The 56198-nt window shown below is 63.8% G+C and carries 53 protein-coding genes, 2 tRNA genes, 1 pseudogene and 1 riboswitch (1 of these 57 running past the window's edge); of the genes and pseudogenes, 20 read left to right on the top strand and 36 right to left on the bottom strand.

The window, feature by feature from the left end:
* Together ppc and AB0N65_RS00275 are read left to right on the top strand one after the other, a co-directional pair.
* A protein-coding gene (ppc, locus tag AB0N65_RS00280) for a phosphoenolpyruvate carboxylase (RefSeq protein ID WP_364156071.1) crosses the window boundary here: on the top strand, positions 1–2210 show its 3' portion. 589 nt of this gene lie to the left of the window's left edge; 2210 of the gene's 2799 nt are visible here — the last part of the coding sequence; the start codon falls outside the window, past its left edge; the stop codon is at positions 2208–2210.
* A gap of 17 nt (positions 2211–2227) precedes the next feature.
* A complete protein-coding gene (locus tag AB0N65_RS00275; RefSeq protein WP_364156068.1) occupies positions 2228–2533 on the top strand; it encodes a hypothetical protein in 306 nt (101 codons plus the stop codon).
* A gap of 4 nt (positions 2534–2537) precedes the next feature.
* On the opposite strand, the gene AB0N65_RS00270 is transcribed toward AB0N65_RS00275, so the two are convergent.
* Positions 2538–3182: a DedA family protein gene (locus AB0N65_RS00270; RefSeq protein WP_364156065.1), complete on the bottom strand. Its 645-nt coding sequence runs from the start codon at positions 3180–3182 to the stop codon at positions 2538–2540.
* 53 nt (positions 3183–3235) lie between these two features.
* Here AB0N65_RS00270 and AB0N65_RS00265 point away from each other — a divergent pair, with 53 nt between their 5' ends.
* Positions 3236–3820, top strand: a complete 585-nt coding sequence (locus tag AB0N65_RS00265; protein WP_364156062.1) for an O-acetyl-ADP-ribose deacetylase — start codon at positions 3236–3238, stop codon at positions 3818–3820.
* Positions 3821–4531: 711 nt separating this feature from the next.
* Here the strand turns inward: AB0N65_RS00265 and AB0N65_RS00260 are convergent.
* Entirely contained in the window at positions 4532–5497 is a 966-nt protein-coding gene (locus AB0N65_RS00260; protein ID WP_364156972.1) for an RluA family pseudouridine synthase, read from the bottom strand.
* Between the two features lie 151 nt (positions 5498–5648).
* Here AB0N65_RS00260 and AB0N65_RS00255 point away from each other — a divergent pair, with 151 nt between their 5' ends.
* Both AB0N65_RS00255 and AB0N65_RS00250 read left to right on the top strand, forming a co-directional pair.
* Positions 5649–6299 carry a helix-turn-helix domain-containing protein gene (locus AB0N65_RS00255; RefSeq protein ID WP_364156059.1) on the top strand — a complete coding sequence of 217 codons (651 nt, stop codon included), beginning with the start codon at positions 5649–5651 and terminating at the stop codon, positions 6297–6299.
* Entirely contained in the window at positions 6292–6984 is a 693-nt protein-coding gene (locus AB0N65_RS00250) for an SRPBCC domain-containing protein (protein ID WP_364156056.1), read from the top strand. Before AB0N65_RS00255 ends, AB0N65_RS00250 begins: the two co-directional genes overlap by 8 nt.
* On the opposite strand, the gene AB0N65_RS00245 is transcribed toward AB0N65_RS00250, so the two are convergent.
* A complete protein-coding gene (locus AB0N65_RS00245) occupies positions 6975–7565 on the bottom strand; it encodes a TetR-like C-terminal domain-containing protein (RefSeq protein WP_364156053.1) in 591 nt (196 codons plus the stop codon). The two genes, AB0N65_RS00250 and AB0N65_RS00245, sit on opposite strands and share 10 nt — an antisense overlap.
* Before the next feature lie 77 nt (positions 7566–7642).
* Here AB0N65_RS00245 and AB0N65_RS00240 point away from each other — a divergent pair, with 77 nt between their 5' ends.
* Positions 7643–8140 carry a DUF4188 domain-containing protein gene (locus AB0N65_RS00240; protein WP_364156050.1) on the top strand — a complete coding sequence of 166 codons (498 nt, stop codon included), beginning with the start codon at positions 7643–7645 and terminating at the stop codon, positions 8138–8140.
* 72 nt (positions 8141–8212) lie between these two features.
* On the opposite strand, the gene AB0N65_RS00235 is transcribed toward AB0N65_RS00240, so the two are convergent.
* Complete coding sequence (locus AB0N65_RS00235; protein WP_364156047.1) at positions 8213–9670, bottom strand: PLP-dependent aminotransferase family protein; 1458 nt, start codon at positions 9668–9670, stop codon at positions 8213–8215.
* Positions 9671–9731: 61 nt separating this feature from the next.
* Here AB0N65_RS00235 and AB0N65_RS00230 point away from each other — a divergent pair, with 61 nt between their 5' ends.
* The gene (locus tag AB0N65_RS00230; protein WP_364156044.1) at positions 9732–10361 is read left to right on the top strand and encodes a hypothetical protein; all 630 of its coding nucleotides are present in this window, start codon (positions 9732–9734) and stop codon (positions 10359–10361) included.
* Here the strand turns inward: AB0N65_RS00230 and AB0N65_RS00225 are convergent.
* From AB0N65_RS00225 to AB0N65_RS00195, 7 genes are all read right to left on the bottom strand, one after another.
* Positions 10345–11190: a DNA-formamidopyrimidine glycosylase family protein gene (locus tag AB0N65_RS00225; RefSeq protein ID WP_364156041.1), complete on the bottom strand. Its 846-nt coding sequence runs from the start codon at positions 11188–11190 to the stop codon at positions 10345–10347. The genes AB0N65_RS00230 and AB0N65_RS00225 overlap by 17 nt on opposite strands.
* Positions 11183–16237 carry a DEAD/DEAH box helicase gene (locus AB0N65_RS00220; protein WP_364156038.1) on the bottom strand — a complete coding sequence of 1685 codons (5055 nt, stop codon included), beginning with the start codon at positions 16235–16237 and terminating at the stop codon, positions 11183–11185. Before AB0N65_RS00220 ends, AB0N65_RS00225 begins: the two co-directional genes overlap by 8 nt.
* A 68-nt stretch (positions 16238–16305) precedes the next feature.
* A complete protein-coding gene (locus tag AB0N65_RS00215) occupies positions 16306–16938 on the bottom strand; it encodes a DUF4232 domain-containing protein (protein ID WP_364156035.1) in 633 nt (210 codons plus the stop codon).
* A gap of 101 nt (positions 16939–17039) precedes the next feature.
* Positions 17040–17759: a YcnI family protein gene (locus AB0N65_RS00210; protein ID WP_364156032.1), complete on the bottom strand. Its 720-nt coding sequence runs from the start codon at positions 17757–17759 to the stop codon at positions 17040–17042.
* A 98-nt stretch (positions 17760–17857) separates the two neighbouring features.
* A complete protein-coding gene (locus AB0N65_RS00205; protein WP_364156029.1) occupies positions 17858–18475 on the bottom strand; it encodes a hypothetical protein in 618 nt (205 codons plus the stop codon).
* 91 nt (positions 18476–18566) lie between these two features.
* Positions 18567–19136 carry an SRPBCC family protein gene (locus tag AB0N65_RS00200; protein WP_364156026.1) on the bottom strand — a complete coding sequence of 190 codons (570 nt, stop codon included), beginning with the start codon at positions 19134–19136 and terminating at the stop codon, positions 18567–18569.
* 69 nt (positions 19137–19205) lie between these two features.
* Entirely contained in the window at positions 19206–19697 is a 492-nt protein-coding gene (locus AB0N65_RS00195; protein WP_364156023.1) for a hypothetical protein, read from the bottom strand.
* 158 nt (positions 19698–19855) lie between these two features.
* Here AB0N65_RS00195 and AB0N65_RS00190 point away from each other — a divergent pair, with 158 nt between their 5' ends.
* Positions 19856–20281, top strand: coding sequence for a peptidoglycan-binding domain-containing protein (locus AB0N65_RS00190; protein WP_364156020.1), 426 nt, complete (start codon positions 19856–19858; stop codon positions 20279–20281).
* Between the two features lie 70 nt (positions 20282–20351).
* On the opposite strand, the gene AB0N65_RS00185 is transcribed toward AB0N65_RS00190, so the two are convergent.
* Positions 20352–20441: transfer RNA gene (locus tag AB0N65_RS00185), tRNA-Ser, on the bottom strand.
* A gap of 135 nt (positions 20442–20576) precedes the next feature.
* Here AB0N65_RS00185 and AB0N65_RS00180 point away from each other — a divergent pair.
* From AB0N65_RS00180 to AB0N65_RS00170, 3 genes are read left to right on the top strand one after another with little or no spacing between them, the layout of a single operon-like run.
* A complete protein-coding gene (locus AB0N65_RS00180) occupies positions 20577–21626 on the top strand; it encodes a zinc-binding alcohol dehydrogenase (protein WP_364156017.1) in 1050 nt (349 codons plus the stop codon).
* Positions 21627–21629: 3 nt separating this feature from the next.
* On the top strand, positions 21630–22028 hold the full coding sequence (locus AB0N65_RS00175; protein ID WP_364156014.1) for a 6-carboxytetrahydropterin synthase: 399 nt from the start codon (positions 21630–21632) through the stop codon (positions 22026–22028).
* A 1-nt stretch (position 22029) separates the two neighbouring features.
* On the top strand, positions 22030–23025 hold the full coding sequence (locus AB0N65_RS00170) for a glycosyltransferase family 4 protein (RefSeq protein WP_364156011.1): 996 nt from the start codon (positions 22030–22032) through the stop codon (positions 23023–23025).
* Position 23026: 1 nt separating this feature from the next.
* On the opposite strand, the gene AB0N65_RS00165 is transcribed toward AB0N65_RS00170, so the two are convergent.
* Complete coding sequence (locus tag AB0N65_RS00165; protein WP_364156008.1) at positions 23027–23407, bottom strand: VOC family protein; 381 nt, start codon at positions 23405–23407, stop codon at positions 23027–23029.
* Between the two features lie 18 nt (positions 23408–23425).
* Complete coding sequence (gene tadA / locus AB0N65_RS00160) at positions 23426–23962, bottom strand: tRNA adenosine(34) deaminase TadA (protein WP_364156005.1); 537 nt, start codon at positions 23960–23962, stop codon at positions 23426–23428.
* Positions 23963–23985: 23 nt separating this feature from the next.
* Here tadA and upp point away from each other — a divergent pair, with 23 nt between their 5' ends.
* From upp to AB0N65_RS00140, 4 genes are all read left to right on the top strand, one after another.
* Positions 23986–24621: a uracil phosphoribosyltransferase gene (upp, locus tag AB0N65_RS00155; protein ID WP_364156002.1), complete on the top strand. Its 636-nt coding sequence runs from the start codon at positions 23986–23988 to the stop codon at positions 24619–24621.
* A 64-nt stretch (positions 24622–24685) separates the two neighbouring features.
* Positions 24686–25063, top strand: coding sequence for a VOC family protein (locus tag AB0N65_RS00150; protein WP_364155999.1), 378 nt, complete (start codon positions 24686–24688; stop codon positions 25061–25063).
* 76 nt (positions 25064–25139) lie between these two features.
* Positions 25140–25847 (top strand): HAD-IA family hydrolase, encoded by a 708-nt coding sequence (locus AB0N65_RS00145; RefSeq protein WP_364155996.1) that lies wholly within the window; start codon positions 25140–25142, stop codon positions 25845–25847.
* A gap of 59 nt (positions 25848–25906) precedes the next feature.
* Entirely contained in the window at positions 25907–27292 is a 1386-nt protein-coding gene (locus AB0N65_RS00140) for an aminotransferase class V-fold PLP-dependent enzyme (RefSeq protein ID WP_364155993.1), read from the top strand.
* A 120-nt stretch (positions 27293–27412) separates the two neighbouring features.
* Here the strand turns inward: AB0N65_RS00140 and AB0N65_RS00135 are convergent, their stop codons facing one another.
* The 3 genes from AB0N65_RS00135 to AB0N65_RS00125 form a co-directional block, all read right to left on the bottom strand.
* Positions 27413–28240, bottom strand: a complete 828-nt coding sequence (locus AB0N65_RS00135; protein ID WP_364155990.1) for a hypothetical protein — start codon at positions 28238–28240, stop codon at positions 27413–27415.
* A 3-nt stretch (positions 28241–28243) separates the two neighbouring features.
* Positions 28244–28429: riboswitch (cyclic di-AMP (ydaO/yuaA leader) on the bottom strand.
* 109 nt (positions 28430–28538) lie between these two features.
* Positions 28539–30038: a HAMP domain-containing sensor histidine kinase gene (locus AB0N65_RS00130; RefSeq protein WP_364155987.1), complete on the bottom strand. Its 1500-nt coding sequence runs from the start codon at positions 30036–30038 to the stop codon at positions 28539–28541.
* A gap of 3 nt (positions 30039–30041) precedes the next feature.
* Positions 30042–30782 (bottom strand): response regulator transcription factor, encoded by a 741-nt coding sequence (locus AB0N65_RS00125; RefSeq protein WP_364155985.1) that lies wholly within the window; start codon positions 30780–30782, stop codon positions 30042–30044.
* 709 nt (positions 30783–31491) lie between these two features.
* On the opposite strand from AB0N65_RS00125, the gene AB0N65_RS00120 reads away from it, so the two are divergent.
* A complete protein-coding gene (locus AB0N65_RS00120; RefSeq protein ID WP_364155982.1) occupies positions 31492–32358 on the top strand; it encodes a winged helix-turn-helix domain-containing protein in 867 nt (288 codons plus the stop codon).
* Positions 32359–32538: 180 nt separating this feature from the next.
* On the top strand, positions 32539–33063 hold the full coding sequence (locus AB0N65_RS00115; protein WP_364155980.1) for a histidine phosphatase family protein: 525 nt from the start codon (positions 32539–32541) through the stop codon (positions 33061–33063).
* Positions 33064–33080: 17 nt separating this feature from the next.
* Here AB0N65_RS00115 and AB0N65_RS00110 read toward each other — a convergent pair whose 3' ends face one another.
* On the bottom strand, positions 33081–33392 hold the full coding sequence (locus tag AB0N65_RS00110) for a hypothetical protein (RefSeq protein WP_364155978.1): 312 nt from the start codon (positions 33390–33392) through the stop codon (positions 33081–33083).
* A gap of 111 nt (positions 33393–33503) precedes the next feature.
* A complete protein-coding gene (locus AB0N65_RS00105; protein ID WP_364155976.1) occupies positions 33504–34424 on the bottom strand; it encodes a LysR family transcriptional regulator in 921 nt (306 codons plus the stop codon).
* Positions 34425–34496: 72 nt separating this feature from the next.
* On the opposite strand from AB0N65_RS00105, the gene AB0N65_RS00100 reads away from it, so the two are divergent.
* Entirely contained in the window at positions 34497–35411 is a 915-nt protein-coding gene (locus AB0N65_RS00100) for an EamA family transporter (protein WP_364155973.1), read from the top strand.
* Between the two features lie 30 nt (positions 35412–35441).
* On the opposite strand, the gene AB0N65_RS00095 is transcribed toward AB0N65_RS00100, so the two are convergent.
* The 12 genes from AB0N65_RS00095 to AB0N65_RS00040 all read right to left on the bottom strand — a co-directional run bounded on the left by AB0N65_RS00095 (position 35442) and on the right by AB0N65_RS00040 (position 49505).
* Entirely contained in the window at positions 35442–36092 is a 651-nt protein-coding gene (locus tag AB0N65_RS00095; protein ID WP_364155970.1) for a hypothetical protein, read from the bottom strand.
* Positions 36093–36225: 133 nt separating this feature from the next.
* Complete coding sequence (locus AB0N65_RS00090) at positions 36226–36858, bottom strand: TetR/AcrR family transcriptional regulator (RefSeq protein WP_364155967.1); 633 nt, start codon at positions 36856–36858, stop codon at positions 36226–36228.
* On the bottom strand, positions 36855–38891 hold the full coding sequence (locus AB0N65_RS00085) for a YhgE/Pip domain-containing protein (protein ID WP_364155964.1): 2037 nt from the start codon (positions 38889–38891) through the stop codon (positions 36855–36857). The genes AB0N65_RS00090 and AB0N65_RS00085 overlap by 4 nt, the downstream gene beginning before the upstream one ends.
* Positions 38888–39637 (bottom strand): ABC transporter ATP-binding protein, encoded by a 750-nt coding sequence (locus tag AB0N65_RS00080; RefSeq protein ID WP_364155962.1) that lies wholly within the window; start codon positions 39635–39637, stop codon positions 38888–38890. The genes AB0N65_RS00085 and AB0N65_RS00080 overlap by 4 nt, the downstream gene beginning before the upstream one ends.
* Positions 39638–39706: 69 nt before the next feature.
* Positions 39707–41164, bottom strand: coding sequence for an NAD(P)/FAD-dependent oxidoreductase (locus AB0N65_RS00075; RefSeq protein ID WP_364155959.1), 1458 nt, complete (start codon positions 41162–41164; stop codon positions 39707–39709).
* A gap of 93 nt (positions 41165–41257) precedes the next feature.
* Positions 41258–41944, bottom strand: coding sequence for an N-acetylmannosamine-6-phosphate 2-epimerase (locus AB0N65_RS00070; protein ID WP_364155956.1), 687 nt, complete (start codon positions 41942–41944; stop codon positions 41258–41260).
* 10 nt (positions 41945–41954) lie between these two features.
* Positions 41955–42926, bottom strand: a complete 972-nt coding sequence (locus AB0N65_RS00065) for an ROK family protein (RefSeq protein WP_364156969.1) — start codon at positions 42924–42926, stop codon at positions 41955–41957.
* A gap of 18 nt (positions 42927–42944) precedes the next feature.
* Complete coding sequence (locus AB0N65_RS00060; RefSeq protein ID WP_364155954.1) at positions 42945–43862, bottom strand: dihydrodipicolinate synthase family protein; 918 nt, start codon at positions 43860–43862, stop codon at positions 42945–42947.
* 37 nt (positions 43863–43899) lie between these two features.
* A complete protein-coding gene (locus tag AB0N65_RS00055; protein ID WP_364155951.1) occupies positions 43900–44706 on the bottom strand; it encodes an ATP-binding cassette domain-containing protein in 807 nt (268 codons plus the stop codon).
* Entirely contained in the window at positions 44703–46817 is a 2115-nt protein-coding gene (locus AB0N65_RS00050) for a dipeptide/oligopeptide/nickel ABC transporter permease/ATP-binding protein (protein ID WP_364155948.1), read from the bottom strand. Before AB0N65_RS00050 ends, AB0N65_RS00055 begins: the two co-directional genes overlap by 4 nt.
* Before the next feature lie 3 nt (positions 46818–46820).
* Positions 46821–47777, bottom strand: a complete 957-nt coding sequence (locus AB0N65_RS00045; protein ID WP_364155946.1) for an ABC transporter permease — start codon at positions 47775–47777, stop codon at positions 46821–46823.
* 105 nt (positions 47778–47882) lie between these two features.
* Entirely contained in the window at positions 47883–49505 is a 1623-nt protein-coding gene (locus AB0N65_RS00040; RefSeq protein ID WP_364155944.1) for an ABC transporter substrate-binding protein, read from the bottom strand.
* 333 nt (positions 49506–49838) lie between these two features.
* Between AB0N65_RS00040 and AB0N65_RS00035 the strand changes: the two genes are divergently transcribed.
* Positions 49839–50567 (top strand): FadR/GntR family transcriptional regulator, encoded by a 729-nt coding sequence (locus AB0N65_RS00035; RefSeq protein WP_364155941.1) that lies wholly within the window; start codon positions 49839–49841, stop codon positions 50565–50567.
* Between the two features lie 260 nt (positions 50568–50827).
* On the opposite strand, the gene AB0N65_RS00030 is transcribed toward AB0N65_RS00035, so the two are convergent.
* Positions 50828–50901: transfer RNA gene (locus AB0N65_RS00030), tRNA-Arg, on the bottom strand.
* A gap of 284 nt (positions 50902–51185) precedes the next feature.
* On the opposite strand from AB0N65_RS00030, the gene AB0N65_RS00025 reads away from it, so the two are divergent.
* Positions 51186–53012 carry a phosphoenolpyruvate carboxykinase (GTP) gene (locus AB0N65_RS00025; RefSeq protein WP_364155938.1) on the top strand — a complete coding sequence of 609 codons (1827 nt, stop codon included), beginning with the start codon at positions 51186–51188 and terminating at the stop codon, positions 53010–53012.
* Between the two features lie 104 nt (positions 53013–53116).
* On the opposite strand, the gene AB0N65_RS00020 is transcribed toward AB0N65_RS00025, so the two are convergent.
* The 4 genes and pseudogenes from AB0N65_RS00020 to manB form a co-directional block, all read right to left on the bottom strand.
* Positions 53117–54274: a globin domain-containing protein gene (locus tag AB0N65_RS00020; protein ID WP_364155935.1), complete on the bottom strand. Its 1158-nt coding sequence runs from the start codon at positions 54272–54274 to the stop codon at positions 53117–53119.
* A gap of 155 nt (positions 54275–54429) precedes the next feature.
* The gene (locus tag AB0N65_RS00015) at positions 54430–54909 is read right to left on the bottom strand and encodes an Rrf2 family transcriptional regulator (RefSeq protein ID WP_364155933.1); all 480 of its coding nucleotides are present in this window, start codon (positions 54907–54909) and stop codon (positions 54430–54432) included.
* 23 nt (positions 54910–54932) lie between these two features.
* Positions 54933–55436, bottom strand: a complete 504-nt coding sequence (locus AB0N65_RS00010) for a hypothetical protein (protein ID WP_364155930.1) — start codon at positions 55434–55436, stop codon at positions 54933–54935.
* 12 nt (positions 55437–55448) lie between these two features.
* Positions 55449–56198: pseudogene (gene manB / locus AB0N65_RS00005) on the bottom strand (phosphomannomutase/phosphoglucomutase); the annotation flags it as partial.

The following is a 56198-nucleotide window of genomic DNA, read 5'->3' as shown; positions in this document are numbered from 1 at the left end:
TCGACCAGATGTGGCAGACGGATGAGCTCCGCCAGGTTCGTCCCACTCCCGTGGACGAGGCCCGGAACGCCATTTACTACCTGAACAGCATCCTCACCGACGCCATGCCGGAGATGTTAACGGACCTTTCGGAACTTCTTGCCGAGCACGGCGTTGCCCTCCCATCCGGCGCGGCGCCGCTGAAGTTCGGGTCGTGGATCGGTGGTGACCGGGACGGCAACCCGAACGTCACTGCAGCTGTGACGCGGGAAATCCTCCAGCTGCAGAACCAAAATGCCGTCCGCATCAGCATCGCCTTGATCGACGAACTGATCTCCGTCCTGTCCAACTCCACTGCGCTGTTCGGTGCGGACCAGGAGCTTTTGGACTCGATCCGGGTGGACCTCAAGAACCTCCCCGGCCTGGACAAACGGATCCTGGAGCTCAATGCACAGGAGCCCTACCGGCTCAAGCTGACCTGTATCAAGGCCAAGCTCATCAACACAGGTCGCCGCATCTCGGCCTCCACCTACCACGAGCCGGGTCGGGACTACTCCACAACGTCTGAGCTGCTTGCGGAGTTCGGCCTTCTGGAAGAGTCACTGCGGAACCACTCCGCGTCACTGGTGGCCGACGGAGCCTTGGCCCGCGTTCGTCGAGCCATCGCGGCCTTTGGCTTGCATTTGGCAACCCTGGACATCCGCGAACACGCCGACTACCACCACGACGCTGTCGGCCAGCTGGTGGACCGGCTTGGAACGGAGAAGCCCTACGCGTCACTTACCCGCGAGGAGCGTTTCGAATTCCTGGGCGCGGAGCTGGCCTCCCGCCGGCCGCTGTCAGGGCATCCGATCAAGCTCGACGGCGCGGCGGACGGCACGTACGACGTCTTCCGGAGCATCCGCCAGGCACTGCATACCTACGGGCCGGATGTTGTGGAAACCTACATCATTTCCATGACCCGCGGCGCGGACGACGTGCTGGCCGCTGCAGTCCTGGCTCGCGAAGCCGGCCTCATAGATCTTTTCGGCGCCAAGCCGCACGCCAAAATCGGTTTCGCCCCGCTGCTGGAAACCGTGGAGGAACTCCGGGCATCGGCGGAGATCGTGGACCAGTTGCTGTCCGACCCCTCCTACCGGGAGCTCGTGCGCCTCCGCGGGGACATCCAGGAAATCATGCTGGGATACTCGGATTCCAACAAGGAATCCGGCGTCATGACCAGCCAGTGGGAAATCCATAAGACCCAGCGGAAACTGCGCGACGTTGCTGCCAAGCATGGTGTCCGCGTGCGCCTGTTCCATGGCCGCGGCGGTTCCGTGGGCCGTGGCGGCGGACCTACCTACGATGCCATCATGGCCCAGCCCAACGGCGTCCTTGAGGGCGAAATCAAGTTCACCGAGCAGGGCGAGGTCATCTCGGACAAGTACTCCCTTCCCGAGCTGGCCCGTGAGAACCTTGAGCTCTCTTTGGCTGCCGTCATGCAGGGCTCCGCGCTTCACCGGACCCCGCGCACCTCGGAGGATGAGCGCGAGCGGTATGCCAACGTCATGGAGACCATCTCCGACGCCGCGTTCGCACGCTACCGTGCCTTGATCGACGACCCCGATCTTCCCGCCTACTTCCTTGCCTCCACACCGGTTGAGCAGCTGGGTTCCTTGAACATCGGATCACGCCCTTCCAAGCGACCGGACTCCGGTGCCGGCTTGGGCGGCTTGCGCGCCATCCCCTGGGTGTTCGGCTGGACGCAATCCCGGCAGATCGTTCCGGGCTGGTTCGGTGTGGGCTCCGGGCTGAAGGCGGCGCGCCAGGCAGGGGACACTGACCAGCTCATGGAGATGATGGACCGCTGGCACTTCTTCCGCTCGGTCATCTCCAACGTCGAAATGACGCTGGCCAAGACAGACATGGAAATCGCCGGACACTACGTCTCCTCGTTGGTGCCCGAAGAACTCCACCGCCTGTTCCACATGATCCGCGACGAGTACGAGCTCACGGTCGCAGAAATCGAACGGCTCACGGGGGAAATTGAACTTCTGGACGCCCAGCCCACGCTCAAGCGATCCTTGGAGATCCGGGACCAGTACCTCGATCCGATCAGCTACCTGCAGGTGGAACTTCTGCGCCGCGTGCGCGAGGAATCCCTCTCCGGCGCTGAGATCGACGAGCGGCTGCAACGTGCCATGCTCATCACCGTGAACGGTGTGGCCGCCGGTCTGCGCAACACCGGCTAGGCCGTTAGGGTGGTGGGATGCCGTCGTTCCAGACCAAGTTGAAGATCACCGGACTCAAGCCCGGCAACCCGCCTGAATCCGTCATGGCCGCGGCAGTGGAGGCATTGGAAACCCGCCACCATGTGGAGTCGAACCAACTCGACATCGTCGGCGGAGTCCCGCAAATCAGTCTGCGGTTCATGGTGGATGCCCGCGACTACGCCGGCGAGAACGACGACGCCCGGACGTCGGCTGCCATGATGCGTGACGCCGTCGAACGCGTTGCGTTGACTGGCAGCCTCTACGTCCTGCGGCGCAGCCGCGGTCGTTGGTCCCCGATCTAAAGTCTTACTCGGGTTGCGGCACCCCGCCGGGCTCGTCGCCGTCGTACGGTTCATCCACCGGCGAGCGGTCCCCCCGGCGGCGCGTCACAATAAACCCGACGACGATGCCGATGATCAGGCCTACGCCCACTCCTATGAGTGAACTGGCCCAAAAGGGCAGTTTGGTGGCGGAACCGGTGAAGTAGCCCAGACCGACCTGCCACGCCGCCCACAACACGGCACCGAGCCCGGCGCAGAGGCTGAACCCGCGAACGGAAACGTTGGCAATCCCGGCGGCGGACGACGTCGCGAGCCTGCCGCCCGGGACGAAACGCGCCCCGATGATGGCGCCGTAGGTGGAAGAGCGGCCGGCTTTCGCGATGGCCTCGTGAATCCCGCGGTGCACCTTCCGGCCCCACGCCCAACGGTCAAGGACGTGGCTGACGCGCCGCTTGAACAGCAGGTACACGGCCATGTCGCCCAGCCAGGACGCGAAGGCCGCGAGGAGGAGGATCAACCAGAAATTCGCGTGGCCGTCGGCGGCCAGCGCTCCCCCCGTGATGACCACCATCTCCGAGGGGACCGGCGGAAAGATGGCATCGCCCAGCACAATGGGAACGATCCACAAATAGATGGCGGATCCCCACGTCTCCGGGGCGATGAAGTCCATGGGCACAAGGTATCGCACTTGCCGCCCCGGCGCTGCGGCGCGAGACTGTGCCCATGCGAATCGATATCCTGCACGGCGACATTACGACCCGCGACGTCGACGCGATCGTCAACGCAGCCAACTCATCGTTGCTCGGCGGCGGGGGAGTGGACGGTGCCATCCATAGGGCCGCCGGACCGGAACTGTTGGAAGCATGCCGCGAACTGCGCCGCTCGCAGCTGCCGGATGGCCTGCCGGTCGGTGCTGCTGTTGCTACCCCGGGGTTCCGGCTTCCCGCACGATGGGTGGTCCACACCGTGGGTCCAAACCGGCACGCAGGCCAAACCGACCGCGCGCTGCTCGCCTCATGCTTCCGGAAAAGCCTCCAAGCAGCTGCTGGGCTGGGTGCCCGGTCCGTCGCTTTTCCGGCCATCAGCGCGGGGATCTACGGATGGGACGCCCGCGAGGTTGCGGAAATAGCGCACGACGCCGTTGGGTCGTTTTCGTCGTGGGCTGCGGAAGGTGCCGCTTATGCGGGCGCCGCTTCGGGCGGTCCTTCCTGGGGCGGTACTACTTCGGGCGGCGCGCTTGAGGTGGTGGAGTTCGTCCTGTTCTCGGAAGATACGACGGCGGTCTTCCGCTCTGTGTTCGAGCGGTGACCGTTGGTGTCCGCGCCGTGACCGTTGGCCGCTGCCCGCAGGAACCTTCCAGCCTTGAAGTACCAGTAGGGCCACGCGGCCCACGCTGCTGCACCGGCAACAAACCCGGCTCCCATCACGGAGTAACGGAGCCACTGGGGCTCCGGGATGAGGAACCCGGCACCGGCGACCGGGAGGCCCACGACCAGTGCGCCGCCGATGAACCGTCCAAGCCGGGCCAGCCCGCGAGGATAGCCTTCCACCGTGAGGAGTTTGTTCTGCCCAACCAGGAACCACGCAGCCTGTGTGGTGATTGCGGCAACGGACACCACGGTTGAAGGCGTGAAGTCGAGGACCTTGAACACCAGCAGGGCCGAGCTCGTTGCCCCGGCCGCGCAGGCGCCCACGGTGATCCATTTCAGCGGCTTGCTCCACGGTGCTGCGGGGAGGCGTTCGTGTACCTGGAGTATCACCGGAATGGCAAGGACGTTGAATACGGCGCCCGTGGCATCGTTGATGGTGCCGAAGACGTAAGGGCCACCTCGGGGCACTTCCACGGCATACATGGTGCCCAGCGTCAGCACCCCTGCGACGCCCGTAGCCGCGGCAGCATAGGCGAACACCGAAGCGGTGTTGTCGCCCGGCAATTTCTCGTAGTGCTCCATGCGAACTCCCCGATCCTGCCCCAGCACCATCATGGTAGTCCGGTGCGGCGGGTGAGGGAACGGGGCCTCAGCCGTGGGCTTCGCTCAGCTCCAACTGGCTGCGGTATTCAACGGGCTGCTTCGTGATGGGGTCCACGAACGTGATGCCCCGGGCCAACAGTTGGAGGGGCTTGCTGTAATCGTCCGGCGCTTTGTCCAGGAGGTCCGGGTAGAAGGAGTCGTTGACGATGCCCAGTCCCAGCGATGCCATATGGACGCGCAACTGGTGGGTTTTCCCGGTGTGCGGTTCCAAGCGGTACAGCGCCCGGGCTGAAGCAGTCCCACGGCTGGTGGGGTCCACTGGACGGCGAGTGCCGGCGTCGAACGTTGTGAGGCGCTCGATGCGCGTCTCCGCGTTCGGCTCCCCGTCAATCACCTCCGCGAGGAGGTAGCTGCGGGACTTGGTCATGCGGTTGCGCACCACTGTGGGAAATTCGACGGCGGGATAGCCATCGGCGGGCGTTGCGGCGGAAACGCACTCGTATTCTTTTTGGACCTGCCGTTTCTCAAAGAGAACCTGGTACTTGCCGCGCGTTTCCGGGTTGGTGGAAAGGAGCAGGATGCCAGCAGTCATGCGGTCCAGGCGGTGCATGGGGATGAGGTCCGGGAGATTCAGTTGGTTCCGCAGGCGTACGAGGGCCGATTCCTGAATGTAAGTACCACCGGGGGTGGTGGGCAGGAAATGCGGCTTGTCCACCACAAGGATGTGTTCGTCCTGGTGCAGGATGGTGATTTCCACGGGTAGGCGGGTTTCCGAGGGAAGGGTCCGGTAGTACCAAATGAAGGTGTGGTCCTCCAGTTTGGTGCTCCTGCTAAGGCGCACGCCACCCTCGCCCACGATCTCGCCGGCATCGAATCGGTCCAGGATGCCCTGGGGATCAATGTGGCCCCAGCGGTGCATCATGTAATCCATTGCGGTGTCCCACGGCCCTTCGTCCGGAAGGCGCAGGCGGGTCGCGTTTACGCCGTCGCGCACGGGAAGGGGGGATTGCATCACCGGACAATTCTACTGTGGCTCCCGTTGCGGGGCCCGCTCCACGCCCCCTGGATCGCTCCGAAGCGCGCAGAGCGGGCCACGAGGCGGTATCATCCCGAAAAGAAAAAACTTCTTGACAAATAAAATTGTCGGTGGCGATACTTGAACCATGTTGGACATCGAAGTGATCGAAGACCCGGCTGCGGCGGAAGTTTCCCTGGATCCGATCCGCACCCGCATCCTTCAGGAACTCGTCGATGCGGCGACGGCAACGCAGCTCGCGGCAAAGGTGGGTCTGCCCCGCCAGAAAGTGAACTACCACCTCAAGGCCTTGGAGCGGCACGGCCTGGTGGAGTTGGTGGAAGAACGGCGCAAGGGCAATGTCACCGAGCGTGTGGTGCGTGCGACTGCGGCCTCGTACCTGATCTCGCCGGTCGCCCTGGCTTCCGTGGCGCCTGATCCGCGGCGCTTCGCGGACCGGTTTTCCGCTTTCTGGCTCTTGGCGCTCGCATCGCGGACCGTCCAGGAAATGGGCAAGCTCATTTCCGGCGCCGCGGCCGCGAGGAAGAAGCTCGCCAGCTTTGCGATCGATGGCGAGATCACCTTCCGCTCCGCGGCCGATCGCGCAGCTTTCGCGGAAGAGCTCGGCGTGGCGGTGACCCGGCTGGTAGACAAATACCACGACGGCGGCGCTGCCGCGGCGGCTGGCGGCGCACGCAAGCACCGGCTTGTCGTCGTACTTCATCCAGCACTCAAGACCTCATCAGTGGAAAAGACCTCCTCGGAGCAAACGGCAGAAAAGGAACAAGGCAATGACTGAAAATCGTGACTTCGAAATCGTGGCAGACGTCGAGCTGCCAGGCACTCCTGAGCGCGTGTGGAACGCCGTCACCGCAGACACGGCGGCTTGGATGTTTCCCACGGATCAATGGCCCGATGTGAAAACCACAGAGGAATACCCCACCCACTTGGTATCCCGCATGGACGGCCCGGACGGCTGGTTCAACCAGTTGGAGCACGTTCTTCAGCCAGTGGAGGGCGGCCGGGCCAAGCTGCATTACGTGCACAGCGGCATCTTTGCGAACAACTGGGACGAGCAGTACGACGGCGCGAGCAAGCACACGGCGTTCTACCTCCACACGCTGGGGCAGTACCTGCAGTATTTCGACGGCCGGCCCGTGGTTTTCACAGACATCCAGGCACCGGCTTCGTCACAGTCAGCTGACGGTTTCGTGCAGCTGAAGAAGGCCCTTGGCGTAGATGGCGTCGACGCCGGAACGCGGGTTGAGCTTGACGTGGACGGAATCGGCCGGTTGAGCGGTGAACTGGATTTCTCGAATGACAACTTCCTCGGACTCCGGACGTCGGACGCCATGTACCGGTTCTTCGGCCGGAACGCCTTCGGTGCTCCGGTGGGCATGACCGTGCACGAGTTCAGCGGCACAGCAGACTCTGAACTCGCGGCCAAGGCTTGGGGTGCATTCCTGGAAAAGGTCTACGCGTAGGGGTCACCCTGGGTCCACGCGCGGGCCACGCCTTCCAGGGCTGCCTCGTAGATTCCGCCCCAGTCCGTGCCGTGGTTGTCCACTTGGGCCAGTTCCAAGCTGACCAGGCCGTGCACTTGCCCCCAGATCGTCATGGCTACTGTGGCGGGATCGTCCCTTCGGAGCCGTCCCGCTTCCTGCCCTTGGGTGACCGCCTCCAGAAGTGGGAGCATCGAGCCTGAGGCGACTTCCGGCGTCGGGCTGCAATCAACGTAGGCCGCCAGCGCACCGCCGAACATCAGCCTGTAGAGCGCCGGGTGTTCCAGCGCCCAGGCGCGATACGCGCGGCCAAGTCCCCTCAGCCCGTCCGGTGCGGCTTCCTGCTGCGAGGCACCGAAGGAACGGAATCCCTCGTCGACGGCGGCCCGCAAGAGTTGGGCTTTGCCGCCGAAGAGGGAGTAGACCGCCGTGGTGGAGGTGTTGGCCGCGGCGGCTACATCGCGCAGCGTCACTCGCGCCGGCCCCTCCCGGTCAACGAGCTCGGCAGTGACGGCCAGGAGCCGTTGCTGGACCAGGTGGTCGTGAACTATTGGTCTTGCCATGCCATCAAGTGTTTCATAACATTGTTTCATAACAACGTTATGAAACCCCCTAAGGTACATCGACTCCAAGGAATGACATGGCACAGGAGATCTTTCCCGGACGCTTCACGGCGGACATCGGGCGCGATACGGTCACCGTATTCCTCATCGGAATGCGGGCCAACAAGTGGTGGAAGATGGGCAAGGTGGGGCGCGTTGCCTCGGCCATGCCTGTAATGATGCAGCACCTCGCGGCCAATCCCGAGGCAGGCCTCCTTGGCAGCGAGCAGTGGTTCGGGCGGACCACCATTCTGCTGAGCTATTGGGAAAGTCCGGAACACTTGAGGCGTTTCGCCGCCGACAGGGATTCGCCGCACCTTGGTCCGTGGCGGAAGTTCATGAAGGAGATTGCCGGGAGCGGCGACATCGGCGTGTGGCATGAGACGTACCAGGTGCCGGCCGACGGCATCGAAGTGATCTACAACGGGATGCCCCTGTTCGGCTTGGCGAAGGCTACCTCGCACGTTCCCGTCGGGCCCGGGAGCAACACAGCGAAGCAGCGGATGGGCTCAGCGGCTCGGGTGGCACCCAAGTAGGTCGCAATTGTGCGCGTTCTGGACGTCCAAAACGTGCGCAAATGCGACTCAGTTGGGCTGATTTGAGTTGGGCTAGGCGACGGCGGCGGGCCGCTCGGTCTTGAGGGTCCGCCGAAGCTGGGGCGACGCGTCGAGCTTGTCCTGGGCGGCGCGCAGGGCGCCGACGGCTGACTCGAGTTGGGCTGGTGGCAGCGTGTAAGGCACGCGCAAATAGTGCTCAAACGCTCCGCCAACTCCGAACCTCGGACCCGCGGCCAGTCGAATGCCGAACTCGGGGGCCAACACCGTTAGCGCTGTACTGCAGGGCGTTGGCAGGCGGCACCATACGGTGAGCCCGCCTTGGGGTCGTTCCACTTCCCATTCAGGCAGGTGTTCTGCAAGCAGCGACATTAGCGATTCGCGGTTGAGTCTCAGCTCGCCAAGGCGGGCATCCAAGGGCTCGGCGAATGAGCGAACCAACCGGGCCGCGGCCAACTGCTCCACCACCGGACCGCCGAGGTCCATCGTGGTCCTGGTGGCCACGAAACGAACGATCAAGGCCGGGTCTGCCCGGATCCACCCCGTCCGGAGACCTGCCCAGTGCGACTTGCTTAGCGATCCGATGGAAACAACAGCCGGACTGAAGGCCGACAATGGCGAGGTGCGGACGCCGTCGGGATTCAACGCCCTTAACGTTTCGTCCACCACCAGCACGGTCCCCGAGGCCACGGCGGCACGGACAAGCTGTCGCCGCTGAAGATCGGGCATGATACGGCCGGTCGGGTTGTGAAAGTCCGGCACGAGGTATGCCATGGCGGGATGCTGCTGGTTCATCACGGTTATCATCGCGTCAATATCCCAAGCAGTGGACGTACCCTCGCGCACGTGAGGCAACGCAACGGGGAGTGGCCTGCAGCCGGCAGCCCGGATTGCGTCGAGGGCATTGGGGTACGTTGGATGATCCACCAGGACCTTGTCCTGTTTGCCGGCGAGGGTCCTCAGGACGATATTGAGCGCGTGCTGGGCGCCGGAGGTCACCAGGATTTGATCAGCAGTAGTGGGAACTCCCTCGGCGGTGTACTTGTCCGCGATTGCTTCGCGCAACGCCGGCACTCCAACCGCGTCGTATCCGAATCCGGGCAGAAGCGCGGGTAGCTCGGTCAAAGCATCGGCAAAAGCCCTATGCACAACCTCGCCCGCTGCGGGCAGCGATGCATAGGCCAGGTCCAGCAACCCGTCCGGAACTGCAAGGCCGGGCGCGCTGACCGGGCCTGTGCGGTGGGGAATGCAGGTACGGCCCCGGCTGCCCTGGCCGGTGGTGAGGAAACCCTGCTCCCGCAGGCTGGCGTAAGCGGCGGTGACGGTGGTGCGGCTAAGCCCCAGCGTCTGCGCCAGTGCCCGCTCACTCGGCAACGCAACGTCAAGCGGTATCCGTCCATCCATCACCAGCAAACGCACGACGTCGGCCAGCTCCCGGTAGGCGGGAAGCGCGCCTGGGTTCCAAGCGCCTAAAAGGCGGACCAGAGCTGTGGGGTTCAGGGAGCCGGACATAGGACCAGTATTTCAAACTGGCTATGGATTACAAGGCCAGTTTTTAGGGAGGATGGAGTTCATGATGACCAGAAGAATCACTCAGCTCCTGATCGGCCTCGCGATGTATGGCATTTCCCTGGCCATGTTCATCCGGGCCGGCCTTGGGCTGGACCCATGGGATGTTTTCCACCAGGGCGTGTCCGAAAAGACCGGATACAGCATGGGCATTGTGGTCATCGCGGTCAGCTTCCTGGTCCTCCTGCTCTGGATCCCGCTCCGGCAGATGCCAGGAATTGGAACCCTTGCCAACGCTGTATTAGTAGGGCTCTTTGCCGATCTGGGGCTGTGGCTCATCCCGGAGTTCTCACACCTCGGCGGACAAATCGCCATGCTCGCAGGCGCTGTGATCCTCAATGGAATCGCCTCCGCTTGCTACATCGGTGCCCGTCTTGGCCCTGGCGCCCGGGACGGCCTCATGACCGGCTTGGTTCGTCGCACAGGATGGTCGGTGCGTCTGGTCCGCACGGGGATCGAGGTCGTCGTCCTCGCTGTCGGTTGGCTGTTGGGCGGTTCAGTCGGCGTCGGTACCGTGGTTTACGCCTTGGCGATCGGGCCGATCGTGCAGCTTCTGCTGCCCCGGTTCATGGTTCTGGAAACAACCCCGACGCCGGCACGGACCGAGGCGGCGCAGGTCACCCCTGCTGCCTGACAGGCGCCGGTTGGCATCGTGGGCAGAAGTAGATATCCCGCTCTTCCAATCCGTCCGGCGCCGCTAAAGTGTCGCGGCGAACGAGCGTGCCGCACCGCCTGCATGCTTGGCGGGCACGTCCATAAACCCAGTAACCCGGGCGCATGGCCCGTGGACCCAAGGTGGTTCGCCGGCCAGGTCCGAGGTTTTCGCCGAGGAGGCGCTTGGCGTCGTTGATGGTCTTGGCCAGGTCGGGGACCTCTCCAACAGCCAAGGTGGGATGGATCCCGGACAGGAAGCAGGCCTCGCAGCGGTAGATGTTGCCGATTCCCGCAAGCTTGCGCTGGTCCAACAGGGCGTAACCAACCGGCACGTCAGGCTCCGCAAGGAGCCGGCGCAGGGCTTCCTCCTCGTCCCAATCCGGTCCGAGCAGGTCCGGGCCCAGGTGCCCGACGAATCGGTCTTCCTCGGCGGTGGGCACTACTTCCAGAATGCCCAAGGAGAATCCCACCGCATCGACAGTTGCTGTCCGGAGGACACAACGAGCCGTATGGCCCGGCTTGGTCCAGCGCCCTCCGGGCGGATAGATCATCCAGGCACCCTCCATTTTGAGGTGGGAATGGATGGTCAGCGCGCGGGGCTTCCTGCTGGCTCCGGGTTCCGCATCCGCAGGTCCCACCAAGCGCATGAGCAAGTGCTTCCCCCGGGGGATCACCTCAGCCATGGTCCAGCCGGCCAGGTTCAGGGTGGCAAAACGGGGCACGCGGAAGTCTGTCGCCGTGATGGTCTGCCCGGCCAGGGCCTCGTTGAGCCGGGTTGCTGCACGCCAAATGGAGTCTCCCTCAGGCACGGATCCGCAGTCCCTTCGGAGTGGAGTAGGCGCCGGCAGCTGTCAGGGCGGCGGCGATCGGGGTGCCCAGGAGGTCGTGCCCGTTGACCTTCTCCATGAAGAGTTTGTCTACAGCTCCCCGGCGCACCACGTCAACCAAAGCCGCGGCGGCGACCGCCAACGCGTCGTCATCCTGGCTGAAGGTGAGCAGCGTCTTGCCGCCGCGTTCCACGTAAAGTACCAAGGCGCCGTCGACCGTCACCACCAGCGCCCCCGCCTTCCGGCCTGGCCTGTGCCCGGACCCGGCATCCACGGAAACGGACGGCCACGGCAACGCTGCGCCGTAAGGATTGGCAGGGTCCGTAGCGGCGAGTGCCAGCGCGGCAGGTTCAGCCTTGGCAATCCGGGCGTCCTCGGTGAACGAGCGCAAGCGGTCCACAGTGGCGGGGACTGCGAACTGGGCAGCTCCCAGATGCTCAATGAAGTAGCCTCGGCGGCAGCGGCCCGCTTCCTCAAGCCGGGCCAACACCTTGTACATGAGGCCAAAGCCACCGACGATATTCTCTGCCATGACTGAGCCACGGGTGACCACGCCATACCGGTCCAGCAGGAGCTCAGCGGTTCCCCGTGCGTGAACCGTGGGATCCAGTTCCGGCACGGGCAGCGCAGACCAGCGTCCCACGGCGGACGGCGGAGCGGGTGCGGCACCCGATACTGAGCCATACCGGCCACCCGTCAGCCCGGGCGATCCCAACAGCCCCGTCCCGTGCGAACGGCCCAGCCTGCTCATTCGCGGCGCGCGTGCACGGGGCGCCTTGGAGACCTGCCGGTGCGCGGTTTTCCCGCCGGCAATCATGGCCCGTACGGGAGCGAAAGTATCGCCCGTGACCCGCCCTGCCCAAACAAGGTCCCAGAGGGCCGAAACCACGGCGTCATCGCTCAGGACCGAGTCCATCCCGCCTGCTACATCGGTGAGCTGCCGGAAGAAGTAGCCGCCGCCTGCGTTGAGATGTTCCAACAGCCGCTGCTGAGCGTCTCCGGGTTCAAAGTCGGGAGACGGATTGAGCGTCAGTTCGGCCGAATCTGCCACATGGAGGCTGATCCACCCGTCGTTTCCTGGCAGCGCACCCGCACCGGACCAAAGCAGCTCCCCGGCGGCCATGAGTTCGTCCAACATGGCCGGTTTATAGTCCGCCACACGGCTCGCGAGTACCAAAGGCTCCCAAGCAGAGGCGGGAACGGGCACGCCGGACAACTGGTCAACTGCTGTGATGATTCCGTCCAGGCCACGCAGCGACTGGCTCCTGGACTTCCCGGGCGCCGTGACGTTCTGCCAAGCCGGAAGGAACCGACCGTACGCGGCGGTGTCCACAGGCTCCACTTCGGCCCGCAGCGCTGCCAGGGAACGACGCCGGAGCTTTCGCAGCACCTCGGCGTCACACCACTCGCTCGATGGCGGGGCATCAGCGGCCATGAGTTCGGGATGGGCCGTTTCCGTGGACGCTTCGTCACTGGCGACCGCGTGCGGCCGGAACTCGCCTTCCACCACGCGGCCGTCGGCAGCCAGCCGCTTCAGGGCAGTATTCACGACGGCGACACCAAGTCCCAGCCGCGTGGCAGCCTCGGCAGCCGTGAACGGTCCGTGCGTCCGGGCATACCGGGACACGAGGTCGCCCAAGGGGTCATGGACCGGCTCGATAAAGGCGAGAGGGACGCCCATGGGCAGGGGCACGCCGATGGCATCACGGAGACGTGCGGCATCCTCCACCGCCGCGAAACGTTCGACGCCGCCGATGGTCACCTTGAGGGCGCGGTTGGCTTTCTGAAGGGCCATGAGGTGAGTCCCGGCATCAGCGATGTTGCCGGGGAGCGCGACGTCCGGTGTTGGTTCAGGTCGTGCTTCCGCTTCGACAGTGTCCGGGTCAAAGGGGTGCTGGTCTTCCGTGGGTTCAGCCTTGGGACCTTCGAGCCTCTGGGCAACTTCCTCGACGCTCAACGGCCCGAGCAGCCTCAGCAAGTCGGCCACCCCTTCCATGCCCCGCACCCGGCGGTCGGGCGCCAGCCGCTGCAGCTCACGCTCGGTGGCGTCGATGACAGCGGCGTCCAGGAGTTCGCGGAGTTCCACCCGTCCCAGGAGCTCGTTGAGGAGCGTGGAATCCAGGGCCAGGGCTGCTGCCCTGCGTTCAGCCAGGGGGGAGTCGCCCTCGTAGAGGAACTGGGCCACGTATCCGAACAGGAGCGACTTGGCGAACGGGGAGGGCTGCTGGGTGGTGGTTTCAACGATTCGGAGTTCACGCCGTTCAACGGAAGCCGCAATGTCCTTCAGCGCGGGGAGATCATAAACGTCCTGCAAGCATTCGCGGACGGTTTCGAGCACTATGGGGAAGGAAGGGTACTTCCGGGCGACATCCAGCAATTGGGCGGAGCGTTGCCTCTGCTGCCACAGAGGCTGGCGTTTTGCCGGGTTCTGGCGCGGCAGCAGCAGAGCGCGGGCGGCGCATTCCCGGAAACGCGAAGCGAACAGGGCACTGCCGCCTACCTCTGCCGTGACGATTTGCTCAAGTTCCTCGGGGTCGAAGAGGAAAAGCTCGGCGCCCGGTGGATCGTCTTCCATCATGGGAACGCGCAGGACGATGCCGTCGTCGGCGGCCATGGCGGAACCGTCCAGTCCGTAGCGTTGCTGGAGTCGTTGACCGACAGCCAGTGCCCATGGCGCATGGACCGGCATGCCGAAAGGACTGTGGAGGACCACACGCCAATCCCCAAGTTCGTCGTGAAACCGCTCCACCAGAAGCGTGCGGTCGCTGGGAACTATCTCAGTGGCCTGTTTCTGCTCTTCCAGGTATTGCAAGAGGTTTCCCGCGGCGAAAGTATCCAACCCGCTGGCTTGGCAGCGTTCCATGGCCGGGGCGGAGTCGGCTGAGGACAGCTCACGGATGAAAGCCCCCAGCGCGCGGCCAAGGTCCACGGGCCGGCCGAGGGAGTCGCCCTTCCAGAACGGGAGTTTGCCTGGCTGCCCGAACGCAGGGGAGACCAGCACGCGATCGTGGGTGATGTCCTCGATCTTCCAACTCGTGGCACCGAGGGCGAAAACGTCTCCTACCCGCGATTCGTAAACCATCTCTTCGTCGAGTTCACCGACGCGGCGGCCCCCCTTCGCGGCACGGGCTGAAGGGCTGGGGCCTTCGCCGTCCGCACTGGCAGGCGAGGAGGATCCCTCAATCTCCGTGCCGATGATGTACACGCCGAACAGGCCACGGTCCGGGATGGTGCCGCCGGAAGTGACGGCGAGCCGCTGTGCTCCCGGACGTCCCTCGATGGTTCCGGCGTGACGGTCCCAAATGATGCGGGGCCGGAGTTCGGCAAATTCGTCGGAAGGATAACGTCCCGCCAAGAGGTCCAATGTTGCCTCGAAGGCAGAACGGGGGAGGCTCGCGAACGGCGCTGAGCGGCGCACGGTACTGAACCACTCTTCGACGTCGATACTTCCCAAAGCGGTTGCGGCCACGGTCTGTTGGGCAAGGATGTCCAAGGGGTTGGCGGGAATGCTGAGCCGCTCGATCTGGCCGCTCAGCATGCGTTCCACCGTGACGCTGGTGTGCAGGAGGTCTGCGCGGTGTTTGGGGAACAGCACGCCTTCGGAGATTTCGCCCACCTGGTGACCGGCGCGGCCCACGCGTTGCAACCCACTGGCTACCGACGGCGGTGATTCCACCTGGATGACCAGGTCCACAGCACCCATATCGATGCCGAGTTCCAGGGAGGACGTTGCCACGACGCACCGCAACCGGCCTGATTTGAGATCATCCTCGATCATGGCGCGCTGGTCCTTGGAGACTGATCCGTGGTGGGCGCGGGCAAGTACGGGGTCCGCTCCGTTTGTGGTGCCGGCTTGCGCCATCATGTGCGCCGGAGTTGCTGTGGACACAGGCACCCTCGCGTCGGCAGCGGCGCCGCCAATGGCCCCTGCGCCAGCACCGGCTTCCGTGGCCATACCGTCGGCCTGGCCCGGCCCCGTCCCCCAGTTGTCCACCCCGCCGGACTGGTCCCAGGCCGAACCACCTGCGGCCATCACTTGGCGTTCGGCATGGATTTCATTGAGCCGGGACGTGAGCCGTTCGGCCAACCGCCGTGAGTTGGCGAAGACTATGGTGGATTGCTTGGACAGGACAAGATCAACGATCTGCTCTTCCACATGCGGCCAGATGGACGCCTGCGGCTGCAACCCGGACGCCGGGCCGGAGTCGAACGCCCCGGAAGCCCCCTGCAGGTCCGACATGTCCTCCACAGGAACGGTGACCGTGAGGTTCCAGTTCTTCTTGGATGGCGGCGCGACGATCTCCACCGGGGCCTGACCGGCAAGGAACTGCGCCACGAGTTCCCGTGGTTGCACAGTGGCGGAAAGCCCAATGCGCTGGGCGGGCTTGGGGAGGAGGGCATCCAGCCTCTCCAAGGACACAGCAAGGTGTGCACCCCTCTTGGTCCCGGCCACAGCGTGGACTTCGTCGATGATGACGGTGTCCACTTCGCTCAGGGTTTCCCTGGCGCGGGACGTCAACATGAGGAACAGGGATTCCGGCGTAGTAATAAGGATGTCCGGCGGGTTGGACAACAGCGCACGGCGGTCGGCCGCCGTCGTATCTCCGGAGCGGACGCCGACGGTCACCAAAGGTGCCGGCAGCCCCAAGCGCTTGGCCGTTTGGGTGATCCCGATCAGGGGTGAGCGGAGGTTTCGTTCAACGTCCACGCCCAGGGCTTTAAGAGGCGATATATAGAGGACGCGTGTTTTGGTCTTGGGTTTCCTGACGCGCTTACCGGCCGGCAATTCCTCCAGCCCCGGCAGTGCATCAGCGGGTGCGGAGTGCAACTTGTCCAGGGCCCAGAGGAAAGCAGCGAGCGTCTTGCCTGAGCCGGTGGGCGCCACAACCAAGGCATGTGAGCCCGAGGAGATCGCGTTCCACGCGCCGTCCTGAGCCGGAGTGGGCGCGGAAAATGCGCCGAGGAACCATTCCCGGGTTGCCTGGCTGAAACGGCCGATGGCGCCTGTGGACGCCTGCTGCTCCTGCATTCCTCCATCATGCCCCACGGCCCCGACAGAATAAGGCCTCACGGACCAAGCCGGAGCCGTGGGGATGTTCAGACGGCTTGGAAGGCGGTGATTGTCAGGAGTTTGATGCCGGCGTTGCTGCAGGCATCATGTGGCTCGGCGATGAACAAGGAGGCCGTGTCTTCCGGCGGGTAGATACGGTAGCCGGCCGCGGGGACCTTGGTGCAGTCTCCGTAGTTCCCGGCCTGCGTGTACCGCAGTTCCGCCCATGCCGACTTGCCCGGGGCGAGCTCGATGCGTGTCACTGGCGTGGTGGTTTCCCGTGTTGCGGGTTCGCCGATCGGGGCACCGTTGGCGTCGGCCGTGAGGGAGACACCGGCGAAGCCTTCAAGGACGCATGGGGCCGCTCCGGAGTTCGTCAGGATCAGCTTTTCGTAAATGCTGCCCGCGGCGCCGCCACCGGTTGAATCGGTGGTCGCCGTGAGCGAGGCCGCCTTGCATAGAGCGGTCCCGGCGGGTGCAGCGGACGTTGCTGTTGCCGAGGGAGAAGGCGAGGGTGAGGTGGTCGTGGAGGGTGTTGCCGACGTCGGCGGTGCTGACGTGGCTGGCGGGGCGCTGCTGGTACCCGAGGGGCTGGGGCTTGGCCCGCAAGCAGCAAGGAGCAGCAGCGAGGCGGCCGCCGTCGTCGTCACAAGTCCTGTTTTGATGCGCTGAGTCCACATGGGCACCAGCCTTGCCGCGGGTGTGGCGCGAGTCAATCGAGCCACGGCCGGGAACGGGGATTGGCGCCCGGATCGTGATGTTCCGGGCGCCAACCGCTCAACTACTTGGCCGCTTTGGCGGAACGGCTGCGGAAGAAGGCCAGCCCGCCCAGGACCAGGCCCGCAACGCCGGCGATGAGGCCCGCCCAGCTGAGTGCCTGTGATCCGTTGTCGGATACCGACGATGCCTGCTCCGTGGACACAGCGGCCGCGCCGTGGTGATCGCCTGAGGCATCAGCCGGCGTGATGGTGACCGACGGCGCCGGTGCCTTGAGTTCGTGCTCGTCCTGGCCTTCCTTCGGGATCTCGGACCAGTCAGTCTGTCCCTGCTCGCACGTCTGGAGCGTCGGGAAGTAGATGGTCTTGCCGGCAGCATCGGGCAGCTTGACGGAGAGGACCAAGGCATCACGCAGGTGCGCATCCAACGGCGTCTTGGCGGTGTAGACGATCTGGCTGGTCCGCTTGGTGATGGTGGTGCCGTCGTCCAGCTTCTTGGGTTCGGCCAGGGTTTCCGTGGCCTTCTCCACGGTCCAGTTCGGATTGACCGTGGGCTGGGCGTCGTTGAGTTCTTCCGGAAGGTTGATGGTCACCTTGGTGGTGCCGGACGTGTCGCAGCCGTGGGGGATTCCGAACGTCACCAGGGCGTAGGAGTTTGCGGCGGTTTTGTTGGGATCGGCGGAAACGTGGGCCGAAGCTCCGGCCATGCCTGCCATCATCAGGACAGCAGTTCCGCCGGCTGCGGCGGTTGCGGACAGGGTACGGCGGAGGGCGGACTTGTTCATGGGGAATGCCTTTCAGGGTGCGCCGGTTGAGGTGGCGCGGGTACGGGTTTGGGGCCCGTCACCAAGGCAAGGCGATGCTGCTGAGGTGCCGGGCGGAACTAAGGAAGTACGACGGCGGCCGGCGGGCCGCGGCGGCTGTCTTGCCTGAGGTTCCGCCAGGGGCGGGGGACGAAAACGTCCGGTGCGCCGACACCGAATGGCGCGGCACCGGCGTCGGGCCTGAACAACAACGTGGGGACGGCGACCAAAGGCCGCAACCAGGCTGCGAGTTGCCACAGAGCGTCCTCGCCCTTGGCCAGGATGACCGCCGACGCGAGCGTCGCGATGACGTGGGCCAGCAGCATGAGCACACCGTACGTTGTTCCAAGCTCATGGGTGTGCGCTGATGCGTCCAGCACCGGGCTGATAGGGTCCGAGCTTGCGTGGTGGTGGGCTTCCTGAGCTCCGGTGCCTACAGGACCCAGCGCTGTGAAGGCCTCGTGGAGCATGAACTGGCTGGCTCCAAGGAGGGAAGCCATGGCCGCGAGGTTGAGCTTGAAGCGTGCTGCAAGCGTTGCGGCGAGGGCGGTCAGCGCAAGGAGCGCGACGAGCACAGGCGTTGTGGGAAGTGTTCCCCCGGCCATGACGTGCGCACCGGCAGCGAGAACCACAATCACCATGGAGATCGCGCCGGACCGTAGCGCGTGGAAGGGCGTCCGGGGCTGCGAAGTGCGCACGGAGTCCTCCCTTGTGTCAGGCCGTCTGTTGGTTATCGGCGTCTGTCAGTCTATCGGGAGTTCGCGGCCGCCCGGGCCGTGGATGGGCTTGTCATGCGGTCCCGGACCGCGCCCGCTTGGTGAAGGTCGGTTTCGGCGGCTCCGGAATACGGCTCGGATCGGACGTTGAACGTCGACGGCGGAGCTCAAGTTTCAGGCTCTCCTCGCCTTGGGCCATGGCCCAGTTGTGGTTCGCCGAGAAGGCAGGTTTAAGGAGCCAACTCAGGCGCCGGAGGAGGGGCTTGGCTGCATTAACGCGCCAGTCGTATGTGATGACGACTTCGGGACCATCTGTTTCGAATGTCCAGCGGCCCGTTCCGTTGAGGTCGCCCTCTGCCGTGAGGGCGAAACCGTGAAGCGTGACGGGTTCGGTTACGGTGAGTCGCCAGCGCAGGGTGTAGGGGAGCCAGCCTTTTGTGTGGAGGTCGAAGGATGCCCCTGTGCCGTCCGGGCCACCTTTGCTTTTTGGGGTGACCTGAAGGTAGACCGCCGGCCACCACTGTTTGAGGGTACTGGCGTCGCCGAGGACATCCACCACTTCCTCGCGTGTTCCGGCCACCCTCCAAACAGTCAGGAACTCGTAGTCCGTGCTCTTGCCTGTTCTGTTGGTTGGCGCGGCCATTGTTGCCTCCACGGTCCGTGCGGGCTCCGAGGGTTTTCGTTCAGAGCCAATGTACCCCCGGGGCACGGGTCAGGGGTCTGTTTTCAGCAGCTCATTCATGTCGAAGAGGGCAACAAGGGGAGCCGCTGTGTCTGTCAGGGGCTCGTCGGATGCACCACCGCACTTCTCGGCAGACTTGGAGTAACGCTCGTGATCGCCTTCCTTAACAATGACCTTCGATGCGGTGCCGCCTGCGCAACCGGGTTCGGGGTCACTGATTTTGCCTGCCCGGGACGGCAGGGTGGCTGCCAGTTCCATGACGTCGGCCCACGTTTCCGCCGGCATCGCCGCATTCTCCTGGCGCAGTACGTCGCCGTAGGAATCGACGGTGATGCTGGCTTCCTTTTCCGTTGCGGTGATGACGTAACTGCGGTGGTACCGGGGCGGGACAGAGCTGTCCCGAAAGCTGTACTCGACGGTGGTAGTCGCCGGATCCAACGTAAGGCCGGGAGCCGCGGTACAGGCAGTGGCGAGTGCCAGACACACTGCTGCGATGGCCGATGCCACGATGCGGCGACGCATGAATTCCCCCTGGAGCCGACCGATGTGCCACCAGCTTAGCCGAGCTCGCGGCCAATGAGATTCCTGCCGCGAATTCCATCCATGGGCAGGCCTCCCCATGTCCCCTTGCTCGGTGACGGGTTAGCATGGAGCGAATTTCTCTATCGAAAGGATTTTCCATGCGCAAAACAGCTCAGCGCAAAACGTCCCGGCGCGCCAAGTTGGCACTGGTGTCAGCGGCGGCCAGCCTTGTCCTCGGCGGTACTTTGAGCGTCGCTGCTCCTGCACCCGCCGAGGCAGCAGGACAATGCGTGGACTACAACTACAGCTACGGTGGGTACTCCAGCTGTGTCGGCAACATCCAGACCTTGCTGAATGCTTTCCGGACCCGGATCGGTTCGCCGTACGGGACCCTTGCCGTGGACAACTCCTTCGGGCCTGCCACCCGAAACGCAGTCATCGGTTTCCAGCGTTACTGGGGACTTCAGGCCGATGGAATCGTGGGGCCACGCACGTGGAACATCCTTTGCGCTCCGCAGATGGGCCCAGGCCCCGTTAGTTGGTACCCGTACTCGGCAGCACGTGCATCAGGGTGCAACATCTAGCACCTTGCCGATGAGCAAAGCGAAAGGCCCCGCCTCCCTCGTAAACAAAGGGAACCGGGGCCTTCCTACGTGGCGGTGACGGTGGGATTTGAACCCACGTTGGCTTTTACACCAAACAACATTTCGAGTGTTGCACCTTCGGCCGCTCGGACACGTCACCAACTGAAATAGGGTACCGGAGTCGGGCCCTGTTCCCCAAAACGGGCCGCCCAAGAGCTCGCAGAGGCGACCGACTCGCCCGTCAATCCGGCCCGACTTCCGTCCGCAGCACCCCAGCGATAGATTCATAAGCACCATGACTATCTCGCACGAGCCTCATCACAAACCACAGCACGGGGACGTACAACAGCGCCGGCACGGCCAACCACACGAAGCCCACGCCTACTGGGTCACCAAGGACGGCCACGGGGAACTCCGCAGCGAAGCCATCGAGACCCCACAAGACGGCCAAGCCCTGGTCAGGACGCTCTACTCGGGAGTCAGCCGCGGCACGGAACGTGTGGTCCACGAAGGGCGTGTGCCGGAAAGAGTCGCGGACCTCATGCATGCCCCGCACCAGGAAGGTGACTTCCCGGGCCCCGTGAAGTACGGCTATCTGAATGTCGGCGTCGTCGAGCAAGGCCCGGACGAATGGGTTGGGAAGACGGTCTTCAGCCTGCACCCGCATCAGGACTTCTACGTCGTGCCCACCAAGCAACTCACGCCCATTCCGCATGATGTCCCGGCCCGCCGCGCTGTCCTCACGGGCATCGTCGAGGTTGCCATCAATGCCCTCTGGGAAGCCGGTCCGCGGCTGGGAGACCGCGTGGCCGTGGTGGGTGGGGGACTGGTGGGTGGCGTGCTGGCGACGCTGCTGCGAAAGTATCCACTCGGACGCCTGCAACTCGTGGACGCGGACCCGGACAAGCAAAAGCTCGCGGAAACATTGGGCATCGACTTCGCTGAGCCAAGCGAAGCAAAAGGCGATTGCGACATCGTCTTCCACTGCTCCGCCTCCAACGAGGGCCTCAAGCTGAGCCTCCAACTGGCCGGCGACGATTCGGACGTGATCGAACTTTCCTGGTTCGCGGACAAGGAAGTCACGCTTCCGCTGGGCGAGGATTTCCATGCCCGCCGGCTCACCATCCGCTCCAGCCAGGTGGGCGCCGTCGCCCTGCCCAGAAGGCACAGGAGGACCAACGCCCAACGCCTGCAGGAAGCAGCAGCCCAGCTCAAGGATCCGCTGTTCGACACGTTCATCACCAGCGAATGCCAGTTCCGGAACCTTCCCGCCACGATTGTTAGTTTGTTCGAACGGCCCGGCGGCTTTTGCCACGTGGTCGCGTACCCGAAGCCGGAGGAATAAGACATGTTCAGCCTGACCGTCCGACGCCATTTCATGATCGCCCACAGCCTTCCCCGTGAGGCTTTCGGCCCTGCTCAAGGCCTGCACGGGGCGACGTTCGTTGCGGAAGTGACGTTCCGCCGTCGTGAGCTGAATGACGACGCAATCGTCCTGGACATCGGCGCCGCCGGCGGCATCCTCGAAGAGATCCTTGCCGACCTTAACTACAAGAACCTCGACGAACACCCCGCCTTCCAGGGCAAGCTCTCCACCACCGAGGCACTTGCACAGCACATCGCGAACGCCATGGCCGCCCGGATTCAGGACACCGCGGACGGCCCCGCCCTGACGGGCATTGACGTGACCTTGCGTGAGAATCCCGACGCCTGGGCCGGATACTCGCTGGAGCTGCAAGGCAGCTAGCGTGGACATCCGCTTCCTCGTCCCGGGCAACGTCCGGCACGGTTCCGGCGGGAACAAGTACAACGCCAGGCTCTCTGAGCACTTGACCGCCCTGGGCGCGGACGTGGAGATGGTGACCGTCGACGGCGACTGGCCGGTTGGCAGCCAAACGGACAGGCGCCGGTTCGCGGACGCGCTCGACGCCGGCACTACAGTGATTGCCGACGGCTTGGTGGCGAGCGGGGCACCGGAAGAAGTGGCCGGAGCTGTGAGCACAGGAACCCGTGTATGGATCCTGTCGCACATGGCGCTGGCCGACCACCCGGACCGTGAAGCGCGCGCATTCGCAGCGGCAACGGGAGTCATCTGTCCCAGTGAGCACGCCGCATCCAGGCTGGCGAAGCAGCACGGCACACGGAACATCGTGGTAGCCCGGCCCGGAGTTGACCAGGTGGAGGCAGCGGTCGGTTCAGAGCCGCCACACCTTGTTGTCGTTGCCGCCCTGCTGCCCAACAAGGACCAGGAACTGCTGGTGAATGCCTTGGCTGAACTCCGGGAGCTACCTTGGACCGCAGCCCTCATTGGTACCGAACACGCCGACCCCGCGTACGCCGCCAAGGTGAGGGCCGCCGTCGAGCATCATGGCCTCCATCGCCGCATCACCCTGACCGGCGAGCTGGCAGGGAACACCTTGGAGCAGCAGTGGAGCGCAGCGGACCTCAGCATCCTGGTGTCCCGATCCGAGGCGTTTGGAATGGTGGTCACGGAGTCGTTGGCGCACGGCGTTCCCGTCATTGTGCGGCAGGGGACGGGTGCGGTGGAAGCCCTCGGCACCGCTGGCGCGGGCGCGGTTTGGGACCCCGACGACGCCCTCAGCAACACCCTCAGGATGTGGCTGTCAGACCCTTCGCTGCGCAAAAGCTGGCGTGCAGCCGCCCGGAAGGCCCGCGATCAGCTCCCCGGCTGGGAAACCACCGCGGCCACGGTCCTGACGGCGATAGCAGCTGCAGCGGGATAACTCACGTGGAACCGTAAGGCCGCGTGATCGCTTCCAGGAAATGCCCGTCCGGATCGCAGAAGTACATGCCGCGGCCGCCGTCATTATGATTGATCTGCTGTGCCCGCGACCGGGCAGGATCGGCCCAGTAAGGGATGTGCTCGGCGGTGATCCTGAGGAAGATCTGGTCGAATTCCTGCTCGCTGACCAGGAAGGCGTAGTGCTGGGGCACCACTTTCCCCTCGGCTTCGAGGAAGTCCAAGGTGACGCCGTTCTCCAATGCAACCGTCACGAAGGACCACATGGGCCGGGGTGCGGGAAGCCCGAAGATCCGGGCAAGGAATTCTGCGGAACGGTGCTTGTCAGTTGCGTAGACGATGGTGTGGTTGAAAGTGACTGACATGGCTTACTCCAAGGTGAGTTACGCCGGCGAGCGATGCTCCGCTGCCGGTACCCGATGTGAGGCGAAGAAGTCCTTCAGCAGCGCCGAGCACTCGTGCTCGCGGACTCCGGCGTAGACCTCCACCCAGTGGTTGAGGCGGCGCTCGCGGAGGATATCGAACACGGAGCCGACAGCCCCGGCTTTCTCGTCCCACGCGCCAAACACGACGCGCGGAATCCGGGCCAGGACAATAGCCCCGGCGCACATGGCGCACGGTTCAAGGGTGACAACCAGCGTGCAGTCCTCCAGCCGCCACCCGTCACCGCCCTCACCCAGTTCCAATGCGTGCCGTTGCAGGGCCGCGGCCGCCTGGCGAATGGCGACTATTTCCGCGTGCGCGGTAGGGTCCCCGTGCGCTTCCCGTTCGTTGCGACCGGAACCCAGCACGCCGCCGTCGGGACCCAGGACGACGGCGCCGATCGGCACGTCGTCCGTTTCCAATGCGAGCCGGGCCTGGTCCAGGGCAAGGCCCATCCAGGCCATGTGTTCTGCGTGATACGGCTCGGTGGCGCTCATGTCTCAATGATAGTTTTGGACGCATGCGCACACTCGTCGTGGACCACCCGCTGGTCGCTCACAAGCTCACCGTACTGCGGGACAAGAACACCCCTTCACCGGTCTTCCGGCAGCTCACCGAAGAACTCGTCACCCTGCTGGCCTACGAAGCCACGCGTGAGGTCAAGACGCAGCCAGTCGAGATTGAAACCCCCGTCACCAAGACCAGAGGCACGGCGTTCACCAAGCCGACTCCATTGGTGGTCCCCATCCTGCGAGCCGGTCTCGGCATGCTCGAGGGCATGACCAAGCTGGTCCCCACGGCCGAAGTCGGTTTCCTTGGGATGGCCCGCGACGAAGAAACGCTGGACATCATCACGTATGCCGAGCGACTGCCCGAGGACCTTACGGGCCGGCAGATCTTCGTGCTCGACCCCATGCTCGCCACCGGCGGCACCCTGCGTGAGGCCATCAAGTTCCTGTTCAAGCGCGGCGCTTCCGATGTCACCTGTATCTGCCTGCTGGCTGCCCCCGAGGGCCTGTCCAAACTCGAGGAAGAACTCGCGGACGCCAACGTGAAGGTTGTGCTCGCCTCGATCGACGAGAAGCTCAACGAGAAGTCATACATCGTGCCTGGCCTTGGTGACGCTGGAGACCGGCTGTACGGGGTGGCGGGGTAGCGTCCGCTATCCGATAGCGATCGACCCCTACCGCTTTCCAGCGGGCCCCGTTAGCCTGTGGCGCATGGACTGGAAACTTGAACTGGTGTTTGTCCCTGTGTCCGACGTCGATCGCGCGAAGGACTTCTACGTCAACAAGGTTGGTTTCAACCCCGATTTCGATGAGCGCCCCAGCGAGGGCATCCGTTTCGTGCAGCTGACCCCGCCGGGCTCAGCGTGCTCCATCTGCATCGGCGAAGGGTTGACCGACGCCCCTCCCGGTTCCGCGCCTGCCCTCCAGATGGTGGTCAGCGACATCAACAAGGCGCACGAGCAACTCAAGGCCAACGGTGTCGAGGTCAGCGACGTGGACGTCCAGGATTGGGGTCACTTCGTCTACTTCGCGGATCCCGACGGAAACAGGTGGGCCGTGCAATACATCCCCGGCCGGCCGAACGGCTGACCCGCCCGTCCGAACGGCCCGCCAGGGCCGGGTCACCCTTTCCCGGCAGGCCAAGGGAGTGCGGCAGGATGGAACCATGAGCCATCCTGCCGCACCCGGTCCCACAGAACCCGCATCGAATCAACCCGCGCCGACCCTGGCCGTCCGCGCCGTCCTGTTCGACATGGACGGAACCCTGGTGGATTCCACGGCAATCGTCGAGCAGGTGTGGCTTGAGTTCGCCGAGCGCTATGGCTTGGACTACAACGAGATCCTTCGTACTTCCCACGGCGTCCAAGCCGGAGATACGGTGCGACGATACGCTCCGGCAGGCGCGGACATCGAGTCTTTGACTGCCGAACTAGGCGAGATGGAGCGGGCACGCACGGACGGCGTCATCGCACTGCCGGGAGCGGAAGCATTGCTTGAGGCCCTGCCTGCGGACGCGATCGCGCTCGTCACGTCCGCGGACCGAATCCTTGCCGATATCCGCATGCGGGCTGCCGGACTCACTATGCCGGCGACGACGGTCACCGCAGAGGCAGTCACGCGCGGCAAGCCCCATCCGGAGGGATACCTCAAAGCTGCTGCTTTGCTCGGCGCGGAACCGGCCGACGTCGTGGTTTTCGAAGACGCGCCCGCGGGCATCGCTGCTGCCCGCGCGGCCGGGATGCGCACCGTGGTGGTTGGCGACGCCGGGGGCGAACTCGAGCCGGGTATGTGGAGGATTCCGGACTACTCAGCTGTGACAGTCACCGCGGTCAAGGACGACGACGGCGGGCACCTGATCACGCTGACGCTCTAGTACCGCCCGGGTCGGGTAAGCATCTGGTCCTCCCGGAACGCCGGGAGTAGGCTGTGCGCATGTCTGCGTTGCCGGAGGCATACGGTGCTGCATTGGAGCGGGCCATGGCGCACGCTTCGGATTGGCTCGCATCGGTGCCCACACGTTCAGTCCGCCCGAATATGGATGCCGACCAAGTCGCCGCCAAGCTCAACAGCCCGTTGCAGGCCGGCCCCACGGATCCCGCGGACGTCATTGACGAGCTCGCAGCTGTAGCCGAACCCGGCCTCATGGCGATGCAATCCGGCAGGTTCTTCGGTTGGGTGATCGGCGGGACGCTCCCGGCTGCCATGGCTGCTGACTGGCTCGTGAGTGCCTGGGACCAAAACACAGGGCTGCGCTTCGCGACACCGTCTGCTGCCGCGATCGAAGAGTCCGCCGCGAAATGGCTCCTGGAGCTACTGCATCTGCCCGGGAAGTCCGACGTTGGCTTCACCACCGGCGCGACGATGGCCAACTTTGTGGGTTTGGCCGCGGGACGCCAGTATGTGCTGGAACAAGCCGGGTGGGACCTCAATACCTTGGGCCTCGCCGGGGGACCGCGGGTCACGGTGTTCGTTGGCCGGGAACGCCACGAAGTCATCGACCTCGTGGTTCGGTATCTGGGCCTGGGCAACTGCACCCCTGTGGATGTCGACGCACAAGGCCGTATCATCCCGGAGGCGCTGGCAGCGGCGATGGACGCCCAGCCGGGACCCGCCTTGGTGTGTTTGCAGGCCGGCAACATTCACTCGGGCGCGTTCGATCCCGTAGGTCGGGCCACGGAGTTGGCTCACGAGCGGGGCGCCTGGGTGCACGTCGATGGCGCTTTTGGTTTGTGGGCTGCCGTTAGTCCTGAGCTGGGAAAGCACTTGGTTGGTTTGGACACGGCGGATTCCTGGGCAACCGATGCACACAAAACGCTCAACGTCCCTTACGACTCGGGGCTGGCCATCGTGTCGCGACCGGACGTGATGCGCCGCGGTTTCGGAGTCCACGCCAGCTATCTCCCGGCGGACGACCACGGCCCCGGAGATCCGCATGAAAAGGTGCCGGAGCTTTCACGTCGAGCACGCGGCATCCCCGTGTGGGCTGCACTCCGATCATTGGGCACATCCGGCGTCATCGCCATGGTCGACAGGCTGGCTGCAAATGCCCGCGCGTTGGCCGAGGGCCTGGCGGCGATCCCTGGAGTGGAAGTCCTCAATGACGTCGTGTTCACCCAGGTTTCGGTCAGCTTCGGCAGCGACGACCGCACCCGGCGGGTCACTCAGCGCCTCATGGCCGAGGGAACGGTATGGATGTCGGGATCTGCCTGGCATGGCCGCGACATCCTGAGGATCTCCGTGAGCAACTGGTCAACGGACGCCGGAGATGTTGCAGCGTCAATTGCGGCGGTTAGGCACGCCGCGGAGGCGGAGCCTTAAACCGGTTTACGTCAATCAACGCGAAAACCGCGCCGGTTCGCACCGTTCGCATCAGTAACACTGGTGCGAACGGCGGAACCGGCACGGAATTCAAGCCTGGATCGGCTTGGTACCAGTTGCTTAGTACCAGTTGTTGGCCAGGTGGAAGGCGAGGGCTGCCGAGGGGGAGCCGTAGCGTTCCTTGATGTAGTTCAGGCCCCACTTGATCTGCGTCTGGTAGTTCGTCTGCCAGTCGGAGCCAGCCGTTGCCATCTTGCTCGCGGGCAGCGACTGGACGATGCCGTAGGCTCCGCTTGACGGGTTGGTGGCCGTGGTGCGCCAGTTCGATTCCTTTTCCCAGAGCGTGGTCAAGGCGACCATTTCGCTGGCACCCCAGCCGTAGTCGCCGAGGATGCTCAAGGCGTAGGCCTTGGCAGCAGCGGGATCGTCAATTGCCTTGGGGGCAGCGGCAGCTGCCGCGGCTTTTTCAGCGGCGGCGGCAGCAGCGGCGTCGGCGGCTTGCTTGGCGGCGGCTTCAGCGGCTGCCTTCTCTGCTGCGGCGGCCTGTTCTGCAGCAGCCTTTTCAGCGGCTGCCTTCTCAGCGGCAGCCTTTTCGGCGGCGGCCAGAGCGGCGGCTGCCTGATCGGCGGCGGCCCGTTCCGCGGCACCCTTGGCCGCAGCAGCATCCATGGAGGCAGAGATATCAGCCGACTTGTTGCTGAGCTGGGCGTTCGCCTGGGTCTCGGCAGCCTGGCTCATTTCCGGGAGGTTGAATGCGGCGTTGGCGGCCGTACCCAGTGACGCAACACCCAGTGCGGCGGCGACCACACCGGCCACGACGGACATACGCTGACCCGTCTTTCCGCGGCGGGCGGCGTCCTTCAGGACGGACTGCGACTTGGTCAGGGGAGCGGTGTGTTCGTCACGGTGACGCGCGGAAGGGCGCGTCTGATCGTTAAATTCAGACATGTGTGATTACCTCTCAGCGCCTGCGGAGTTAGCTGTCGGGTTCGGATGAGGTCATCCGGCCGCGCGCGTAGCAGCGGCTTCACCCCAAGGGCCAGGAAAATGCCTGGGCCCGGAGACTCTGGGTCCCCCGTCTCTGCCTCGAATGAGAACGGAACTCCGGGAAGTGGCAGAGCTCGGCGCATCCCGGGTGCGGGCCAGGTTGGGGCGACCCACCCTTTCGACGGTACAGGACGATTCGGCTTAAGTCACATTTGGGTAACAGAGATCACGACGACGGTGCGTCGCCTTGCTCGTTTCGTTACACGTATTCGGTGGCCACTGTGGGAAGTCGAAGAGTGAACTCCGTGCGCCCCGGCCTGGACGTGACTTCGACGCTGCCGCCGTGGGCTTGCACGATGGATTCAACAATGGACAAGCCCAAGCCGGAGGTTCCTTCCGAGCCCGATCTGGCAGCGTCGGCCCGGGCAAACCGGGAGAAAATGCGCCTTTGGAAATCGACAGGAATTCCCGGCCCATTGTCCATCACGGTGACCACAGCGTTGCCGTCAGCCGAGAGCGTCACGCCGGTAACCACTGTCGTCCCTGGATCTGTGTGTTTCCTGGCATTTGACAGCAAGTTCGCCAGCACCTGGTGTAGTTGGGTCGCGTCGCCGCGCACGATGATGGGCTCGTCTGGTAGTTGGAGCTTCCATATGTGGTCCGGGGCCATGACTTTCTCGTCGCTGACGGTTTCTATGACGAGTTGGGTCAGGTCTACGTCCGTAACCTTCAGCGGCTGGCCTTCGTCCAGCCTCGCCAGCAACAAGAGGTCCTCCACGAGCGTGGTCATGCGCTCGGACTGGCTCTGCACGCGCGCCAGCGACTTTCGGCCATCCTCCGTAAAGTTCTCTGTCATGCGCAGGAGTTCGGTGTAGCCCCGGATGGCGGTGAGCGGTGTCCGAAGTTCGTGGGATGCATCCGCTACGAATTGCCGCACTTTGGTCTCACTTTCCTGGCGGGCCTCCAGGGCACTGGCAACGTTATTGAGCATCTGGTTCAGGGCATGGCCAACGCTGCCCACCTCGGTTCCGGGGTGGGAGGCCGACGGCGGTACGCGCACCGCCAGTGCCACCTCACCGGCGTCGAGGGGGAGCCGCGAAACCTTGGTGGCCACTTCGGAGAGCTGCTCCAGGGGCCGCATGGTCCTGCGGATGATTACGGTACCTGCGAGGCCGATCAGCACAAGGCCTCCGAGCGAAACGATCACCATGGTCCACACGAGGGAAGCTTCGGCGCTTTGTTTGTCCGCGAGCGGCAGTCCCGTGACAATCACGTCCCCGTAAGCGGTTTCGACTGCTACGAGGCGGTAGTCGCCGTTGGAGAGCGAGCGGTCCACAGGGCCCGTGCCTTTAGGAAGCGCAAGGAGCACCTGCTGGTCCTCCTCCGAGAGGGAGACACGGTTGCCCTTGGCATCGATGAGCCCCGAACTGCTGACGGCGGAACCGTTCATGCGCGCATTGAGCGTCCCCGCGGCTTGGCCCCGGGCTTCCAATGGATCCGGCCTTCCGGACGGTGACGAGGGAAAGCTCGACGGCGGCCTGCCGAAGGATGCGGCGCGGTCCGACGCCTGTGCCAACTGACGGTCAAGCCGCCTGTTGAAAACCATGTCCATGGCGGCGTAACTGACTACTCCAATGGCACTGCAAATGGCCACCAGCAAGGCCATGGCCACCAGGACGAGGCGTGTCCGCAGGTGCCAGGTGGAGGGCTTGAGCCAACTCCGTTTGGTGGTCCTTGCGACTCCTGAAAGTGTGGCCAAGGGTTAGTCCGCAGGCTTGATGACGTACCCGGCACCACGAATTGTGTGGATCATCGGAGGATGCTTGGCTTCGATTTTCTTCCGCAGGTAGGAGATGTAAAGCTCCACGATGTTGGCCTGGCCGCCGAAGTCGTAATCCCAGACGCGGTCCAGGATCTGGGCTTTGCTGACCACGCGCTTGGGGTTTTCCATAAGGTAGCGCAGGAGTTCGAACTGTGTCGCGGTAAGTTGTATGTCGTCCCCGGCCCGGGTCACTTCCCTGGTGTCCACGTTCAGGGTCAGGTCCCCAACCACCAGTTCCGCCGTGTCCATTGCGGCGACGCCCGAACGCTGGACAAGGCGGTGCAGTCGAAGCAGGACTTCTTCCATGCTGAACGGCTTTGTGACGTAGTCGTCGCCGCCGGCCGCCAAACCCACAATGCGGTCCTGGACGGCATCCTTGGCAGTCAGGAACAGGGCGGGAACTTCCGGAGCGAACGCCCGGACCCGGTTAAGGACTTCGACGCCGTCGAACCCGGGGATCATGACGTCCAGGACGAGCACGTCGGGCCGAAATTCCTTTGCGATCTTCACAGCCTCCGGTCCGTCTGCAGCGACGGCGACCGACCAGCCTGCCATGCGCAGCCCCATGCTCATGAGCTCTGCAAGGCTGGGTTCGTCATCCACCACCAACGCACGGATGGGCGATCCATCCGGGTGGGAAAGTTGCGGAAGGTTGTTCGTCATGGAGTGCGAGGAGGCCATGTGACAACTCTCCGATCTGCTGGTTTGCCAGCGCTTTGCCCGTCCTGTGAGGAAGCTGTGAGATCAACACTAGCGAGGTGCATGCGAGGAGACACGTGCGCGTGCGGGCATTCGTGGGCAGGGGCTTCATAGGCGTCGATCCGGCGGCACCCAGGTGGGTCCTTCGGAAAATCCCTGACGGCTAGCAGATTGATGGCCTGAAAATCGACATCGCGTCGAGTTGCGACTAGACAGCAAGTGTTTCAGATTTTGAGATTTTGCAGCGTTCCAGAGCTCGAAAATCTCGAAGGGCATAATGGACCATCGGCCGAAGAAAATTCACTGGAAGTCGAATATTTCTTCATCTGCCCGAATGAAACGGCATTCATTTTAGGTACCCACTGAATTGTGATCTGCAGCACAATACTCGCTTTTGTCTCAAAATGTGGACGCTTTGGCGCTTTGTTACTTGCGTGTTCGCATTGTTACGTTGCACACTTCCAATGTGAACAAGAACTCAACAGCACCTGCAGCCGCAGCAATCTGGTCCAGCGCACCCGCTGGCGACGAGACCCGCTGTTGTCGAATGCAAGCCTAACTTTCCACCCCAAGAAGTTTCAGGCATTCGCCCCCAGGCCCAACGTTGGGCGCCCCTCCCCAGACTCATTGCGGGGACAAACCAGCATTCGAAGCCGCGATGACGGCTATTCACTTTTGAGGTAAGCACTCCATGTCAGTTGCATCCGGATACGTCCACATCTCCGTCCGAAACGCCAACAAGGCCGCTTCAAACGCAGGGCTCCGGCCTGGTTTCGGAAACCGGTCCGGCTACGCTCCGGCCACGCCGGGCGGCGCCCAGCAGGCTCCCGGCTATGTGCCCCAGGGCTACAACCCCAACTCCTACGGTCAGTTGCGGGCAGTGCCAACCAATGACCCCGCACCCATCACGGCGCCCACCCCCGTCGTTGCCCAGTCGGACCGACTCCGCCCTGTCGCCAACGACAACGTGGCCCGCGGTTTTGTGCTCTACATGGGGATCGACGAGGAAACTGCGGCAGCCGCAGGGACCTCCATCGCCAAGCTTGCCCAGGAAATCCGGGCGTATGCCCAGTCCCTCGTGACTGGCGCCGAAAGCTACGCAGCCGTCGCAGTGGCGCCGGCCGGGGCACCCGGGTCCGCGCTCGACGTCGTGCGTTCCACTTTCGGCGACCCCACGGTTGCCGCCCGCCAGCGCACCGAGGCCGCTCGTCCGGCGCCGCAGCAGGAAGCGCGGCCGTCCGGCGTCCTCATCGACCTCGCACGCCGTGAGGTGCACCTTGACGGTGAGTCGTTGAACCTGACGTTCAAGGAGTTCGAACTCCTCAACTACCTCGTCGAAAACGGCACGCGTACCGTGGGCCGTGACGAACTTCTCGAAGGCCTGTGGCGTAACGCCGAGGAGGTGCCGAACGAGCGCACCATCGACGTCCACATCCGCCGCCTCCGCTCCAAGCTGGGCCGCTTGGCCAACACGGTCCGCACTGTCCGTGGCCAGGGCTACCGCTTCTACGAGCACCCCGAGGTTATCGTCTGGGCCGCTCCGGAATACTCGATCTAAGCTACTGCTCCGCCGAGAGGCGGCACCTCCCTCTGCGCCTGCGCTCGTTCCTCACGCAACAACGGCGCTTTCGGGAGGTGCCGCCTCTCGTCTTCCGTGCCTGCCAAGCATGTGCCTCCGCGGCTGAGGGGCCGTGGTTCTCCTGTGCTGCGATGGCCTCCGCGGCTATAGGGTTGAGGGATGAGTGACCATCACCTTAAGCGCCTTGTGATCATGCGGCATGCGAAGGCTGACTGGCCTGTGGGTGTCCCGGACCATGAGCGGCCCTTGGAGGAGCGCGGACACCGCGAGGCGCCGCTGGCCGGCAAGTGGCTGGTGAAGCACAAGATCGTACCGGACTTCATTCTCTGCTCTTCTGCATTGAGGACGCGGCAGACCTGCACTTGGGTGTGCGACGAGCTCGGGGAGAAGGCCCCTACGCCGAAACTCGAGGATGGGCTGTACGCCGCGTCCGCGAAGCGCATGCTGGCCGTCATCAACCACGTCCCGGACACGGTTACCACGCTGATGGTCATCTCGCACATGCCCGGAGTGCAGGACCTCGCAATGCACCTGGCGTCCCGCGACTCGGATCATGACGCCTATATGGATGCTGCCACGCGTTACCCAACGAGTGCGTTGACGGTAATGGAGACAGAGAAGCCTTGGGCTGAACTGGATGGGCAGGACGCGCGCTTGATCCGCTTCAAGGTGCCGCGCCACTAGGTGCTTATGCCGTCCCCTCAGGACGCCAACTGCGGCATGCACATGCAACGGATTTCGAAGACCGGCAGGCCAGCAGCTTCCTCGCCGTGCCCCGTTGCCACCAGATACTCGCCGTCGAACATGTACACGGGCAATTGCGGTGCCAGGTGCTCGTTGTACCTGCTGGGGTAAACCCACTGCCCGCGGATATCGAATGCCGGCAGTGCATAAGTGTCGCGGCGGTTGTGGGCACTCGGAAACAGTTCGTCGTCCACCATGTGGTAACTTGCCAGGCCGTACATGTGGTGAAGGTTCATGTCGGTGGGAAAGAGAATCGCTTCAACTGCCAAGGCCCCTCCAAGTGGTCAGCTGCCGACGCTTCGGACGCGTGAGCAGGTTAGGTAAGGTTAAGCTAACCTAAGCAGACCGAGGGTGTCGAATGTTCCCCCGTGTGACGCTCATCAACCCTGCAGCCGAAGCTCCTGCTGCTCCGCTACCTCACGCAGGAGGCGGACGGTGTGCCGGATGTTGGGACTCGCGGTCATGGTCTTGCGGTAGACGATTCCGACGGCGCGCTGTTGCGGGGGATTCACCACGGGAACTGCTACCACGTTGGCGGGCAATGCTGGCCGGCCCAGGCGCGGAACCAGCGCGATGGTCACATCTTGCTCCACCATGGCGACATGCGTGGAGAAGTCGGGATCGTAGACCCGGATGTCCGGCACGCGGCCGAGCCCGGCGAAAATCTGCAGGAGGGCTTCGTTGCAAATGGCGCCCGCCGGGGTGCTGACCCAGGTTTCGTCCAGCAGGTCTTGAGGTTCGACGGCGGTTCTCGCGGCGAGCGGGTGGGTGCTGTTGAGCAGCACATCGGCTTGGTCGAGGCACAGGTCCTCAAGGGTGAGGTTCTCAGGGATCACCAGCGGTACCGAGTTCCAGTTGTGGACCACTGCGAGTTCGGCCTCTCCGGAAGTTACACGCTGTACCGCTTCGCGTGGATCCTCTGCGAGCACGCTGACTTTCAACGTGGACTCCCCGGCTGCAATACGGCCGAGCATCGGACCCACCAGGCCGCGGCATGCTGTGGAGAACGCCACGACCCGGAGAAGCCCGGACGGTTTTTCGGGGTCGGCCAGCAGTGTCGCCTGCAGTTCCTCGAGTTCGCCCAGGATGCGCCGCCCATAGCCGGCCAGAGCGAGTCCACGTTCGGTGAGCAGCACTCCGCGGCCGCTGCGTTCCAGCACGGTGACGCCGGTTTGCTTCTCAAGCTTCTTGATTTGCTGCGACACGGCCGACGGGCTGAACCCGATCACGTCGGAAGCGGCGACGACTGATCCGTGCTGTTCTACGGCGACGAGGGCGCGGAGTGCGGAAATATCAATCATGAAGTAAATCTACGTTGTTTCATACTGAATTCAACGCTGGTGCTTCATCGGGAATGGAGTCAGAGTTGTCTTGTGAACCTCCGCCATTCTTTTCTCGCCGTGCTCGTAGCCTTTCTGTGGGGCATAAACTTCGTCGCCATTGACCTCGGGCTCCACCCCGCCGGGCACGATGTCCCGCCACTGCTCTTTGTGGCCTTCCGGTTCCTGCTGGTCGTCTTCCCGTGGATCTTCTTCATCCGTAAACCGGACGTCGGCTGGAAGGCGATCATCGGCGTCGGCCTTTTCATGAGCGCCGGGCAGTTCGGGCTCCTGTACCTTGGCATGGCACTCGGGATGCCCGCCGGCCTCGCGTCCCTCGTGCTTCAGGCACAAGTGCTCTTCACGATCCTGCTGGCGTCCAGGTTGCTTGGCGAGAAGCCTACGCGCAAGCAATTGCTCGGCGTGGTCCTCGGCGTAGCGGGACTCGGTGTTGTGGCGCTCGGGCGAAGCGTCGTAGCCCCCGTTCTGCCGCTCATGATTGTCCTGGCCGCGGCTCTGTCGTGGGCGGTGGGCAATGTGGTGGCCCGGCATTCCAGGGCCAAGTCCGGGCTGGGCCTTGTGGTGTGGTCGGGGGCCGTGGTGCCCTTGCCGCTTGCTGCCCTGTCCTTACTGGTGGACGGTCCGGACGCTGTGTTTTCGACCGTCGTGGACTTGCAGCCGGCAACCGTGCTGAGTGCGGTGTACACGGCCGTTTTCGCGTCGCTTGTGGGTTACGGCATATGGAACCGCCTGCTGACGCTGTACCCGAGTTCGGAGGTGGTTCCCTTCACGTTGCTGGTACCGGTGGTGGGAATGACGGCGGCGTGGCTTGTGCTCAACGAGGTTCCAACGCCAGCCGAAGTCCTGGGTGGCTTGATCCTTCTGCTCGGAGTGGCAACAGCGGTGCTGGGCGTGCCCCGAAAACCACCCATTGTGGGGCCCGCTCTGCGTGTGAAATCCCCTCTTTAGGGCGTAGTGCGGGCCCCGCAAGGTGGGGGATTAGCGTTTCGGGGCAGGCTTGCGTTGGGCAGACCCGTTCGACGCCGGTCTCTTGGCTTGAGTGCCCGCCTTGGCGGCGGGTGCGGGGCGCTTGGCCTGCGGTATCGGTCTGGCCCCCGGAGTCGCTCGCGCCTGTGGGGTGCGGGGCGCCGCGGATCGTGGCGCGGTTGGGCGCTTGGAAGCCCCGCCCACAGTTGGGCGCTTGGCTGCGGCGGGACGATTGCTTGCCGGACGTCGCGCGGCTGCACGCTCGGGTCGGACGCCCCACTTCGGCCAGACGGCGCCCAGGAACAGCACCACCAGCGTGCCCACCCCGGCCACTGTCGCCAGATAGAAGTAGATGTCGGAATCCTGGCTGCTGACGGCACTGCCTAAGGCGTTCGCATCCTGGTTGAACGCCAGGCCCCACATACGAAGGAACGCGATGCTGAAGCCAATGAACAGGCTGGTGCCGGCCGCGCCCAGGAGTACCACCAGGTACCGTCGGCGATTGAAGACCTGGACGATTGAGGCCAGGTAGCACACCAGCACGGCGCCCAGGAAAAGGTACAGCACCAGCTCTTCGAGCACGGCCGCGGCAAGTACCAAAAGCCCGAGCGACACAAAAGCGGCGATGACCGCAAGCTTCCCGCTGTTCCCCATGTGACGCATGAGGTTAATCATCGCTGACCAAGTGGCCGCGCCACGCCGTCGTAGATTGCAGTTGGATACCGTTGCGGGGCTTGGGCTGCGCGCTAAAAACGGGAATTAGCAACGCACAGCCGGCCCCGCAAGCCGGGCCGGGCTATTTGACGACGTATCCGTGCATGATGGTCATGACGGCGGCCACGCTTTGTTCGCGCGAGCGTTCGGGATTGTAGGTCTGACGGTCCAGGCCCACCACGAAGATGGCTCCAAAAATCGCCGCTTCCAGGCTGCCCCGGGCGATGGTCGCATCTACTGTGTAGCCGGACGCCACCCGCTCAACGGCTGAACCGATAACTGCCAGCAATTCGGCGCGGAGTTCCGCGAACACGGCGCTCCATTCGCCGGGGGTGCGCCAGTTTTCGCTCACCCACAGCCGGGCGAAGGACGGATAGTCATCCATGAATTCCATGGCTTGGCCGACCATGTCCTCCATGGCGTCGAGAGGATCCGTGCTCTGCCCCTCGATGGCTTGCAGCCTGGCCAGCATGATGTCCACGCCGTGACGCAGCAACTGGGCAATGAGGTCGGATTTGCTGCCGAAGTTGTAATAGACCGTTCCCTTGGACACACCTGCAGAAGCTGCGATCTCATCCACGGTTACTCCGGCGGCGCCGCGTTCGCCGATCAGTTCCATGGACGCCTCGAACAGGCGTTGTTTGGTGGCATTGGTGCGGCCGGGGCGGAGCTTCTTCTCTCCCGCTCCGGGTGGGGCAGGCTCGGCGGTGCTCATACTGCGATCTCCGGCTTCAACGTCTTGAGGGTCCACACTTTGTGTTTGCGGACAGCGAGCGTTGACAATGCCGCTCCCAGCACAGTGTATCCAAGCAGGCCCAGCACTGTCGGCCAGATCATGCCCAGCTCACCCCCGTAGATCAGGTGCCGCATGCCGGTCACCACGTAACCCATCGGCAGGACTTCATGAACGACGTGCAACGGCTCGGGGGTGGTCTGCCACGGGAACGTACCTCCCGAGGACACGAGTTGCAGCACCAGCAGGATCAGCACAACGAACTTTCCGGGCGTCCCCAATAGAGCCACGATGCCCTGGATGATCGCACTGAACGCCATGACCGCAGCAAGCATGAAAAGCCACATTCTGACGGGATGTACAGCATCCAAGCCGAGCCCGACGTTAACCACCACCGTCAGGATGGTTGCCTGCAGGACTGAGACCACGAAGAACGGGAGCCATCCGCCCACTGCGATTTTCCAGGCCGGGGCATTCGACGCCAACGCACGCTGCGTAATGGGCCGCATGGCCTGGACCAGCATGAAAACGCCGATCCAGAGTGCCAACGTCAGGAAGAAGGGCGCCAGACCCGCGCCGTAGGAGTTCGCTTTAGCCTGTGAAACGTTATCCACCGCAACGGGGTCGGCGATCACCTTGGACACGCTGCTCTTTTGCTCGTCATTCGGGTTCGGGATGTCGCCCGCGCCCTTGGCGAGTTCGGATGCCAGGGTGTGCGCGCCGTCGGATGCGGTCACAGCACCGTCGGCAAGCTGTCCGGCGCCGTCGTTGAGTTGGCGGGCACCGCCGTCCAGCTTTATTGCGCCGTCCAAGGCGCTCTGTTGTCCCGCTGCCAGGGTAGAGGCGCCGTCCTTGAGCTGGGCCGCGCCGCCTGCTGCCTGGGAAATGGCATCAGTCAGCGTCGGTGTTGCTGCTGCCAGCTTCGCTGCACCGGCGCTTACCGCCGCGGATCCATCCGCGAGTTGCTGGATCTTGGCGGCGTCGCCAGCAATTTCGGCTTTGGCATCGGCCACGGGACTCGAGGCCGCGGCAGCGTCAAGGTCCGCGAGAACCCTGTCCGCCTGCTCCTGCGTCAGGACGCCGGCCGCCACGAGCCGCTTGGTGGATTCGACCACCCGGCTGCGGAGGCCTTTATCTGCCGCGTCGAGCTGCCCGACGACGTCTTGGACTTTCGCGTTCAGCTGGGCATTTCCAGCGGCTACTTGGGCGGCGCCGTCGGCGAGCTTCTTTGAGTCCGCGGGCAGGGTTGCCGTTTTGTTCTGCAGCTCGGTCAGGCCTGAGCTGAGCTGCCCTGCACCCGTGTGGAGCTGGTTGGCGCCGTCCCGAAGCTGCGTCTGGCCGGCCACCAGTTGGTCAGCGCCGGTGACGAGTTGGGACGTTCCGTCATGGAGGGCAGCTGCACCGTCGCTGAGCTTGCCGACGCCATCGGCCAACTGCCCTGCACCGTCAGCGGCTTTGACGATGGAGGCGTGGATCGTGCCGAAACCGGTGAGGAGCTGGTTTGCTGTTTCCTCGCCCACCTCCTTGGACACCGTGGAGTGAACGGCAGTGGTGAGCTTGTCCACGATGGTACTGAGGAGGTAGTTGTTGGCGTCATTGGTGGTGACGTGCAGCATGGCCTGGTTGGCTGCGTCGAAGCTCCCCGGTGAGACCAGGTTGGCCGAGAAATCCTGCGGTATGCGCAGGGCGAAAGCGTACTCACCCGTTCGCACTCCGGCATCTGCTGCTTCCGCGCTGGACACCCGCTTCCAGTTGAAGACATGTCCTTCCTCGAGGCTGTCGGCTACTTTCGCGCCGGCGTGGAGTTCAGTGCCGTCCTTTGAAGTTGCGCCTGTATCTTCCACGACGAGGGCGGCATCGATCCGGTCCAGGTTGCCGTACGGATCCCAGTTCGCGTAAAGGTACACCGCGCCGTACAGGAGCGGCACCATGGTCAGGGCAAGGATGGTCAGCTTGGGCAGGAGCCCGCCGGTCATGCGCTTGAGTTCGGAGCGGGCAAGCCGCAGAACAGTCACTGTGCAGTCCTTTGGAGGTTTTGGTCTTCTTGCAGTTCAGGTTCGACGGCGGCTGGTTGCGTTGCGGTTGCTGGCTCGCCGTCTGAGGAGGTTTCGGCTGCTTGCTTCGTCTCGGTTGGTTGCGGCACCGCATTGCCGATCACTGCAGCGGGTCCGTCCCAGTTGTCCGGGAGGGCACTCACGACGGCGACGACGGCAAGCGGCCGCCCGGCGTCGGATGCTAATGCCTGCAGCCGCGGCAACCACGCCGCGGGGTCCGCGCTGTGGCGATCCGGGGAGTCCACGACGAGGAGGTCGGTGGCGGGGTCGGCCAGGGCGAGCGCCGTGAGGAGCTCGAGTCGGCGGTTTGGGGACAGTTGTTCGATCCAGAGGCCGGCGATGTCTTCGAAGCGGTTGACCTTGAGCCATGGCTTGCTGAGCAGGGCGCCACGGTAGCGGCGGGGGATGAGGGAGAGGTCTTCGGTGACAAGGTCACGGACGCTCAAATGTTGTTCGGGTTCGTTGATGCCGGGAGAGTCAACAAGTGCGCTGGCCAGCCTGATTTTCTTCGTCTTGGAGTTGTTGTCCCAACTGAGGACGCCATTGCTGGGCTTCATCCGGCCGCTGAGCGCCAAGGCGAGGGCTGTCCTGTGGTCCTGACCCTCGCCAGTTACCAGTATGAGCTGGCCGCGCTTGGTAGCAAGCGAGGTGGGCGGCAGGAGATCGTTCCGACGGCCGTTGATCTGGAGTTGCTGTACGGACAGCACAAGTAAGCCTTTCGCAGAGATGGTGTCTGCAAAAAGTCTAACTAAACTGACTGGTCAGTTCAAATAGAACTACAAGCCGTACTTTTCGAGGAGGCGCAGCCACACCTCGCTGATGGTCGGGTAGGAAGGAACAGCGTGCCACAAGCGGTCCAAGGGCACTTCGCCCACAATGGCGATGGTTGCCGAGTGCAGCAGCTCAGCGACGCCCGGGCCGACGAACGTTGCTCCGAGGATGACCTTGCGGTCTTCATCAACCACCATCTGCGCCCAACCCTTGTAATCAGGAGAGTGGAGTTGGGAGCCGGAGACGTTAATGGGCAACTCGACGCCCGTCACGTTCTTGCCTTGGAGCAGCGCCTGGTCGAGGCTCAAACCAACTGAAGCAACTTCGGGGTCCGTGAACACCACACTGGGGATCGCGTAATCGTTGGCAGTGTGGGCCCACGAACTCCACGGTTTGGGGGCGCCGCGGAGCTGGCCATTAGCGCGGGCCACGATCGCATCTCCAGTGGCGCGGGCCTCGTACTTGCCTTGGTGCGTCAGCAGAACCTTGCCAGCGGCATCCCCGGCGGCGTAGAGCCACAGTCCGCTGGTCCCATCGCTGGCAGGGCCCTCCACGAGGCCGCTCGCGTCCGTGGTGAGGCGCAGAGGTTTACCGTTATCTGGCTCAACACCGACGTTCTCCAAACCTAGATTGGAGAGTGCAGGATGCCTCCCGGACGCCACCAGGAGTTGGTCAGCCCTGACGGACTTGCCGTGGAGCCTCACGGTGAGGGAACCGTCGTCGTTCTTTTCCACCCGCTCGACGTCGGTATGGAGCCGGACGTCAACGCCGTCAGCCCGCAGCCCGGCCAGGACCAGCTCTGCTGCTTCCTCGGGATAGCTGCTCAGGAGGCGTCCGCGGGCAACGATTGTCACGTCGGAACCGAGGCGGGCAAACGCCTGGGCAAGCTCCACGCCAGCAACGCCACCACCGAGCACAACGAACCGGCGGGGGACTTCCTTGGCAGACGTAGCCCCGCGGGTCGTCCAGAAAGATACATCGGTCAGGCCGTCGATATCGGGAATGGTAGGTGTGGAGCCCGTGGCCACCACCACCGCATGGTGTGCCTTGAGCGCATAGCTGTTGCCGTCCAAGCCGTCCACCTGGACTTCGCGTGGGCCGGTAATGCGCCCCCGGCCACGGATAAGCTCGATGCCTGCGCTATCCAGCCACTCAACCTGGCTGCCGTCCTGCCAGTTGTTGGTGAACCAGTCCCGATGCTTCAGGGCAGCGCGGGCATCGACCGTACCAGTGATGGCTTGCGAGGCCCCCGGGATGCCTTGGGCTGCATGCAGGACGCTGCCTGGCCTGAGAAGTGCCTTTGAGGGGATGCACGCCCAATAGGAGCACTCGCCGCCTACCAGTTCGCTCTCGATGATCACCGCCGTCAGCCCACCGCGAACCACTCTGTCGGCCACGTTTTCCCCTACGGCGCCCGCGCCGATCACAATCACATCGAATTCCCGGGGGCTATCGGCAGTCATGGTGAAAGCCTACGCCCGCTCTCTGGACGTTGTGGGGCGGGTTCCGGGGCTTGTGCGGGTTTTGGCGCGCAGAGCTGGCCTCGCAACGCAGACCTACGCGTGCATTGCGCCCTTGAACCAGCCCGTGATGCTCGCCGGGTGGGTGATCGCGGTGCCCACCACCACCGCGAAGGCCCCCGCGTCGAGTGCCTGCCGTGCATGGGCCGGGGTGTGGATGCGGCCCTCCGCGATGAGCGGCTTCCCCAGCTCTGCCGAGGCAATCTGATCCAGGAGTTCCAGGTCCGGCCCGTCAGTCTTGGCGCGCTCGCCGGTGTACCCGGACAACGTGGTACCGATAAGGTCCGCGCCCGCGTCCACTGCCGCAACGGCGTCATCGAAGGAACCGCAGTCGGCCATGACCAAGGCATGCGACTCCGCGTGGATCGCCTCCACAGTGGATGCCAAGGACAGCCCATCCGGACGGGCACGCCGCGTACCATCGATCGCCACCACATGGGCTCCCGCGTTCGCTACAGAAAGGGCATGCCGAAGCGTAGGCGTGATAAACACGCCGTCGTGCCCGTCCTTCCAGAGGCCAATAACAGGAACTTCGACGGCGGTACGCGTGAACTGTAAGTCGGCCAACCCTTGCACACGGATCGCCGCGGCGCCGCCGATCACGGCTGATGCCGCGATTTGGGCAGTGGTTCGGGGGTCGCGCAGGGGCTCACCGGGGTAGGCCTGGCACGAGACGATGAGCTGGGAACGGAGGGCTTCAAGGCCTTCGGGAGTCAGGATCACAGGATCTTCCTTACTTAAGGACAAGCTTCGCGGCGCCAATAATGGCTGCAGTATTGCCAAGGGCTGCGGGTACAACGGGGACACCAATCAGGGGAGCCAGCAGTTCCTGTCGCAGGGCAGCCTCCATCGGCTTCCACCAGAGCTCGCCGGCATCTGCGAGTCCGCCGGAGATCACCACGGTTTCGGGGTCGAGGATGTTGACCAGACCGCCCACGGCCTGTCCGGCAGCAGCTGCACCGAGCTCGATGGCACGCAAAGCAGCGGCGCGGCTGACCGCTGAGCCAGCGGTAGCACCGGCGTCGTACGCGCCGGAAGCCAACGCAAACACGCCCCGCGTGTCCGACGCGTCAGAGGCGGCCCCCCCGAACCGGAGGAAGGACTCATAAAGAGCGGGTCCGGAAGCCACGGCCTCCACGTGCCCTGAGGCACCGCAAACACAAGGCAAGGGAACACCGTTATACACAGCCAACGGCGAAGCGAAATGCCCCACGTGCCCACCCACAAAGCGGTGGCCCAGGACAGGTGAGCAGTCCAGCACGAAGCTGCCGCCCACGCCCGTCCCGAAAGCCACCAGGAGCGAACTGGACGTGCCCGCGGCGGCGCCCAACCATGCTTCACCGAGGGCATGCGCGTGGACGTCGTTGACGGCTCGCACCAAGGGATGCGGGAGCCGCGAAGAAAGCCCGGAAACCAACGAAGTTCCGGCCCAACCGAGAATCGCATCCGTGGCGGAAACCACCACCCCGGAAGAGGCATCGATGACCCCGGCGGAGCCGACACCGACGCCGGACACTTTCAGTCCGGCCTCGGTAGCGCGCTCCACCAAGCCCGAGATCAGCGCTGCGGTGGCATCGAGGATCGCCTCGCCACCTGCCCTGTTGAGCGTCGGTATGGTGTCCGACATCAGCACTTCACCAAAAGGAGATACAACCCCGGCGGCGGTCTTGGTACCGCCGAGGTCGACGCCGATCACGGGGGTCAAGGAAACGGTCATCGAAGCCTAGACCAGCCCGTTCCGTTCCAGGATTTCGCGAATCAGGGAGGCCTCGGAATCGTTCAAAGAAAGCATTGGCGAGCTCATGGTGTTGGACTCGATGATGCCCATGACCTGCAGTGCCGTCTTGAAGGCACCCAAGCCTGCGGCACCCCCGGACACGCGTCCATTGGGCGTGTAGACGATCTCAAAGACGTCGGCCAAGCGGTCCTGCTCCCGGGCCGCCGCAGCCCAGTCGCCGGCCTGCGCTGCGTCGAAGAGGCGGCGGTAACCGGCCGGATCAACGTTGCCAAGCCCCGGGACAACGCCCTGCGCGCCGCCCAAAAGAGCGCCGTCCACCACCACCTCGTGCCCGGTGAAGATGTCGAAGTTCGGGATGTCTTTAGCCGCAAGCAGCAGTTGGCGGAATGAAACGTCGTCGCCGGAGGAGTCCTTGACACCGGCGATCACGCCGTCCCGGCCGAGGCGGACAAGAAGGTCCGTGGGCAGCTTAAAGTGCGTTCGGACGGGGACGTCGTAAGCGAAAACCGGTTTCTGGATGGCCTCGTGGATGCTGCGGAAATGCGTCTCGGTTTCCGCGACGTTGCCGATCGCGTAGTACATGGACGTCACGACGATCGCGTCGGCGCCCAAATCGACTACTTTGCGGGCTTCCTCGATGACCCGGTTGGTCGTCTGCTCGTTGGCACCCACCATCAGGGGCACGGCACCGGCGTTCGCGTCGGCGATGGTGGTGACCACCAGTTCGCGTTCTTCGTTGGTCAAGTAGGGGACTTCGCCGGAGGAGCCCAGCACGAACAGTCCGGACACACCGCCGTCGATCAAGTGCTTGGTGACGTTCTTCAACGACGCGGTGTCGACGCTGCCGTCGGTGTGGCGGGGTGTGATGACCGGGGGAATAACGCCCTGGAACTGAGAGGACACAGAAATCTCCGTTGTTGGTAACTAATGAAAGGAAAAGCTAGATGTGGAGGAGGCTCGGCGCAGCGCCCAGGAGCTTCCGCGTGTAGTCGTTGCCGGGGTTGTCGAAGACCTGCGCAGCGGTGCCTTGCTCGACGATCTTGCCGAAGTACATGACGCAGATCCGGTCCGAGACGTACCGGACGGTCTGGATGTCGTGCGAAATGAACACCATGCCGAGGTTCAACTGCGTCTTCAAGTCGGACAGCAGGTTCAGGACCTGCGCGCGGACGGACACGTCGAGCGCCGACGTCGGCTCGTCCGCCACGATGATGTCCGGCTCCAGCGCCAGCGCGCGGGCGATCGCCACACGCTGGCGCTGGCCTCCGGAAACTTGCGACGGCGTCACTTCGGCCGCCGATTGCGGCAAGCCAACCAGCGCCAACAGTTCCTTGACCTTGGCAGCACGGCTGGCCGCGTTCCCGATGCCGTGGATCTGAAGGGGGTCGGTGAGGATGTCCTGGATGGTCATGCGTGGGTTCAGCGCCGTCGCGGGGTCCTGGAAGACGACGGAGACGGAGCGGCCGAATTCCTTGCGCATGGCTGCGTTCCGCTTGATGGCCGGCTTTCCGTGGAACAAGACACTGCCCGACGTCGGCGGCTGGAGTCCCACAAGCACTGACGCGAGGGTGGACTTGCCGCAGCCGGACTCACCGACGATGCCGACGGTTTCGCCGCGGCTGATGCTGAAATCAACGCCGTCGACGGCCTTGACGATGTTCGGCCGGAACAAGCCGCCCGTGCGTGCCCGGTGGTAGACCTTGACGTCTTTGAGCTCGATCACCGGCTTTGCAGTTGTTTCGCTCATTTTGCATCCTCCTTCAAATGGCTCGCCCAGTAATGGTCGGCGTCTTCGCCATTGGTGGATCCAACAGCGGTGAGGACCAGCTTCTGGTTGGGGTCGGCGTCGGGCCTCTGCGAGCGGGCCGCGAAGCGGTCGCCGGTAGCGAAATCCCGCGGTGAGGGGACTGTGCCCGGGATCTGGTGGAGCCGAGCGGCATCTGCTTCGATGGAAAGCACCGCACCGAGCAGCCCCCGCGTGTATTCGTGCTTGGGGTTCTGCAGCAGCTCGGAAGCCTGTGCGGATTCCACCACCTGGCCCGCGTACATCACGGTGATTCGATGGGCAAGGGACGCGACCAACGCGAGGTCGTGGCTGACGAACACCATGGAAAATCCCAGCTGTTCGCGCAGTTCGTTGAGGAGGTCGACTACCTGCTTCTGGACCGTCACATCCAAAGCGGTAGTGGGCTCGTCCGCAACCACGATCTTGGGCGAACGAGAGAGGGCCATGGCTATCAGCACACGCTGGCGCTGGCCGCCCGAGAGTTCGTGCGGGTAGCTGGCAAGTGTCCGCACGGGGTCAAGTTTCACCATTTCCAACAGCTCGGACGGGGTCTTCCGGCCTCCGCGTTTGGTGAGCTGCTCCAACTGGTCCTTGATCTTCATGGACGGGTTCAGGGAACTCAGCGCGTCCTGGTAGACCATGGCGATCTGCTCGCCGCGGAGGCCTTCGTAGGCCTTCATGTTGCTGTGCATGGTGTTCGGGTCCAGGAGTTCCTTGCCGTCGAACGTGACGGATCCGCTGATCTGCGCGGTCTTGGGGAGAAGGCCCATGACGGCCAACGACGTGATCGACTTGCCGCAGCCGGACTCACCGACGAGGCCCATGGTTTCCCCTTCGCGCACAGTGAAGGAGACGTCGTCCACGATCGGGATGTCACCAAAACGGCCCGGGAAGCGGATGGACAGGTTCTTGACCTCAAGCACGTTGCGCGCGCCTGCCGGCACCTGGGGGAGGCGGTCGGTGCGCTTGGCTTCGATGGAGGCCAACAATTCGAGTTCCCTGTCGAGCAGAAGGTGAGGGGCGGGCACGGTGACGGACCCGCCTTGCCGGGTGGCGCCGTCGAGCGTTCCGACTGAGGTGAGGGTGTCGCCGGAAGCCGCGCGGACGCTGTCAAGCTCGTGTTCCTCAACCACGGAAGGTTGGACCACGGACGTGGCAACCTCGGTGTCCACCACTACAGCAGCGGATGAGCCGTCGTCGTCCTTCACCACAGGCGCGCGGCGGAGCTTCGGGTTCACCATGGCGTCCGTGAGGCCCTCGGCGAGGATGTTCAAGGAAAGGACCGTCAACAGGATGGTGAGACCGGCGAAAGTGGTGGCCCACCAGCCGCCGGACAGGACCAGGTTGCGGCCGTAGGAGATCACGTTGCCCCACGACGGCGCGGGATCCTGAACGCCGGCTCCCAGGAAGGAGAGCGATGCTTCGAGGATGATCGCGTCGGCCACCATGACCGTGGCGAAAACCAGGACAGGAGCGGCGGTGTTGCGGACAATGTGCTTGATCAGGATGTAGAAGCGGCCGGCACCGATGACGCGCTCGGCACGGACGTAGTCTTCGCCGTACTGGGCAAGGACGTTGGCGCGGACCACGCGGGCAAGCTGTGGCGTGTAGATAATGGCGATCGCGATGATGATGGTGGGAACGGAGTTACCGAATGCCGCCAGCAGTACCGCAGCGAGGGCGATGCCCGGGAACGCCATGAGGATGTCCATGATCCGCATGATGATCTCGTTGACCGACTTGCTGGACGTTGCGGCGAACGACCCCAGGAGCGCGCCCACCAGGATCGCCAGGCCCACGGCGCCGAGGCCGATCATGAGCGAGGACTGCGCGCCGAACAGCAGGCGCGAGAAGATGTCGCGGCCCAGCCGGTCCGTGCCGAAGAAGTGCTCGGCGCCTGGAGGAGTCGCCGGGATAAAGGTCTCCAGAGGATCGTGCGGTGCCAGGACCGGCGCGAAGATGGCTGCAACGACGATCACGATGAGGAAGAGCAGGGCGATACGGGAACCCCAGGGCAGGGCCTTGAAACGAATGCCCGGGGCGCTGAGCCGTTCTGCGAGTTTGCTTCGCATGAGCTATACCGTCCTGATTCGGGGGTTGATGAGCAGGTAGAGAAGGTCCACCACGATGTTCACCAGAACGAACGTGATAGAGATGGTGAGCACCACGCCCTGGACCAGGTTGACGTCCAGGTTGGTGATGCCGTTGAGGATCAGCTGGCCCATACCGGGCAAGGCGAAGATCATTTCAATCACGACGGCGCCACCCAGCAAGTAGCCGACGCGGAGTCCCAGCACGGTCACCGGAGTGACGAGCGCGTTGCGGAGGACGTTTCTGGAGACGACTTCGCGGTAGGGAACTCCGTTGCCGATGGCGGTGCGGACGTAGTCGCGGTCCAGTTCTTCAACCATCGAGGTGCGGACCACGCGGATCAGTGATGCGGACACGGGAATGCCGAGGGCCAACGCCGGGAGGGCCATGGAGTTGAGCCAACCGCCAAAGCCGGATTCCGGCGTCGCAATACCGCCCGAGGGGAACAGGGGATTGCTGCCCAAAGCGAACCACTGGATGAGCAGGATGCCGAGCCAGAAGGACGGCGTCGCGATCGCAGCGATCGAGAAAACCCGGACCAACTGGTCCTGCCACTTGTCGCGGTAAAGCGCGCCGAGGACACCGAACGCCAACGACAGCACGATCGCGATAAGGACGCCCAGGAACGTGAGCTGGAGTGTGAGCGGGAAGGCCGAGCCGATCATTGAGGCTACGGATTTGGCCGGCGGGGTAGTGACGCCCAGATCGAACTGAAGGAGCTTGCCGAGGAAGCGGAAGTACTGCAGGACCAGGGGGTCGTTGAGGCCGTTTTCCTGGCGGTACTGCTGCTTCGCTTCCTCGCTGGCGCCGTCACCGAGGGCCGAGCTGGCCTGGTCGCCGGGAGCGGCCTGCAGGACGAGGAAGACGAGCAACGTAATGCCCAGGATCATCAATGGCAATGCTGCAAGTCTGCGGCCAAGCAGACGCAATATCGTGACCAATTTGTTCTCCGGTTGAGTTGGGTTTCGTTGGCTTGTGGGGCCTGCTCTACGTGCTTTGTGGGGGATTTAGCGCGTAAAGCAGGCCCCGCAAGGCGAGCCGGGTGCCTAGGCCGTGCGTCCGACGTCGACGAACGACAGACCCGTGGTTGGCAGGGGCTGGAAGCCGCTGAGCTTCTTCTCGTCCCAGGCACTGGGCAGCTGGCGGTGGAAAATCGGATAGAGCGGAACCTCGTCCGACACGAGGTCCACGATCTCGCCCACCGTCTTCTTGGCTTCGTCGCCGGACGCCTGCGAGCCCTTGTTCATGAGGTCCTGCAGCTTGGTGCGCTCCGGAGTAGTCCAGAAGGCACGCTTTTCCATCCAGGTTGCTCCGGAATAGAACCAGCTGAGGAGCAGGTCTGCATCATTACCGAAGACTGAGGGGTCGCCCGGAGCTGCAACCACCGCGTAATCACCCTTACCCACGCGGTCCGTATACAGGGCACCGGACTGCAGGTTCTTGACGGTCACTTTGACGCCCGGGATCTTGTTCCACGATTCGAGGATCAGCGGTGCCACATCCTTGACCCACGCGGTGTCCGTGGTGAGCAGTTCGAATTCGAGGTTGGTGACGCCGGCCTGCTTCAGGAGGTCTTCAGCCTTCTTGGCGTCATAGCCATAGACGTTCTTGGCCTTGACGTAGTCCGGGTGGCCCTCCTGGAAGTACGAGCTTGCAGCTTTCGCATTCCCGAACAGGGCCTTCTTGATGATGGCTTCCTTGTCCATGCCGTAGTGCAGGGCCTGGCGCACGAGCTTGTTGTCGAAGGGAGCCTTGGCGCAGTTGAACATCAGGAACAGCAAGCCGAAGGATTGGACGGATTCAACCTTGACCTTCGACTTCAAGCCGTCAACGTCAAGGTACGGAACGTCTTCAATGGCCTGGACCCGCCCGGACTGCACGGCGGTGACGCGTGCTGCTGCATCCGAGAGGAGCAGCCAGGTCATGCCCTTGGCCAGTGCAGGCTTGGGTCCGTTGTAGTCGGCAAAAGCTTCGAACACGATCTTGTCGTCCTTGACCGCGGACATCAGCTTGTAGGGGCCCGAGCCGACCGGCTTGGCATCGAAGGCCTTCAGGTCCGTTGCGAGTGCCTTGGGGACAATCTTGACCACGGATATACGTGGTCCGAAGCCGGGGAAGGCGTACTTGAGCGTGAATTCGACCGTCTTGGCATCAACCGGCTTGACGTCCTGGATGAACGGAATGAACTGCGAGAACAGGGACTTGTTCGCGGGGTCCATCACGCGGGTGAAGGAGAAGGCCACGTCTTCCGTGGTGACCGGGGAACCGTCATGGAACTTGGCTCCGTCGCGGATGGTCACCTGGTAGGTGGTGTCGTTGATCTTCTTGGGGTCGGATGCCGCCAAAGCGTTGTACGGCTGGCGCGTAGCCGGGTGCAGCTCGATGAGGCCTTCGAAGATATGCAGATTGGCGGCCATCGGCGTGGCACCCGAGGAGCTCAGCGGATCGAAGCCGGTTGAGAGCGCATAGGAGATGCCTGCCTCGATGATGAGGTCCTTGTTCACCGCGGCGGTGTTCGTCTGGTTGCTGGTGGTGGTGCTGGCAGCGCCGCCGCACGCGGAAAGGGTTGCGGTGAACGCGGCAGCTGCACCAACTGCGCCGCTAAGTTTCAGGAAGTTCCGGCGGCTGGCGTCGTTGACCAGCGGCAGGCTGTTGATCGTCTTGCTCATAGGTGCCTCACCATTCAAGTTATGTGGGTTATCGGATGTAGGACGTCCGATGCTCGTACTGAAACTGTAAGGGCGGTCACAAGGGATCGTCAAGTGAGAAAGTTCGCGGCAGCTTGGGGGATTCAGGGGAGCCGGACGACCGTGCTCGCTGGCGGGCCGGATCGGCTAAGCCGGGAAATCTTCGCGAAATCCCGGAACATACCTATCAGGGAGGTGGGACATCCGATATTGTATGTTGCGAGTCAATCATTCTGCGGTGGGCGCTAAGCTCGCCTCAATATTAACACCGCACCTCCGGAGCTACCCGGTGCGTGCGTTGGCAAGGAGAGCGCCATGACAACTTCCGGTGTGGTCCCGCAGGCGCGGTTCAGCGCACAGGCCCGACTGCGTGCATTGCAATCGGACATTATGGAGCTGATCCTCGAGCGCGAGCTCGAGGCAGGCGATCCTCTGCCCACGGAGAGCGAGCTTTCCGTAGCCCTGGGCGTGGGCCGGAACACCCTCCGTGAATCCCTCAAAGTACTGCAGGCCCTGGGCGTCATCGAAATCCGGCACGGGTTCGGCATGTTCGTGGCTCCCAGCAACTTTGACGCGCTGGCTGACGGGCTCACCTTCCGCGGCCGGCTCTCACTGCGGCATCAGGGGCTGGAGGCGTTGCAGTTGGTTGACGTTCGCCAGGCACTGGAGTCCGGGCTGATCGGATCTTCCATCGACGTCATGACGGCCGAGCAGCTGGCGTCGATCGAGGAGTCGGTCAAGCAAATGGAGGAATTGGCCGCTGCGGGGGAGAACTTTGTCGCGGCAGACGCCGAGTTCCATCGCCGGCTGTTCGAACCGCTCAACAATGAGCTCCTTATTAACCTCATGGGCGTCTTCTGGAAGGTCTACAGGAAAATTCACGTGGAGATCGGCGCCGGCAACGAGGACCTGGTCAAGACTGCGGCCATCCACAGGAACATCTACGCCGCAGTGGCGGCGGGGGATAGGGTCCTGGCCGCCGAACTGCTCAACCGGCACTTCGACGGCATTCGCCGGCGCATCAGCGAGGCCGTTGGCGAGTAACGCAACGAACCCATGGGCCGTCGTCGTACTTTCCGGAAGGTACGACGGCGGCCCTCGCCGTTGCTGCGTGGCTCGCCTTCCGTGCCGCCCGGCCCAACTGAGTCGCATTACTGCGCGTTTTGAGCGGGCTAAACGCGCTTAACTGCGACCTGGTTGGATGGGGTGTTCGGGTGGGGCGATTTGAGTGGGCCGGGGCGGTTTGGGGTGGGGCCGGCATAACAAAAGACCCGCACCGGCGAACCGGTGCGGGTCTTCATCTGTGCGCCCAAAGGGATTCGAACCCCTGACCTTCTGTTCCGTAGACAGACGCTCTATCCAGCTGAGCTATGGGCGCATTTCGCGTGATTCTTGGCGGTCTGTTTCTCTGACCCCCTCGAACCTCAATAAACTTTACAGAAGTTCATGTGAAGTTCCAAATCGAAAAGCTGTAATCTGCGCAACTAGACCGGTCTACGTGACCTTAGTCACTTAAAGAGACGCTTCAAAAAGCAACTTCCTTGATATCTCGCGGTTTTGTTCTTGAGCCAACCCTAGGTCAGATGTCTGACAAGCCCAATGGTCTGGTCCGCGGCCCCTATCGTTTAGGACACACCACTGAACCCGAGGAAGGGAACCACAATGGGCGATCTGGCGCGACTGCCGCTGCTTGAGAAGGCACCTACTACGCATGCACGCCTGCTGGCCTGGGTTGAGGAAGTTGCCGAACTGACCCAGCCGGACCGCATCCACTGGGTTGACGGCAGCGAAGCAGAGAACAAGAAGCTGACCGACGAGCTTGTTGAAGCCGGCACGCTGAAGCGGCTGAACCCGGAGACGTTCCCGAACTCCTTTGCAGCGTTTTCTGATCCGGCGGACGTCGCCCGTGTCGAAGAACAGACCTTCATCTGCTCCGAGAATGAGCGCGACGCAGGGTTCACCAACAACTGGATGGCTCCGGCCGAGATGAAGCAGAAGCTGCGCGGCCTGTTCGCCGGCTCCATGCGCGGCCGCACCATGTACGTCATCCCGTTCGTCATGGGCCACCTGGATGCAGAGGATCCCAAGTTTGGCGTTGAGATCACCGACTCCGCCTACGTTGTGGCCTCCATGCGCATCATGGCCCGCATCGGTACCGACGTTCTTGACCGCATTACGCAGACGGACGCTTTCTTCGTTCCTGCCTTGCACTCCCTTGGCGCTCCGCTCGAGCCCGGCCAGGCAGACGTCGCGTGGCCTTGCAACCCGGAGAAGTGGATCGTGCACTTCCCGGAAGAGCGTTCCATCTGGTCATTCGGTTCGGGCTACGGCGGAAACGCCCTCCTCGGCAAGAAGTGCTACGCCCTCCGCATCGCGTCCGTCATGGCACGCGACGAGGGTTGGCTCGCCGAGCACATGCTCATCCTCAAACTGACCTCTCCCGAGCAGAAGACCTACTACGTCTCCGCAGCTTTCCCGTCTGCGTGCGGCAAGACCAACCTCGCCCTCCTCGACCCCACCATCAAGGGCTGGAAGGTTGAGACGCTGGGTGACGACATCACGTGGATGCGCTTCGGCAAGGAAGGCGAGCTCCGCGCCGTCAACCCCGAGGCGGGCCTTTTCGGCGTTGCGCCGGGTACCGGCTGGGGCACCAACCCCAACGCCATGCGGGCCATCGCCAAGGGCAACAGCATCTTCACCAACGTTGCCCTCACGGACGACGGTGGCGTCTGGTGGGAAGGTATGACGGAGGAAACTCCGGAGCACCTGACCGACTGGCGTGGTGAGTCGTGGACTCCGGACTCCGAAACCCCGGCAGCGCACCCGAACTCGCGCTTCTGCACGCCGATCGACCAGATCGACATGCTTGCTGAAGAGTACTTCAGCCCTGAAGGCGTGGAACTTTCCGCGATCCTTTTCGGCGGTCGCCGCAAGACCACCATCCCGCTGGTCACCGAGGCCCGTGACTGGTCCAACGGCATCTTCATGGGATCCACGCTTTCTTCGGAGACCACGGCTGCCGCCGCGGGTGCCGTCGGTGTGGTCCGGCGCGACCCCATGGCCATGCTGCCGTTCATCGGCTACGACGCAGGCGACTACCTGAACCACTGGGTCAACCTGTCCGCCAAGGCAAACCCGGAGCGGCTCCCGAAGATCTTCCTGGTTAACTGGTTCCGCCGCACGGCTGAGGGCGGCTTCGCCTGGCCCGGCTTCGGAGATAACGCCCGTGTGCTCAAGTGGGCCATTGAGCGCCTCGAAGGCAAGGCCGACGCCGTGGAGACCCCCATCGGCTTCGTGCCGACCGGCGAGTCCATCGACCTCGACGGGCTGGACATGACTCCGGCCGAGGTCGAAGCTGCCGTACGGGTTGACGCCGACGAGTGGGCAACCGAGCTGGCCTCCATCGAAGAGTGGTTCGCCAACTTCGGAGGTTCCCTCCCGGCAGCCCTTCAGTCCGAGCTGGACGGTCTCAAGAACCGTCTGGGCTAGACCTCTTAAGGACAACGGCGTCCTTAAGACGACGGCGGCCCGTCACCTTCCATTTGAAGGTGACGGGCCGCCGTCGTTCTCTGGGATTTTGGCGCCGTTTCCCGCTAGTTAGCGAGCCATACGTCAGGGCCGAACACTTCGTAATGGATCCGCGTGGATGGTATCCCGGCTTCGATTGCTTCGTCGCGGATCTTCTTCATGAAAGGCAGCGGACCACAAAGATACAGCGAGGCATCCGCGGGAAGGTCGACCTCGCGCAGGGACATGAAACCTTCGTTGGCTCCAGCATGCGGGGTTTCGAGCCAAAGCGTGAGCTTTGCGTCGATCTTCGCGGCGTCTTCCCTCATCTGCCCGCTCAGGGCCCAGCTATCGATGGACCGCTCGGCGTGAAGCACCAGGACCTGGCGTTCGGTGTCGGCCTCCGCGAGGGAGCGCAGGATGGAGGCGGTGGGGGTACAGCCGATCCCTGCCGACGCCAGGACGACGGGTCCATCGCCGTCCTTGAGGGTGATCTCGCCGTACGGGTTGGAGATGTCCAGGATGTCACCGGGTTCGACGGCGGTATGCAGGGCGGTGGACACCTCACCGCCGTCATTGAGCTTGGTGGTGAAGATGCGGCTGGTACCGGTATCGCCGGACAAGGAGTACTGGCGGACCTGGCGGAGCCCGTCGGGGAGCGTCACTTTGACGCTGACGTACTGACCCGGCTTCGCCTCTGTGACGGGGGTATCGTCGGCGGGCTCCAAGGTGAAGGTCATGGAATCCCGGCCCGCGGCTTCCTTGGAGACGACGCGCCAAGGCATCCACATTTTGGTATTGGCCTGGGCTGCGTAGAGGTCCTTTTCCAACTTGATCAACGCATCGGCCATGAGCCAATAGACCTCGGTCCATGCCTCAGCAATCTCCGGGGTGATGACGTCCGCCAGGTCGGCCGCGATGGCGGCAAAAAGGTGCTCGTAGACTACGGCGTATTGCTCTTCGGCGATGCCCAACGAGGCATGCTTGTGGGCAATTCTGGCCAGAACCTTCTCCGGTAGGGTTCCGGGGTTGTTGACCAAGTGGGTCGCGAAAGCGGCGATGCTGCCCGCAAGTGCTCGCTGCTGGTCGCCGGACCACTGGTTGGACCGGCTAAACAGGCCATCCAGCAATTCCGGGTGCGCAGCGAAGAGACGGCTGTAGAAGTCGGCTGTGATTTCACCTATCCGCGATCCAACCAGCGGCAGGGTGGCTTCAATGACGGGGCGGGACTTTTCCGAGAGCATAGGTTCTCCTGGGGTAGGGGCCGTGGGGTGCGTTACCGGACCTTCCAAATACAAGCATCTTGAATACGTGTATTTGTACCTCAAGTTCTACGCCTTGTAGAAGACTTGTGCAAATTGGGCTTGTAATGGCGGTGTCGTGTGGTTTGCGCCAGGCTTTACAAGGGGTCGAGCTGCGGCTCAGGTGAAGAGAACTCCGGACGCAAGCCGATCGTTTGGAAGACCGGGTTCATTTGCCGGGCGTGCGGCAAAGATGAGATGACGACGTCGTCGAGTTCCCGGTAGAAAGCTTCCCGGGCGCGGTTCATGGCGTGGCGGAGTCCGCACTCCGTGATGAGGGGGCAATCGCGATTCGGCGACTGGCACTCGGCGGGGTCCTGCCGGCTGTCCAAGTGGCGAAGGAGTTGCCCAACGGTGGCACGACGGCCGGCCTCGTTGAGGCGTGACCCGCCGAGCCTGCCTCTCTCGACGTCGATCAGGCCAAGGCCACGAAGGCGAACCATGGCCTTGCTGACATGGTTGTAGGGTGTCCCCACGGCGTCGGCCACGGTCTGGGTTGTCAGCAGCGTACCCTCGGGGGCGGACGCCAGCACCATGAGGGCGCGGAGGCTCACGTCTGCGAACGCGTTGATCTTCATGGCTTCCCTTACGTCAGCGAGGTCTAGTCCACCCACACAGTCGGCTGGTGGGTATCTGGCTCCATGGCGCCGAACGTGAACCCTTCATCTGTGGCCACGTAGGGAACTATCGCCGCCATGACACCACCATCACGGTGTTCGGCTGCGCCAGTGATCCCGTCTGATCCATGTTCGGGCAGGTTTACGTCGTACGCAATCGCCACGGCCCGGTAATCGTCACGTCCCTGGCGCAGGAGCGCTTGCACGTCGGCCAGCATTTGTTCGGCGTCCAAGTGACCGTTCTCATCCGGCTCATTGGGCGTAACGAGCACGATCCGGAGTTCGCCATCGTTGGAGAGCGTAATGCCGAACGGGAGGAAGCCACCGTTCTGAAGCACATGCTCCTGCGCCATGCCGATGGCGGTTCCGAGGGTATCCCGCAGTTCACTTTCCTGGACAGATCCAGGTTCAGGAATTGCAGCCGCGGAGTTGTCCTGCCCGGGATCTTCGCCGGCCGGGTTCCCCGTTGCTTGAGGTGATTGGCTCATGGCTTCTGTTCCCTATGCGCGGACGAGTGCGAGGACGCGGTCGCGGATTTTTTCCATGGTGGGCTGGTCTTTGGCTTCGGCGTTCAGGCGCAGGAAGGGCTCGGTGTTGGACGGGCGCAGGTTGAACCACCAGCTACCGTCCACCGCGCTGAACGTGCTGCCGTCCATGGTGTCGATCTCGATGTCCTCACCGGCGAAATCGGCCCGGACACGCTCCACCGCGGCGGCCTTGTCCTCGACCGTGGAATTAATCTCCCCGGAGGAAACATACGGCTCGTACTCGCGGCCAAGCCCGGACAACGGCCCGTCCTGCTCACCCAGGGCCGCCAGGACATGCATCGCGGCGAGCATCCCGGTATCGGCATTCCAGAAATCACGGAAATAAAAATGCGCGGAGTGTTCCCCGCCGAACACCGCACCTTCCTCGGCCATGACAGCCTTGATGAAGGAATGCCCCACCCGGGTCCGCACGGCACGCCCGCCATCAGCAGCCACCAACTCCGGCACCGCCCGGGACGTGAGCAGATTGTGGATGATCACCGGCGATTCCTCCCCCGCGGCCCTGGCCCGGGCAATCTCACGCCGGGCCACCATCCCGGTGATCGCCGACGGAGAGACCGGCTCGCCCTTCTCATCGATCACGAAACACCGGTCCGCGTCACCATCGAACGCCAACCCGATATCCGCCCCGTGCTTCAGCACCGCAGCCTGCAAATCCCGCAGGTTCTCCGGCTCCAACGGGTTGGCCGGATGGTTCGGGAA

Origin of the sequence: Paenarthrobacter sp. NPDC089322 (genome assembly GCF_040684895.1) — a bacterium.
Taxonomy (GTDB): domain Bacteria; phylum Actinomycetota; class Actinomycetes; order Actinomycetales; family Micrococcaceae; genus Arthrobacter.
Note: the sequence above shows the minus strand (reverse complement) of the source record. Positions and strands in the feature narration are given on the sequence as shown.

What these genes read in the sequence shown, in the direction of transcription:
- AB0N65_RS00015 (WP_364155933.1), bottom strand. Translation starts at nt 54,909, where the DNA reads ATGAAGATCAACGCGTTCGCAGACGTGAGCCTCCGCGCCCTCATGGTG.
- AB0N65_RS00040 (WP_364155944.1), bottom strand. Translation starts at nt 49,505, where the DNA reads ATGAGCAAGACGATCAACAGCCTGCCGCTGGTCAACGACGCCAGCCGC.
- tadA (WP_364156005.1), bottom strand. Translation starts at nt 23,962, where the DNA reads ATGAGCGCCACCGAGCCGTATCACGCAGAACACATGGCCTGGATGGGC.
- AB0N65_RS00010 (WP_364155930.1), bottom strand. Translation starts at nt 55,436, where the DNA reads ATGAGCCAATCACCTCAAGCAACGGGGAACCCGGCCGGCGAAGATCCC.
- AB0N65_RS00230 (WP_364156044.1), top strand. Translation starts at nt 9,732, where the DNA reads ATGATGACCAGAAGAATCACTCAGCTCCTGATCGGCCTCGCGATGTAT.
- AB0N65_RS00260 (WP_364156972.1), bottom strand. Translation starts at nt 5,497, where the DNA reads ATGCAATCCCCCCTTCCCGTGCGCGACGGCGTAAACGCGACCCGCCTG.
- AB0N65_RS00165 (WP_364156008.1), bottom strand. Translation starts at nt 23,407, where the DNA reads ATGTCAGTCACTTTCAACCACACCATCGTCTACGCAACTGACAAGCAC.
- AB0N65_RS00240 (WP_364156050.1), top strand. Translation starts at nt 7,643, where the DNA reads ATGGCACAGGAGATCTTTCCCGGACGCTTCACGGCGGACATCGGGCGC.
- AB0N65_RS00235 (WP_364156047.1), bottom strand. Translation starts at nt 9,670, where the DNA reads ATGTCCGGCTCCCTGAACCCCACAGCTCTGGTCCGCCTTTTAGGCGCT.
- AB0N65_RS00200 (WP_364156026.1), bottom strand. Translation starts at nt 19,136, where the DNA reads ATGGCCGCGCCAACCAACAGAACAGGCAAGAGCACGGACTACGAGTTC.
- AB0N65_RS00115 (WP_364155980.1), top strand. Translation starts at nt 32,539, where the DNA reads ATGAGTGACCATCACCTTAAGCGCCTTGTGATCATGCGGCATGCGAAG.
- AB0N65_RS00270 (WP_364156065.1), bottom strand. Translation starts at nt 3,182, where the DNA reads ATGGACTTCATCGCCCCGGAGACGTGGGGATCCGCCATCTATTTGTGG.
- upp (WP_364156002.1), top strand. Translation starts at nt 23,986, where the DNA reads ATGCGCACACTCGTCGTGGACCACCCGCTGGTCGCTCACAAGCTCACC.
- AB0N65_RS00140 (WP_364155993.1), top strand. Translation starts at nt 25,907, where the DNA reads ATGTCTGCGTTGCCGGAGGCATACGGTGCTGCATTGGAGCGGGCCATG.
- AB0N65_RS00215 (WP_364156035.1), bottom strand. Translation starts at nt 16,938, where the DNA reads ATGTGGACTCAGCGCATCAAAACAGGACTTGTGACGACGACGGCGGCC.
- AB0N65_RS00135 (WP_364155990.1), bottom strand. Translation starts at nt 28,240, where the DNA reads ATGTCTGAATTTAACGATCAGACGCGCCCTTCCGCGCGTCACCGTGAC.
- AB0N65_RS00175 (WP_364156014.1), top strand. Translation starts at nt 21,630, where the DNA reads ATGTTCAGCCTGACCGTCCGACGCCATTTCATGATCGCCCACAGCCTT.
- AB0N65_RS00050 (WP_364155948.1), bottom strand. Translation starts at nt 46,817, where the DNA reads ATGCGAAGCAAACTCGCAGAACGGCTCAGCGCCCCGGGCATTCGTTTC.
- AB0N65_RS00255 (WP_364156059.1), top strand. Translation starts at nt 5,649, where the DNA reads ATGTTGGACATCGAAGTGATCGAAGACCCGGCTGCGGCGGAAGTTTCC.
- AB0N65_RS00145 (WP_364155996.1), top strand. Translation starts at nt 25,140, where the DNA reads ATGAGCCATCCTGCCGCACCCGGTCCCACAGAACCCGCATCGAATCAA.
- AB0N65_RS00265 (WP_364156062.1), top strand. Translation starts at nt 3,236, where the DNA reads ATGCGAATCGATATCCTGCACGGCGACATTACGACCCGCGACGTCGAC.
- AB0N65_RS00250 (WP_364156056.1), top strand. Translation starts at nt 6,292, where the DNA reads ATGACTGAAAATCGTGACTTCGAAATCGTGGCAGACGTCGAGCTGCCA.
- AB0N65_RS00195 (WP_364156023.1), bottom strand. Translation starts at nt 19,697, where the DNA reads ATGCGTCGCCGCATCGTGGCATCGGCCATCGCAGCAGTGTGTCTGGCA.
- AB0N65_RS00150 (WP_364155999.1), top strand. Translation starts at nt 24,686, where the DNA reads ATGGACTGGAAACTTGAACTGGTGTTTGTCCCTGTGTCCGACGTCGAT.
- AB0N65_RS00210 (WP_364156032.1), bottom strand. Translation starts at nt 17,759, where the DNA reads ATGAACAAGTCCGCCCTCCGCCGTACCCTGTCCGCAACCGCCGCAGCC.
- AB0N65_RS00275 (WP_364156068.1), top strand. Translation starts at nt 2,228, where the DNA reads ATGCCGTCGTTCCAGACCAAGTTGAAGATCACCGGACTCAAGCCCGGC.
- AB0N65_RS00055 (WP_364155951.1), bottom strand. Translation starts at nt 44,706, where the DNA reads ATGAGCGAAACAACTGCAAAGCCGGTGATCGAGCTCAAAGACGTCAAG.
- AB0N65_RS00025 (WP_364155938.1), top strand. Translation starts at nt 51,186, where the DNA reads ATGGGCGATCTGGCGCGACTGCCGCTGCTTGAGAAGGCACCTACTACG.
- AB0N65_RS00180 (WP_364156017.1), top strand. Translation starts at nt 20,577, where the DNA reads ATGACTATCTCGCACGAGCCTCATCACAAACCACAGCACGGGGACGTA.
- AB0N65_RS00095 (WP_364155970.1), bottom strand. Translation starts at nt 36,092, where the DNA reads ATGCGTCACATGGGGAACAGCGGGAAGCTTGCGGTCATCGCCGCTTTT.
- AB0N65_RS00125 (WP_364155985.1), bottom strand. Translation starts at nt 30,782, where the DNA reads ATGGCCTCCTCGCACTCCATGACGAACAACCTTCCGCAACTTTCCCAC.
- AB0N65_RS00090 (WP_364155967.1), bottom strand. Translation starts at nt 36,858, where the DNA reads ATGAGCACCGCCGAGCCTGCCCCACCCGGAGCGGGAGAGAAGAAGCTC.
- AB0N65_RS00075 (WP_364155959.1), bottom strand. Translation starts at nt 41,164, where the DNA reads ATGACTGCCGATAGCCCCCGGGAATTCGATGTGATTGTGATCGGCGCG.
- AB0N65_RS00020 (WP_364155935.1), bottom strand. Translation starts at nt 54,274, where the DNA reads ATGCTCTCGGAAAAGTCCCGCCCCGTCATTGAAGCCACCCTGCCGCTG.
- AB0N65_RS00220 (WP_364156038.1), bottom strand. Translation starts at nt 16,237, where the DNA reads ATGCAGGAGCAGCAGGCGTCCACAGGCGCCATCGGCCGTTTCAGCCAG.
- AB0N65_RS00035 (WP_364155941.1), top strand. Translation starts at nt 49,839, where the DNA reads ATGACAACTTCCGGTGTGGTCCCGCAGGCGCGGTTCAGCGCACAGGCC.
- AB0N65_RS00245 (WP_364156053.1), bottom strand. Translation starts at nt 7,565, where the DNA reads ATGGCAAGACCAATAGTTCACGACCACCTGGTCCAGCAACGGCTCCTG.
- AB0N65_RS00190 (WP_364156020.1), top strand. Translation starts at nt 19,856, where the DNA reads ATGCGCAAAACAGCTCAGCGCAAAACGTCCCGGCGCGCCAAGTTGGCA.
- AB0N65_RS00105 (WP_364155976.1), bottom strand. Translation starts at nt 34,424, where the DNA reads ATGATTGATATTTCCGCACTCCGCGCCCTCGTCGCCGTAGAACAGCAC.
- AB0N65_RS00120 (WP_364155982.1), top strand. Translation starts at nt 31,492, where the DNA reads ATGTCAGTTGCATCCGGATACGTCCACATCTCCGTCCGAAACGCCAAC.